At 63.5% G+C, this 56,364-nt stretch carries 52 protein-coding genes and 1 pseudogene (1 of these 53 only partly in view); 26 read left to right on the top strand and 27 right to left on the bottom strand.

Annotation, left to right across the window (positions count from 1 at the left end; all coding sequences use genetic code 11):
* Positions 1–1,022: the 5' portion of a glucose-6-phosphate isomerase gene (gene pgi, locus AC04SG_RS27270; protein ID WP_488553579.1), read on the bottom strand. It extends 622 nt beyond the left edge of the window; 1,022 of the gene's 1,644 nt are visible here — the first part of the coding sequence; the start codon lies at positions 1,020–1,022; its stop codon lies beyond the left edge, outside the window.
* Positions 1,023–1,419: 397 nt separating this feature from the next.
* Between pgi and pdxR the strand changes: the two genes are divergently transcribed.
* Together pdxR and AC04SG_RS27260 are read left to right on the top strand one after the other, a co-directional pair.
* Positions 1,420–2,913, top strand: coding sequence for a MocR-like pyridoxine biosynthesis transcription factor PdxR (gene pdxR, locus AC04SG_RS27265; RefSeq protein ID WP_112560664.1), 1,494 nt, complete (start codon positions 1,420–1,422; stop codon positions 2,911–2,913).
* A gap of 208 nt (positions 2,914–3,121) precedes the next feature.
* On the top strand, positions 3,122–4,744 hold the full coding sequence (locus AC04SG_RS27260) for a trimethylamine methyltransferase family protein (protein WP_488553572.1): 1,623 nt from the start codon (positions 3,122–3,124) through the stop codon (positions 4,742–4,744).
* 16 nt (positions 4,745–4,760) lie between these two features.
* Here AC04SG_RS27260 and AC04SG_RS27255 read toward each other — a convergent pair whose 3' ends face one another.
* Entirely contained in the window at positions 4,761–5,159 is a 399-nt protein-coding gene (locus AC04SG_RS27255; protein WP_488553571.1) for a hypothetical protein, read from the bottom strand.
* 139 nt (positions 5,160–5,298) lie between these two features.
* A complete protein-coding gene (locus AC04SG_RS27250) occupies positions 5,299–7,104 on the bottom strand; it encodes an IlvD/Edd family dehydratase (protein WP_488553570.1) in 1,806 nt (601 codons plus the stop codon).
* 145 nt (positions 7,105–7,249) lie between these two features.
* Here AC04SG_RS27250 and AC04SG_RS27245 point away from each other — a divergent pair, with 145 nt between their 5' ends.
* Positions 7,250–7,699: an SRPBCC family protein gene (locus AC04SG_RS27245; protein WP_488553569.1), complete on the top strand. Its 450-nt coding sequence runs from the start codon at positions 7,250–7,252 to the stop codon at positions 7,697–7,699.
* Positions 7,700–7,730: 31 nt separating this feature from the next.
* Here the strand turns inward: AC04SG_RS27245 and AC04SG_RS27240 are convergent, their stop codons facing one another.
* A complete protein-coding gene (locus AC04SG_RS27240) occupies positions 7,731–8,909 on the bottom strand; it encodes an Mrp/NBP35 family ATP-binding protein (protein WP_488553578.1) in 1,179 nt (392 codons plus the stop codon).
* Between the two features lie 157 nt (positions 8,910–9,066).
* Here AC04SG_RS27240 and AC04SG_RS27235 point away from each other — a divergent pair, with 157 nt between their 5' ends.
* The 10 genes from AC04SG_RS27235 (at position 9,067) to AC04SG_RS27190 (ending at position 19,241) form a co-directional block, all read left to right on the top strand.
* Positions 9,067–9,966, top strand: coding sequence for a LysR family transcriptional regulator (locus AC04SG_RS27235; protein WP_488553568.1), 900 nt, complete (start codon positions 9,067–9,069; stop codon positions 9,964–9,966).
* 135 nt (positions 9,967–10,101) lie between these two features.
* The gene (locus AC04SG_RS27230) at positions 10,102–10,581 is read left to right on the top strand and encodes a formate dehydrogenase subunit gamma (RefSeq protein ID WP_112560655.1); all 480 of its coding nucleotides are present in this window, start codon (positions 10,102–10,104) and stop codon (positions 10,579–10,581) included.
* Entirely contained in the window at positions 10,578–12,134 is a 1,557-nt protein-coding gene (locus tag AC04SG_RS27225; RefSeq protein ID WP_488553567.1) for a formate dehydrogenase beta subunit, read from the top strand. The genes AC04SG_RS27230 and AC04SG_RS27225 overlap by 4 nt, the downstream gene beginning before the upstream one ends.
* A gap of 10 nt (positions 12,135–12,144) precedes the next feature.
* On the top strand, positions 12,145–15,057 hold the full coding sequence (gene fdhF / locus AC04SG_RS27220; protein WP_488553566.1) for a formate dehydrogenase subunit alpha: 2,913 nt from the start codon (positions 12,145–12,147) through the stop codon (positions 15,055–15,057).
* A gap of 2 nt (positions 15,058–15,059) precedes the next feature.
* A complete protein-coding gene (gene fdhD, locus AC04SG_RS27215) occupies positions 15,060–15,890 on the top strand; it encodes a formate dehydrogenase accessory sulfurtransferase FdhD (protein WP_488553565.1) in 831 nt (276 codons plus the stop codon).
* Positions 15,880–16,194, top strand: coding sequence for a formate dehydrogenase subunit delta (locus tag AC04SG_RS27210; RefSeq protein ID WP_192249786.1), 315 nt, complete (start codon positions 15,880–15,882; stop codon positions 16,192–16,194). The genes fdhD and AC04SG_RS27210 overlap by 11 nt, the downstream gene beginning before the upstream one ends.
* A gap of 140 nt (positions 16,195–16,334) precedes the next feature.
* Positions 16,335–17,888 (top strand): alpha/beta fold hydrolase, encoded by a 1,554-nt coding sequence (locus tag AC04SG_RS27205; RefSeq protein ID WP_488553564.1) that lies wholly within the window; start codon positions 16,335–16,337, stop codon positions 17,886–17,888.
* A gap of 109 nt (positions 17,889–17,997) precedes the next feature.
* Positions 17,998–18,477 carry a carboxymuconolactone decarboxylase family protein gene (locus tag AC04SG_RS27200; protein ID WP_488553563.1) on the top strand — a complete coding sequence of 160 codons (480 nt, stop codon included), beginning with the start codon at positions 17,998–18,000 and terminating at the stop codon, positions 18,475–18,477.
* Positions 18,478–18,553: 76 nt separating this feature from the next.
* Positions 18,554–18,916, top strand: coding sequence for a nuclear transport factor 2 family protein (locus AC04SG_RS27195; RefSeq protein WP_023688799.1), 363 nt, complete (start codon positions 18,554–18,556; stop codon positions 18,914–18,916).
* 10 nt (positions 18,917–18,926) lie between these two features.
* A complete protein-coding gene (locus AC04SG_RS27190; protein ID WP_192249776.1) occupies positions 18,927–19,241 on the top strand; it encodes a hypothetical protein in 315 nt (104 codons plus the stop codon).
* A gap of 19 nt (positions 19,242–19,260) precedes the next feature.
* Here the strand turns inward: AC04SG_RS27190 and AC04SG_RS27185 are convergent, their stop codons facing one another.
* The 10 genes from AC04SG_RS27185 to AC04SG_RS27140 form a co-directional block, all read right to left on the bottom strand.
* Complete coding sequence (locus AC04SG_RS27185; protein ID WP_488553562.1) at positions 19,261–19,959, bottom strand: hypothetical protein; 699 nt, start codon at positions 19,957–19,959, stop codon at positions 19,261–19,263.
* Between the two features lie 188 nt (positions 19,960–20,147).
* On the bottom strand, positions 20,148–20,633 hold the full coding sequence (locus AC04SG_RS27180) for an ester cyclase (RefSeq protein WP_488553561.1): 486 nt from the start codon (positions 20,631–20,633) through the stop codon (positions 20,148–20,150).
* 23 nt (positions 20,634–20,656) lie between these two features.
* Positions 20,657–22,084: a gamma-aminobutyraldehyde dehydrogenase gene (locus AC04SG_RS27175; protein ID WP_488553560.1), complete on the bottom strand. Its 1,428-nt coding sequence runs from the start codon at positions 22,082–22,084 to the stop codon at positions 20,657–20,659.
* Between the two features lie 26 nt (positions 22,085–22,110).
* Positions 22,111–22,926, bottom strand: coding sequence for an ABC transporter permease (locus tag AC04SG_RS27170; protein WP_488553559.1), 816 nt, complete (start codon positions 22,924–22,926; stop codon positions 22,111–22,113).
* Entirely contained in the window at positions 22,916–23,884 is a 969-nt protein-coding gene (locus AC04SG_RS27165) for an ABC transporter permease (RefSeq protein ID WP_488553558.1), read from the bottom strand. Before AC04SG_RS27165 ends, AC04SG_RS27170 begins: the two co-directional genes overlap by 11 nt.
* Positions 23,881–24,879 carry an ABC transporter ATP-binding protein gene (locus tag AC04SG_RS27160; protein ID WP_488553557.1) on the bottom strand — a complete coding sequence of 333 codons (999 nt, stop codon included), beginning with the start codon at positions 24,877–24,879 and terminating at the stop codon, positions 23,881–23,883. The genes AC04SG_RS27165 and AC04SG_RS27160 overlap by 4 nt, the downstream gene beginning before the upstream one ends.
* A gap of 185 nt (positions 24,880–25,064) precedes the next feature.
* Positions 25,065–26,219, bottom strand: a complete 1,155-nt coding sequence (locus AC04SG_RS27155) for an ABC transporter substrate-binding protein (protein ID WP_488553556.1) — start codon at positions 26,217–26,219, stop codon at positions 25,065–25,067.
* Between the two features lie 210 nt (positions 26,220–26,429).
* Positions 26,430–27,341 carry a LysR family transcriptional regulator gene (locus AC04SG_RS27150; RefSeq protein WP_112560641.1) on the bottom strand — a complete coding sequence of 304 codons (912 nt, stop codon included), beginning with the start codon at positions 27,339–27,341 and terminating at the stop codon, positions 26,430–26,432.
* Positions 27,342–27,421: 80 nt separating this feature from the next.
* The gene (locus tag AC04SG_RS27145; RefSeq protein WP_488553555.1) at positions 27,422–28,039 is read right to left on the bottom strand and encodes a DedA family protein; all 618 of its coding nucleotides are present in this window, start codon (positions 28,037–28,039) and stop codon (positions 27,422–27,424) included.
* A 193-nt stretch (positions 28,040–28,232) separates the two neighbouring features.
* Positions 28,233–28,997 carry a DeoR/GlpR family DNA-binding transcription regulator gene (locus AC04SG_RS27140; protein ID WP_352555466.1) on the bottom strand — a complete coding sequence of 255 codons (765 nt, stop codon included), beginning with the start codon at positions 28,995–28,997 and terminating at the stop codon, positions 28,233–28,235.
* A 421-nt stretch (positions 28,998–29,418) separates the two neighbouring features.
* On the opposite strand from AC04SG_RS27140, the gene AC04SG_RS27135 reads away from it, so the two are divergent.
* Both AC04SG_RS27135 and AC04SG_RS27130 read left to right on the top strand, forming a co-directional pair.
* Complete coding sequence (locus AC04SG_RS27135) at positions 29,419–30,303, top strand: phosphotransferase (RefSeq protein ID WP_488553554.1); 885 nt, start codon at positions 29,419–29,421, stop codon at positions 30,301–30,303.
* Complete coding sequence (locus tag AC04SG_RS27130) at positions 30,300–32,753, top strand: GcvT family protein (RefSeq protein WP_488553553.1); 2,454 nt, start codon at positions 30,300–30,302, stop codon at positions 32,751–32,753. Before AC04SG_RS27135 ends, AC04SG_RS27130 begins: the two co-directional genes overlap by 4 nt.
* 12 nt (positions 32,754–32,765) lie before the next feature.
* Here AC04SG_RS27130 and AC04SG_RS27125 read toward each other — a convergent pair whose 3' ends face one another.
* Complete coding sequence (locus AC04SG_RS27125) at positions 32,766–33,398, bottom strand: class I SAM-dependent DNA methyltransferase (protein ID WP_488553552.1); 633 nt, start codon at positions 33,396–33,398, stop codon at positions 32,766–32,768.
* Between the two features lie 106 nt (positions 33,399–33,504).
* Here AC04SG_RS27125 and AC04SG_RS27120 point away from each other — a divergent pair, with 106 nt between their 5' ends.
* Entirely contained in the window at positions 33,505–34,407 is a 903-nt protein-coding gene (locus tag AC04SG_RS27120; RefSeq protein WP_488553551.1) for a phosphotransferase, read from the top strand.
* Between the two features lie 10 nt (positions 34,408–34,417).
* On the opposite strand, the gene AC04SG_RS27115 is transcribed toward AC04SG_RS27120, so the two are convergent.
* The 3 genes from AC04SG_RS27115 to AC04SG_RS27105 all read right to left on the bottom strand — a co-directional run bounded on the left by AC04SG_RS27115 (position 34,418) and on the right by AC04SG_RS27105 (position 37,637).
* Positions 34,418–34,891, bottom strand: a complete 474-nt coding sequence (locus tag AC04SG_RS27115; RefSeq protein ID WP_488553550.1) for a DUF805 domain-containing protein — start codon at positions 34,889–34,891, stop codon at positions 34,418–34,420.
* A gap of 229 nt (positions 34,892–35,120) precedes the next feature.
* Positions 35,121–36,044, bottom strand: coding sequence for a DMT family transporter (locus AC04SG_RS27110; RefSeq protein ID WP_142868445.1), 924 nt, complete (start codon positions 36,042–36,044; stop codon positions 35,121–35,123).
* A gap of 297 nt (positions 36,045–36,341) precedes the next feature.
* The gene (locus AC04SG_RS27105; RefSeq protein ID WP_488553549.1) at positions 36,342–37,637 is read right to left on the bottom strand and encodes an amidohydrolase family protein; all 1,296 of its coding nucleotides are present in this window, start codon (positions 37,635–37,637) and stop codon (positions 36,342–36,344) included.
* A 156-nt stretch (positions 37,638–37,793) separates the two neighbouring features.
* Here AC04SG_RS27105 and AC04SG_RS27100 point away from each other — a divergent pair, with 156 nt between their 5' ends.
* Positions 37,794–39,548 carry an ABC transporter ATP-binding protein gene (locus AC04SG_RS27100; RefSeq protein ID WP_488553548.1) on the top strand — a complete coding sequence of 585 codons (1,755 nt, stop codon included), beginning with the start codon at positions 37,794–37,796 and terminating at the stop codon, positions 39,546–39,548.
* Positions 39,549–39,704: 156 nt separating this feature from the next.
* On the opposite strand, the gene ilvD is transcribed toward AC04SG_RS27100, so the two are convergent.
* Positions 39,705–41,549 carry a dihydroxy-acid dehydratase gene (gene ilvD, locus AC04SG_RS27095; RefSeq protein ID WP_488553547.1) on the bottom strand — a complete coding sequence of 615 codons (1,845 nt, stop codon included), beginning with the start codon at positions 41,547–41,549 and terminating at the stop codon, positions 39,705–39,707.
* A 271-nt stretch (positions 41,550–41,820) separates the two neighbouring features.
* Between ilvD and AC04SG_RS27090 the strand changes: the two genes are divergently transcribed.
* Entirely contained in the window at positions 41,821–42,288 is a 468-nt protein-coding gene (locus tag AC04SG_RS27090) for a VOC family protein (RefSeq protein WP_192249707.1), read from the top strand.
* Positions 42,289–42,454: 166 nt separating this feature from the next.
* Here AC04SG_RS27090 and AC04SG_RS27085 read toward each other — a convergent pair whose 3' ends face one another.
* From AC04SG_RS27085 to AC04SG_RS27075, 3 genes are all read right to left on the bottom strand, one after another.
* On the bottom strand, positions 42,455–44,047 hold the full coding sequence (locus AC04SG_RS27085) for a peptide chain release factor 3 (RefSeq protein WP_352582142.1): 1,593 nt from the start codon (positions 44,045–44,047) through the stop codon (positions 42,455–42,457).
* 91 nt (positions 44,048–44,138) lie between these two features.
* Positions 44,139–45,068 (bottom strand): haloalkane dehalogenase, encoded by a 930-nt coding sequence (locus tag AC04SG_RS27080; protein ID WP_488553546.1) that lies wholly within the window; start codon positions 45,066–45,068, stop codon positions 44,139–44,141.
* Complete coding sequence (locus AC04SG_RS27075) at positions 45,065–45,661, bottom strand: TetR/AcrR family transcriptional regulator (RefSeq protein ID WP_488553545.1); 597 nt, start codon at positions 45,659–45,661, stop codon at positions 45,065–45,067. Before AC04SG_RS27075 ends, AC04SG_RS27080 begins: the two co-directional genes overlap by 4 nt.
* Before the next feature lie 97 nt (positions 45,662–45,758).
* On the opposite strand from AC04SG_RS27075, the gene AC04SG_RS27070 reads away from it, so the two are divergent.
* Complete coding sequence (locus tag AC04SG_RS27070) at positions 45,759–46,838, top strand: NAD(P)/FAD-dependent oxidoreductase (RefSeq protein WP_488553577.1); 1,080 nt, start codon at positions 45,759–45,761, stop codon at positions 46,836–46,838.
* Here AC04SG_RS27070 and AC04SG_RS27065 read toward each other — a convergent pair.
* The 3 genes from AC04SG_RS27065 to AC04SG_RS27055 form a co-directional block, all read right to left on the bottom strand.
* Complete coding sequence (locus tag AC04SG_RS27065) at positions 46,832–48,205, bottom strand: amidase (RefSeq protein ID WP_488553544.1); 1,374 nt, start codon at positions 48,203–48,205, stop codon at positions 46,832–46,834. The genes AC04SG_RS27070 and AC04SG_RS27065 overlap by 7 nt on opposite strands.
* A 135-nt stretch (positions 48,206–48,340) precedes the next feature.
* The gene (locus AC04SG_RS27060) at positions 48,341–49,135 is read right to left on the bottom strand and encodes a class II glutamine amidotransferase (RefSeq protein WP_488553543.1); all 795 of its coding nucleotides are present in this window, start codon (positions 49,133–49,135) and stop codon (positions 48,341–48,343) included.
* 129 nt (positions 49,136–49,264) lie between these two features.
* Positions 49,265–49,519 carry a DUF6356 family protein gene (locus AC04SG_RS27055; RefSeq protein ID WP_112560713.1) on the bottom strand — a complete coding sequence of 85 codons (255 nt, stop codon included), beginning with the start codon at positions 49,517–49,519 and terminating at the stop codon, positions 49,265–49,267.
* A 115-nt stretch (positions 49,520–49,634) separates the two neighbouring features.
* Here AC04SG_RS27055 and AC04SG_RS27050 point away from each other — a divergent pair, with 115 nt between their 5' ends.
* The 6 genes from AC04SG_RS27050 (at position 49,635) to AC04SG_RS27025 (ending at position 54,160) form a co-directional block, all read left to right on the top strand.
* Positions 49,635–50,105: an Lrp/AsnC family transcriptional regulator gene (locus tag AC04SG_RS27050; RefSeq protein WP_192249688.1), complete on the top strand. Its 471-nt coding sequence runs from the start codon at positions 49,635–49,637 to the stop codon at positions 50,103–50,105.
* A gap of 85 nt (positions 50,106–50,190) precedes the next feature.
* On the top strand, positions 50,191–50,676 hold the full coding sequence (gene dut, locus AC04SG_RS27045; protein ID WP_112560621.1) for a dUTP diphosphatase: 486 nt from the start codon (positions 50,191–50,193) through the stop codon (positions 50,674–50,676).
* A complete protein-coding gene (locus tag AC04SG_RS27040; RefSeq protein WP_488553542.1) occupies positions 50,677–51,336 on the top strand; it encodes an HAD family hydrolase in 660 nt (219 codons plus the stop codon).
* Positions 51,337–51,410: 74 nt separating this feature from the next.
* A complete protein-coding gene (locus AC04SG_RS27035) occupies positions 51,411–52,265 on the top strand; it encodes a hypothetical protein (protein ID WP_488553541.1) in 855 nt (284 codons plus the stop codon).
* A 78-nt stretch (positions 52,266–52,343) separates the two neighbouring features.
* A complete protein-coding gene (locus tag AC04SG_RS27030) occupies positions 52,344–53,147 on the top strand; it encodes an isocitrate lyase/PEP mutase family protein (protein WP_488553540.1) in 804 nt (267 codons plus the stop codon).
* A gap of 14 nt (positions 53,148–53,161) precedes the next feature.
* A complete protein-coding gene (locus tag AC04SG_RS27025) occupies positions 53,162–54,160 on the top strand; it encodes a proline racemase family protein (protein ID WP_488553539.1) in 999 nt (332 codons plus the stop codon).
* 5 nt (positions 54,161–54,165) lie between these two features.
* Here the strand turns inward: AC04SG_RS27025 and AC04SG_RS27020 are convergent, their stop codons facing one another.
* Positions 54,166–54,867: a sulfate transporter family protein gene (locus AC04SG_RS27020; protein WP_488553538.1), complete on the bottom strand. Its 702-nt coding sequence runs from the start codon at positions 54,865–54,867 to the stop codon at positions 54,166–54,168.
* A gap of 97 nt (positions 54,868–54,964) precedes the next feature.
* Positions 54,965–55,867, bottom strand: coding sequence for a DMT family transporter (locus AC04SG_RS27015; protein ID WP_488553537.1), 903 nt, complete (start codon positions 55,865–55,867; stop codon positions 54,965–54,967).
* Positions 55,868–56,137: 270 nt separating this feature from the next.
* Between AC04SG_RS27015 and AC04SG_RS27010 the strand changes: the two are divergent.
* A pseudogene (locus AC04SG_RS27010) lies at positions 56,138–56,364 on the top strand (adenosine kinase); the annotation flags it as partial.

Raw genomic sequence — 56,364 nt, 5'->3', positions numbered from 1 at the left:
GGCAGCCTGGACAGGCGCTGGTCATAGGGGATCACAGCACGCGCGGGATAGCCGCAGATCACGCGATGCCACCAGCCGACCAGTCCCAGCAGCGCCGGCAGGTTCTTCTGCAGGGGGGCGGTGCGAAAGTGCTCGTCCATCTCATGCGCGCCATCGAGGAAGGCGCGGAAATTGCGCGGGCCGATGGCGATCATCACCGGCAGGCCGATGGCGCCCCACAACGAATAGCGGCCGCCGACCCAGTCCCAGAAGCCGAACACGCGATCGGCCTCGATGCCGAATTTGGCGACCAGGTCGAGCGCGGTCGAGACGGCGGCGAAATGCTTGCCGACGGCTTCCTTGCCGAGGGCCTTCTGCACCCATTTGCGCGCCGTCACGGCATTGGTCATCGTTTCGACCGTGGTGAAGGTCTTCGAGGCAATGATGAACAAGGTGGTTTCGGCGGACAGGCCCTTCAGCGTGTCGTGGATATGGGCGCCGTCGATGTTGGAGACGTAGTGCGCGCGCGGGCCGTCGTGATAGGGCGCCAGTGCCAGCGTCGCCATGGCCGGGCCGAGATCTGAGCCGCCAATGCCGATGTTGACGATGTCGGTGATCTTTTTGCCGGTGGCGCCGGCGGCCTTGCCCGAGCGAATGGTGTCGGCAAAGGCGCCCATGGCGTCGAGCACGGCAAGCACATCCGCCTTGACGTCCTGGCCGTCGACGGTGACGCCCTTGCCCGAGAGGTTGCGCAGCGCCGTGTGCAGCACGGCGCGGTCCTCGGTGATGTTGATCTTCTTGCCGGAAAACATTGCTGCGCGGCGCCCTTCGAGGTCGGCCGCACCGGCGAGCTTCTCGAGCAGTTCCATCGTGTGCTGGTCGACCGCGCATTTCGACCAGTCGAGCAGAAGGTCGCCGTCGCTGGCCGAGAATGTCTCGAAGCGCTTGGGGTCGGCGGCAAAAGCCTCGCGCATCGTGCCCGATGCCGTCGCGCGCGCAGCACGCAAGGCGACAAGCTGTTTGTCGAAGGACGAATGATCCACTGCCGGCTCCTGATACTTTTTCATGACATCTTATCAGACCGGATGTTTCCGGCGCGTGTCGCGGTGGAGTTATTGAGCCGAATTCCGTTTCTTTCAATGCGTGGGGATGACGCAGTGCAACATAGCGGGGCGGAGCGACGAGGCTGCGCGTCGCGCCGGGCGGGATGACGCAAGCGTCACCCGGGAAAACGCGGCGCGACGACGCTGCGCGTCGCGCTGGGGATGTTGCTGCTTACAGCGCACGCGACGACGCTTCGCGTCGCGCCGGCGTCGCGCGAAGGATCACTGGCATAAATCCCAGCGATCAGAAAAATTGATTGGCGCAACCCCTTGTGCCACGGTTACCTTCCGCTGGTCCAGCCAAGCAAAAAAGACTGGCCATCGAGGAACATCTCCCATGCCACAGCGTAACGACACGGCCATATGGTCCGGCCTGTTCCGGATTTCGGCGGAATCGGGCCAGACCCTGCAGGCGCAGATTCGCCAGGCGATCGTCGCCGCTATCCTCGACCGGCAGATCGCCGCTTCGATGCCGCTTCCGTCCTGCCGCATCCTGGCCGAAAAACTCGGCGTCGCGCGTGGCACCGTGGTGCTGGCGTTCCAGCAGCTGGTCGACCAGGGTTTCCTGGTGGCGCGCGAACGGCGCGGCCATTTCGTCAATCCCGATGTGCTGGCCACCCCCGCCAAGCCGCACCAGAAGGCGCCGGACCAGCAGAACGAGATCGACTGGAAGGCACGCCGGCAGATCGCCGCCAGCGACATGCCGCCTCCGGCCAAGCACGACAACTGGATCAAGTCCTCCTACCCCTTCGTCTACGGCCAGTTCGACCCGGCGCTGTTCCCGACCGCCGAATGGCGCGAGTGCAACCGCATGGCGCTGGCGGTGCTCGAGATCCGCAACTGGGCCTCCGACATGGTCGATCGCGACGATCCGCTCTTGATCGAGCAGATCCAGGCGCGACTGCTGCCGCGGCGCGGTATCTTCGCCAATCCGGACGAGATCATCGTGACGCTCGGCGCGCAGAACGCGCTCTATATGCTGGCGACGCTGCTGATGACCAAGGGCTCGAAGGTGGCGATGGAAGACCCCGGCTATCCCGACGCGCGCTCGATCTTCCGGCTGGCCGGCGCCGACATCCAGCCGGTGCCGGTCGACCAGTCCGGCATCGTAACCTCTTCCATCCCCAACGATTCCGGGTTCGTCTTCGTCACCCCCAGCCACCATTGCCCGACCATGGTGCCGCTGTCGGCGGAGCGGCGGCAGGATCTTCTGGCGCGCGCCAACCGGCACAACCAGATCATCATCGAGGACGGCTATGACAGCCAGCTTCTCGACGAGGCACCGCAGCAGGCGCTGAAGAGCCTCGATCGTTCAGGCCGCGTCATCTATGTCGGCTCGATGTCGAAGACGCTGGCTCCAGGCTTGCGGCTTGGCTACATCGTGGCTTCGGCTGGACTAATCGCGGAACTCAGGGCGCTGCGCCGCTTCATGCTGCGGCATCCGCCGGCCAACAACCAGCGCGCCGTCGCGCTGTTCCTGTCGCTCGGCCATCACGAGGCCCTGGTGCGGCGGCTGTCGTCGGCCTTCGATGAGCGACGCAAGCGTCTGGTCCATGCGATTTCCGCATTCCTGCCGGAATGGCGCTCGACCGATTCAGCCGGCGGCACATCGCTCTGGCTGGAAGGGCCGCGCGGTACCGATTCACGCGGACTGGCCGAGGCTGCGGCGTCGCGCAGCGTCATCATCGAGCCCGGCGACCGCTTCTTCGACCGCACCGAAAAGCCGTCGCGTTTCATGCGCTTGGGCATTTCCTCGATCGCGCTGCAGCACATAGAGCCGGGCATTCGCGAGCTGGCGACCGCGGCCGGGCGCAGGCCGGCAGCCGCCTGATTTCCTCGTGCCGGGGCCCTGAACGGCCCCGGTCCCTGACATCCTTCCCAGCACTGTTCTTTAGTTCCCTGGCATATGCGACGGGGTCCACTGGCCCATAGGCTGTGCCAATGCCGGCGGCATAGTCGGCGGACAAAGGGGACGAAGCAGGCCGACGGTGGACCAATCACCGCGTCCGGTTTCGCAAGCTAAAGGTGGAGTGCCTCCGATGTCAGTGGCTCTTGAGAAGCAGGATGCGGCTCTTAAGGATGCAGCTCTTAAACAAGAAGCTTTGAGCGATCAGCGTTCGCGGCGATCCGGCGGGCGCGAAGCGCGCCGCGCCATGCGGGCCGCACCGCTGGCGGACGATATCAGGCCGGTGCGCGCCGGCCTCGAAGGCGGCAGCTACGGCCCGCTCAACAGGAACGACCAGGAGCGCATCCATGAAGCGGTGCTGACGCTGCTGGAAACCGTCGGCTTCGCCAATGCCATTCCCTCCTGTATCGAAGCGCTGACCGGGGTCGGCGCCGTCTATGGCGATGACGGCCGCATCCGCTTTCCGCGCGGCCTGGTGCTGGACACGATCAAGAAAGCGGCGCGGAATTTCACCCTGCACGGCCAGGACCCGAAGCATGACATGCTGATCCAGGGTAAGCGCGTGCATTACGGGACCGCGGGTGCCGCGGTGCATCTGGTCGATGTCGAAAAGCGCGAATACCGCGAGTCGCTGGTGCAGGACATTTACGACGCCGCCCGCCTCGTCGAAGGGCTCGACAACATCCACTTCTTCCAACGGCCGATGGTGCCGCGCGACATTCCCGATCCTCTCGAAATGGACTTCAACACGCTCTACGCCTGCGTGATGGGAACGTCCAAGCATGTCGGCACCTCGTTCACGGTGCGCGAGAACGTGCAGCCGGCGCTGGAAATGCTTTATGCGATCGCCGGCGGCGAGGAGAATTTTCGCGCACGGCCCTTCGTCTCCAACTCCAACTGCTTTGTCGTGCCGCCGATGAAGTTTGCCGAGGATGCCTGCGGCGTGCTTGAGGCATGTGTCGAAGGCGGCATTCCGATCCTGCTCCTGTCGGCCGGCCAGGCTGGCGCCACCGCCCCGGCGGCGATTGCCGGGGCAGTGGTCCAGGCAGTGGCCGAAGTGCTCGTCGGTCTCATCTATGTCAACGCCATCAAGCCGGGGCATCCGGCGATCTTCGGCACCTGGCCGTTCGTCTCCGACTTGCGCACGGGCGCCATGTCGGGTGGCTCGGCCGAGCAGGCGGTGCTGACTTCGGCCTGCGCGCAGATGGCGCAATTCTACGATCTGCCGGGCGGTTCGGCCGCCGGCATGACGGATTCGAAACTGCCCGACATCCAGTCCGGCTATGAAAAGGGCATCACCGATGTGATGGCTGGCCTGGCCGGCCTCAACCTCGTCTATGAATCGGCAGGGATGCATGCCTCGCTGCTCGGCTTTTGCCTGGAAAGCCTGATCATCGACAACGACATGCTGGGCCATTGCCTGCGCTGCGTGCGCGGCATCGAGGTGACAGACGAAGCGCTGTCGATCGACACCATCACTGAAGTCTGCATGAATGGCCCCGGCCATTATCTCGGCAACGAGCAGACGCTGCGGTTGATGCAGACCGAATATTTCTATCCGGCTGTCGGCGACCGCTTTTCGCCGAAGGAATGGAATGAAAAGGGCCGGCCCGACATCTTGCAGCGGGCGATCATCGAGAAGAAACGCGTGCTGGCCGAGCGCTTCCCCCGCCATGTGCCAAAGCTGCTCGACGACAGATTGCGCGCCCGCTTCGGCGAGATGATCAAGCTGCCGCGCAGTGGCATGGGTGGGTAAGCCTAACCTTACGAAGTCAGTCCGCGCTTAGCCCAAATCGCTCGACGACCTCGGCGCTGATCAATTTGGCATGCAGCGCCATCAGCACGATCTGCGCATCCAGACTGTCGCCGGTTTCAAGCGCTGCTTCGATGCGACGCTCCGCGTCCAGCCGTCGCTCCGGGCCGTTGGCCTGCTCGAACGTTTGCGGCCCGGCGATACAATAGCCGAACAGCTGCGCCACGGACCGATAGGCCTCCGGCGGCGGTTCGTCCGGCCAATGGTCTTTCATCAGATTGACGATGGTGAGCTTGACGCCCTCCGGAACAAGCGCCGGATGAAGGTCGGCCCCGCGCAGCGCGCTGTCGAGTTCCCGCAAGTCGCCCGAGCGGCCAAATATGCCGAGGAAGCCAAGGGAAGAACGCCGCTTGGTCATGATGATGGTCTCATCCCTGTGCAGGACGCTTCGAGGTGACGTATCTGTAGGTCCGGCCCGACCGATACAAGAGCGTCGCCAAGAGAAAAGGCGGCCTGCCCGATGGCAAGCCGCCTTTGATTTCACCAAACCTGCGACGCTAGTGGTTGTCTCTCGGCACACCGCTGGTATGCGCGACGTCCTGGTATTTCACCGCCGGCTTCAGCACCATGCCTTCCGAGAACTGGTCGACCATGGAGCGCTGGATTTCCTGCCATGGCGTCTGGTGCTTGGGGTAGTGATAGCCGCCATCGTTCTGCAGTTCGGCACGGCGGCGCGTGATTTCCTCGTCGGTGACGAGGATGTTGGCGGTGCCTTTGCGTAAGTCGATGCGCACGCGGTCGCCGGTCTTGAGCAGCGCCAGACCGCCGCCTATTGCCGCTTCCGGCGAGGCGTTGAGGATCGACGGCGAGCCCGATGTGCCCGACTGGCGGCCGTCGCCGATGCAGGCCAGAGCGTGGATGCCCTTCTTGATGAGATAGGCGGGCGGCTGCATGTTGACGACTTCGGCGCCGCCGGGATAGCCGATCGGGCCGGCGCCACGCATGAACAGGATGGTATGCTCGTCGATGCCTTGCGCCGGATCGTCGATGCGGGCGTGATAGTCTTCCGGGCCGTCGAAGACCATGGCATTGCCTTCAAAGGCTTCCGGGTCCTTCGGGTTGGACAGATAGCGTTCGCGGAATTCCGGCGAGATGCCGCTGGTCTTCATGATCGCCGAATCGAACAGATTGCCGCTGAGGTTGATGAAACCGGCATTGACCTTGAGCGGCTTGTCGACGCTGCGGATGACATCCTGGTTCTCGTTGGCCACGCCGCGGCAATTGTCGCCGATCGCCTTGCCGTTGACGGTGACGGCGTCGGGATGCGGCAAAAGCCCGGCCTTCAAAAGCTCAGCCACCACCGCCGGCACGCCACCAGCATGGTGGTAATCCTCGCCGAGATACTCGCCGGTCGGCTGCAGATTGACGAGCAGCGGCACGTTGAGGCCGATTTTCTGCCAGTCGTCATTGTTGAGCGGCACGCCGAGATGGCGGGCGATCGCATTGAGGTGGATCGGCGCATTGGTCGAGCCGCCTATCGCCGAATTGACGACGATGGCATTCTCGAACGCCTGACGCGTCATGATGTCAGAGGGCTTCAGATCCTCATGCACCATCTCGACGATGCGCTTGCCCGTCTCGTAGGAAATCTGGCCACGCTCGCGGTAGGGTGCGGGGATGGCGGCCGAGCCCGGCAGTTGCATGCCGAGCGCCTCGGCCAGCGAGTTCATCGTGGTGGCGGTGCCCATGGTGTTGCAATAGCCGGTGGACGGCGCCGAGGAGGCAACGATGTCCATAAACTCGTCATAGTCGATCTCGCCGGCCGACAGCCGCTGGCGCGATTCCCAGACGATAGTGCCGGAGCCCGTGCGCTTGCCCTTGTGCCAGCCATTGAGCATCGGGCCGACCGACAGCGCGATGGCCGGAATGTTGACGGTGGCCGCCGCCATCAAAAGCGCCGGCGTGGTCTTGTCGCAACCGATGGTCAGCACGACGCCGTCGAGCGGGTAGCCGTAGAGCACCTCGACCAGACTGAGATAGGCAAGGTTGCGGTCGAGTGCCGCGGTCGGGCGCTTGCCGGTTTCCTGGATCGGATGGCAAGGGAATTCGAAGGGGATGCCGCCCATCGAGACGATGCCTTCGCGCACGCGCTTGGCCAGTTCGATATGGTGGCGGTTGCAGGGCGACAGATCCGAGCCGGTCTGGGCGATGCCGATCAGCGGCTTGCCCGACATCAACTCGGCTCGCGTCAGGCCAAAGTTCAGGTAGCGTTCGAGATAGAGCGCGGTCATGCCCGGATTGTCGGGATTGTCGAACCACTCCTGCGAGCGAAATTTCTTCTTCTTGGTGGGGGCGCCTGCCATCGTGGTCTCCGTATTTGTAAGACAAATCGATATGGCAACGCGCCTTGGCAGGCAAGAGGTCACACAAGCGCACCCAGACTTTGGTGCGATAGACAGGCGTCGGACCCTGCGTTAGGCCTTTTCGGAGCAACGCGGGAGGGTATCGATGGCTTTGGTGATCGAAGGCGAGGAACGCATTGCCGCCGCCCTGCAGAAAGTCTGGGACGCGCTGAACGATCCTGACGTGCTGCGGGAAAGCATTCCCGGATGCCAGAACCTGGAGATGAAATCGCCGACCGAAATGGCGGCGACGGTGGTGGTGAAGATCGGACCGATCAAGGCGACCTTCAACGGCGAAGTGACGCTGAAGAATTTGAAGCCGCCGCACGCCTACACCATCCAGGGCGAAGGCAAGGGCGGCATTGCCGGCTTCGCCAAGGGCGGCGCCGATGTCACGCTGACGGCGGACGGGCCGGATGCGACAGTGCTCAAATACGCCGCCAAGGCCGATGTCGGCGGCAAGATCGCCCAACTCGGCAGCCGGCTGATCGAATCGACATCGAAGAAACTGGCCGGGCAGTTCTTTTCGACGTTTGGCGAGAAGGTAGGCGGTTAACCCCTCCCCCTTGAGGGAAGGGGTATTCCCGCTACTCGAACACGATGCTCGGCACCGCCGCTTCGGACACGCCACGTTCTTCGTTGACCCGGTCCCAGACCTTCGAAGCAATATCGCGGTAGATCTTCGCCTCGGCGCTATCGGGCTTCGACGCCACCACCGGTGCACCTTCGTCCGAGCTTTCGCGAATGCCCATTTCCAGCGGCACTTCGCCAAGGAAGGTTACGCCGAGACGTTCGGCTTCGCGCCGGGCGCCGCCATGGCCGAAAATGTCGTAGCGCTTGCCGGTGTCCGGGGCGACGAAATAGCTCATATTCTCGACAATGCCGAGCAGCGGCACGTCGACCTTCTTGAACATGTTCAACCCCTTGCGGGCGTCGATCAGGGCCAGGTCCTGCGGCGTCGAGACGATGACTGCGCCGGCCAGCGGCACCTGCTGGGCCATGGTCAACTGGGCGTCGCCGGTACCGGGCGGCATGTCGACGACGAGCACGTCGAGCCGGCCCCATTCGACCTCGCGCAGCATCTGCGTTAGCGCCGACATCACCATCGGGCCACGCCAGATCATCGGCGTCTCCTCATCGACGAGAAAACCCATCGACATCACCTTGAGGCCGTAATTCTCCATCGGTTTCAGGATCTTGCCGTCGACCGTCTGCGGCCGGCCATGGATGTTGAGCAGCCTTGGCATGGACGGCCCGTAAATGTCGGCATCGAGCACGCCGACCCGCAGGCCATTGGCGGCGAGGCCGAGGGCGATGTTGACGGCGGTGGTCGACTTGCCGACGCCGCCCTTGCCGGACGCAACCGCGATAATCGCCTCGATGCCGGGCACGCCACGCTTGCCCGAGCTATGCGAGGCCGGGGCGTGCGGAGCCGCGCGTGGCGCGGTTGGCGGAGCCGGCGGTGCCGGTCTGGGTGCGGGGCGCGCCGGAACCGGCGCCTCCATTCCGCCCCCCTTCCTTTCCGCCGTCAGCGCGACGACAGCTCCGGCGACGCCGGGAATCGCCTTGACGACGCGCTCGGCGGCGGCGCGCAACGGTTCCATCTCCTGCGCGCGGGCAGCGGGAACTGTGATCGAGAAGAATACTTTCGAATCGGCAATGAAAATCTCCGAAACCATGCCGAGATCAACGATGTTCCCGGTGAAGTCCGGCCCGTTGACCGTCTTCAGGCGCTCGGTGACGATTTCCTTGGTGACGGACATCAGGTCTTCCTTATGCAAGCTTGCGCCTGAGATAATGCAGTTTCCCGGCAGAACCAAGTCGTGGCGCAACAGCCGGCGTGCTCTGCCCGGAAATCGACGGAATGGCTGAGGTGCCCAACTGCGTCTGGCGCCGCCGCCCGGCGCCGGTTAGCTTGCGCCAATGATCGACAAGCTGGAATTTTTCATCGCGCTGGCCAAGGAGGAGCATTTCGGCCGGGCGGCGGAGGTGTGCCGCGTCACCCAGCCGACGCTTTCGGCGGCGATCAAGCAACTGGAGGAGCAGCTCGGCGTCATGCTGGTGCTGCGCGGCTCGCGCTTTCAGGGGCTGACGCCGGAAGGCAAGCAGGTGCTGGCGTGGGCGCGCCGCATCGTCGGCGACAGCCGTGCCATGAAGGAAGAGATGCGGGCGGCACGCCACGGCCTTTCGGGGCGCATCCGCATCGCGGCGATCCCCACCGCTTTAGCGATGGTGGCGCGGCTGACGACGCCATTCCGGGCAAAGCACCCCGGCGTCACCTTCTCGATCCTGTCGCGCACCTCGATCGAGGTGCTGTCGCTGCTTGGCAATTTCGACATCGATGCCGGCATCACCTATCTCGACAATGAGCCGCTCGGCCGCGTCACCAGCGTGCCGCTCTATGACGAGCGCTACCAGCTGATCACCGCTGTCGGAAATCCGTACTCCGACCGCGACAAAGTGACGTGGGCCGAACTCAGCCAGCTGCCGCTCTGCCTGTTGACGCCGGACATGCAGAACCGCCGCATCATCGACCAGCATCTGGCCGAGGCCGGCGTCGAGATGCGGCCAACGCTGGAATCCAATTCAATGATCGTGCTGTTTTCGCATATAAGGACCGGCAAATGGTCATCGATCATGCCGCTTAACCTCGCGGAAACATTCGGCTTTTCCGAACCTATCCGGGCCATCCCGGTCGTCGAGCCGGATGCCAGCCACACCGTCGGGCTGGTGGCCGCGCCGCGCGAGCCGCACACGCCGCTGGTACAGGCGCTGCTGGACGAGGCGATGGCGCTGGCAGACGATTTCCGCAACCACCGCTAGGCTAGACAATGCAGGCTGACGGGTTTCGATAGAAAATTTCTATCAAGCAACGGATCAGCTTTATTGATTCCGGGGGTTTCCTCTGATTTCGTAAGCACTTAGCGCGAGACCGCTATCGACCAGGGAGGGCGCTGCATGACGATGCAGCCTGCAAGTACCGAGATCCAGTCGCGCACGGCCGCGATCATCCAAGAGCTGAAGGACCTCGAGGGTCCACTGCTGCCGATCCTCCACGGCATCCAGGAAGAATTTGGCCACGTACCGCAGGACGCCGTGCCCGTCATCGCCGATGGGCTGAACCTGTCGAGGGCCGAGGTGCACGGTGTCGTGACCTTCTATCATGATTTTCGCGCCCGGCCGGCCGGCCGGCACGTGCTCAAGCTCTGCCAGGCGGAAGCCTGCCAGTCGATGGGTTCGGATGCGATCGCCGCAAAGGTCAAGCAGCTGCTCGGCATCGATTTCCACGAGACCACCCGCGACGGATCGGTTACACTCGAGCCTGTCTATTGCCTCGGGCTTTGCGCCTGTTCACCGTCGGCGATGCTGGATGGTGAGGTGATCGGGCGGCTCGATGACGAGAAGATCGAAGAGATCGTCGCGGAGGTACGCTCATGATCCCGCGCATCTACATTCCAGGTGACTCCGGCGCGCTGGCGCTCGGCGCCGAAAAGGTCGCCAAGGCGATTCGTGCAGAACTGGCCGAACGAGGCATCGAGGCCAAGATCGTGCGCAACGGCTCGCGCGGCGCATATTTCCTCGAACCGATGGTCGAGGTCGCGACCGCCGAGGGCCGCGTCGCTTACGGGCCGGTGAAGCCTTCCGATGTCAAGAGCCTGTTCGACAGCGGCTTCCTCAAGGGTGGCCATCACAAGCGCTGGCTGGGCGCGCCTGACAAAATCCCGTTCCTGGCCAAGCAGACGCGCCTGACCTTTGCGCGTTGCGGCATCAACGACCCGCTGTCGCTCGACGCCTACAAGTCGCTCGGCGGACTGAAGGGCCTGCAGAACGCGGTGGCTATGGCGCCGCTCGACATCGTCAAGCAGGTCACCGAATCGGGCTTGCGCGGTCGCGGCGGCGCTGGCTTCCCGACCGGCATCAAGTGGAAGACGGTGCTTGATACCGCCGGCGAGCGTAAGTACATCGTCTGCAACGCCGACGAAGGCGACAGCGCCACTTTCGCCGACCGCATGATCATGGAAGGCGATCCCTTCGTGCTGATCGAAGGCATGGCGATCGCCGGCATCGCCACCGGCGCGACCAAGGGTTTTGTCTATATCCGCTCGGAATATCCGCATGCGGTGGCTGTCATGAACAAGGCTGTCGAGGTCGCCCGCAAAGCCGGCGTGCTCGGCGTCAATGTACTGGGTTCGCCCAACGCCTTCGACATGGAAATCCGGGTCGGCGCCGGCGCCTATGTCTGCGGTGAGGAAACCTCGCTGCTGAACAGCCTTGAAGGCAAGCGCGGCGTGGTTCGCGCCAAGCCGCCGCTGCCGGCAATCCAGGGCTTGTTCGGCAAGCCGACGGTGATCAACAACGTCATCTCGCTGGCTTCGGTGCCGATCATCATGGACAAGGGTGCCGCCTTCTACAAGGATTTCGGCATGGGCCGCTCGCGCGGCACTATCCCGATCCAGATCGCCGGCAACGTCAAGCATGGCGGACTGTTCGAGACGGCGTTCGGCCTGACGCTCGGCGAAATCGTCGACGACATCGGCGGCGGCACTGCGACTGGCCGGCCGGTGAAGGCAGTGCAGGTCGGCGGCCCGCTCGGCGCCTATTTCCCGCGCGCGCTGTTCGACACGCCGTTCGACTACGAAGAGTTCGCGAAGCGTGACGGGCTGATCGGTCATGCCGGCATCACCGTGTTCGACGATACCGCCGACATGTTGAAGCAGGCGCGCTTCGCCATGGAGTTCTGCGCCATCGAAAGCTGCGGCAAGTGCACGCCCTGCCGCATCGGCTCGACACGCGGGGTGGAGACCATCGACAAGCTTGCCGCCGGCATCGAGCCGGAAAAGAACCTGGCTCTGGTCACCGATCTCTGCAACACGATGAAGTTCGGATCGCTCTGCGCGCTGGGCGGCTTCACGCCCTACCCGGTGATGAGCTCGATCACCCATTTCCCCGAAGATTTCAAGCCCGCGCCGGCGCGCGCAGCTGCTGAATAGGAGCTGGCAGATGAATATCAAGGCCGACTTCCCGACACTCATCGAAGAACTCGACTACGGAACCCCGGAATCGAAGGCGCAAAAGCAGGTCACGCTGATCGTCGACGGCCGCAGCATCAGCGTGCCGGAGGGTACGTCGATCATGCGCGCGGCGATGGAAGGCGGGGTCGAGATTCCAAAACTCTGCGCCACGGACATGTTGGACTCGTTCGGCTCCTGCCGCGTCTGCCTCGTTGAGATCGAAGGGCGCGGCGGTACGCCGGCATCCTGCACGACGCCGGTCGGCGAAGGCATGGTGGTGCGCACGCAATCCGAGCGGCTCGACGCCATCCGCCGCGGTGTCATGGAGCTTTACGTCTCCGACCATCCGACCGGCTGGAACGAGAAGGCCGGCACCGGCGCCAGCGAGTTCGACGCTGTGGCGAAGTCGGTCGGCCTGACCGAGAACCGCTTCGGCATCGAGGGCCGCAACCACGTCAAGCAGGAAAATGGCGTGGCGCCGGGCCATGGCTCGCTGGCGGTCGACTACATCGCCCGCGATGAGTCCAACCCCTATTTCACCTATGATCCGGCGCAGTGTATCGTCTGCTCGCGCTGCGTGCGGGCCTGCGAGGAGGTGCAAGGCACCTTCGCGCTAACGATCGAGGGCCGCGGTTTCGAATCGCGCATGGTCGCCGGCATGCATGAGGATTTCATCGCCTCCGAATGCGTGTCCTGCGGCGCCTGCGTGCAGGCCTGTCCAACCGATGCGCTGCGTGAAAAGACCGTGCTTGAGAAAGGCATGCCCGAGCGCTCCGCCGTCACCACCTGTGCCTATTGCGGCGTCGGCTGCTCTTTCAAGGCCGAAGTGAAGGGCGACGAAGTCATTCGCATGATGCCCTACAAGGACGGCAAGGCGAACCACGGCCACTCCTGCGTGAAGGGCCGTTTCGCCTATGGCTACGCGACCCACAAGGACCGCATCCTGTCGCCGATGATCCGGGAAAAGGTCAGCGATCCCTGGCGCGAGGTGAGCTGGGAAGAGGCAATCGCCCATACGGCCAAGGAATTCCGCCGTATCCAATATCAATACGGACGCACCTCGATCGGCGGTATCACGTCCTCGCGCTGCACGAATGAGGAGACCTATCTGGTGCAGAAGCTGGTGCGCCAAGGCTTCCGCAACAACAATGTCGACACCTGCGCCCGCGTCTGCCACTCGCCGACCGGTTACGGCCTCGGCCAGACCTACGGCACCTCGGCCGGCACCCAGGATTTCGATTCCGTCGACTTCACCGACGTCGCCGTCATCATCGGCGCCAATCCGGCTTCCGCGCATCCGGTGTTTGCCTCGCGGCTGAAGAAGCGGCTGCGCCAGGGCGCCAAGCTGATCGTGCTCGATCCGCGCCGCACCGAAATGGTCAAGTCGGCGCATGTCGAGGCCGACTATCACCTGCCGCTGAAGCCCGGCACCAACGTGGCGGTGCTGACGTCGCTCGCGCATGTCATCGTCACCGAAGGGCTTTTCGATGAAGCCTTCATCCGCGAACGCTGCGACTGGACGGAGTTCCAGGACTGGGCCTCCTTCGTCGCTTTGCCGGAGAACAGCCCCGAGACCGTCGGCAAGCTTTCCGGCGTCGACCCGGAGCTGATCCGGGGTGCCGCGCGGCTCTATGCCAAGGGCGGCAATGGCGCGATCTATTACGGCCTCGGCGTCACGGAACACAGCCAGGGTTCGACCACGGTGATGGCTATCGCCAACCTTGCCATGGCGACCGGCAATATCGGCCGCCCGGGCGTCGGCGTGAATCCGCTGCGCGGCCAGAACAATGTGCAGGGCTCATGCGACATGGGCTCGTTCCCGCATGAACTGCCGGGCTACCGCCACATCTCCGGCGAGGCGGTGCGCGACATCTACGAGACTTTGTGGGGCGTGAAGCTCGACGACGAACCGGGCCTGCGCATCCCCAACATGCTGGATGCCGCTGTCGACGGCTCCTTCAAAGGCATCTACATCCAGGGCGAGGACATCCTGCAGTCCGACCCTGATACCAAGCATGTCGCGGCCGGCCTGGCGGCGATGGAATGCGTGGTCGTGCACGACCTGTTCCTCAACGAGACAGCGAACTACGCGCATGTCTTCCTGCCAGGGTCGACCTTCCTGGAGAAGGACGGCACCTTCACCAATGCCGAGCGCCGCATCAACATGGTGCGCAAGGTGCTGGAGCCGAAGGCGCGCTACGCCGACTGGGAAGCGACGCAGGAGCTTGCCCGTGCGATCGGGCTTGACTGGAACTACCAGCATCCCTCCGAGATCATGGACGAGATCGCCAAGACGACGCCAAGCTTCGCCGGCGTCTCCTTCGATCTGCTCGACCGTGTCGGATCGGTGCAATGGCCCTGCAACGAGAAGGCCCCGCTCGGTACGCCGATCATGCATATCGACGGCTTCGTGCGCGGCAAGGGCAAGTTCATCCGCACCGAATATGTGGCGACAGACGAGCGGACCGGCCCTCGTTTCCCGTTGCTGCTGACGACCGGCCGCATCCTCAGCCAGTACAATGTCGGTGCACAGACAAGGCGCACCGAAAACGTCATGTGGCACTCGGAAGACCGGCTGGAAATCCATCCGCACGACGCCGAGAACCGCGGCCTGCGCGATGGCGACTGGGTGCGGCTGACCAGCCGTTCGGGCGAGACGACGCTGCGTGCGCTGATCACCGACCGGGTGTCGCCCGGCGTGGTCTACACTACCTTCCACCATCCGGACACGCAGGCCAACGTCATCACCACCGACTTCTCCGATTGGGCGACCAACTGTCCGGAATACAAGGTGACGGCGGTGCAGGTCGGCGCGTCCAACGGCCCGTCGGAATGGCAGCGCGAATATGACGAGCAGGCGCGTAACAGCCGCCGCATCGCTCCGCTACAGGCGGCGGAGTAGTCTTGGCCGCGCGCCGCAAAGCAACGACGCAGATATCGCGGCTGGCGCACCGGGCCAGCGGCACTGCGGCGGCCAACCGCATGGTGCCCGAGGAGACGCCGGTGGCGTTCTCCTTTGCCGGTACCACCCATGCGGTGATGATGGCGAGCCCAGCCGACTTCGAGGATTTCGCGCTCGGCTTCTCGCTGACCGAAGGCATTATTGCGAAGCCGCAAGAGATCGAGGCCATAGAGGTCGAGGATCATGGCGCCGGCATCGACATCCAGATCCGGCTCAAGGATCAGGCCAACACGCGCTTCGAGGCGCGACGCAGGCGATTGGCCGGCCCGGTTGGCTGCGGACTGTGCGGCATCGAATCCATCGAGGAAGCGATGCGCTCGGTCGACAAGGTTGGTGAGTCCAAGCTTACGCTTGAAGCCGACGACATTGTTCGCTCGGTGAGGCTGTTGTCGAAGGTACAGCCGCTGCATTCCGAAACCGGCGCCGTGCACGCTGCGGGCTTCTATGTACCGGGCAAGGGCATTGTCATGGCGCGCGAGGATGTCGGCCGCCACAATGCGCTGGACAAGCTGGCCGGCGCGCTGGCGAAGGCCGGCATTAACGGTGCCTCGGGCGCCGTGGTCGTGACCTCACGCGTCTCGGTCGAGATGGTGCAGAAGACGGCGGCCATCGGCTCGGCTTTCATCATGGCTGTCTCGGCGCCGACCGCGCTTGCCATCCGCACAGCGGAAGAGGCAGGAATGACGCTGGTGGCGCTGGTGCGCGGCGACGATTTCGATGTTTTCACCCACCCGGAACGGGTGGTCTTGGGAGTTGCCCAGCATGTCGCATGACGAAGACCACATCACGAGCACCAGGGAAAAGCTGGTGCGCATGGCCAATCAGATCGCCGCCTTCTTCCATTCGAGGCCGCGCGAGGAGGGCGTCGCGGGTGTGGCCGAGCATATCAACAAGTTCTGGGAGCCGAGGATGCGGCGCCAGTTCTTCGAGATGCTGGACAGCGGCGGCGAAAATTTCGACGAGCTCGTCGTCGAGGCCTCTGCCCGGATCAAGCGGCCAAAGACCGAGGAGCAGGCCGATATGAGCATCGGCTACGTCCAGCCCACAGGTACGGAGAGCGCCGCTCCACAGAAATAGGCTCTCCCCAGAAGGGACCGGGCGAAAGCGGTTCGGACCGCCAGGCTATATTCCTGTTTTCTAAAGTTTGACTGCCGCATCCGGCAGGCGTCTGCTATTGTCAGCGATCAGAAAATCGTCTGGCCGGGCGGGATGCAGTCGTGAGGCCGATCGAGACGCGATATGCCCTCAGCGGCGACGTGCGGATTGCCTATCAGGTGGTCGGCCAGGGATCGTTCGACCTGGTTTTCGTGCCCGGCTTCATCTCCAATCTCGACCTGCATTGGGAAGACGAGGGGTATACCAGGCTGTTGAAACGGCTCTCGGCGTTCTCGCGGCTGATCCTGTTCGACAAGCGCGGCACCGGCCTGTCCGACCGCGTCGACCCGCGCCATCTACCCAGCTTAGAGACCCGCATGGACGATGTGCGCGCGGTCATGGATGCCACCGGCAGCGGCCGTGCCGCCCTGCTCGGCGCCTCGGAAGGCGCGCCGCTGGCGATGCTGTTCGCCGCCACTTATCCGGAACGGACACGGGCGTTGGCGCTTTATGGCGGCTATGCGCATTTCCACAAATGGGTGATGCCGCCGGACCGCATCGAGGCCTTCATCGCGACCGCCGGCACGGCCTGGGGCACCGGCGCCACTCTGCCCAACTTTGCGCCGGGCCGCGTCGATGACGCGCATTTCACCCAGTGGTGGGCGCGCTTCGAACGGCTGTCGGCCAGCCCGACGGCGGCGGCGGCCCTGGCCCGGATGAATGCCGGCATCGACGTGCGCGGCGTGCTTTCGGCGATCAGCGCACCGACGCTGCTCATCCATCGCCGTAACGATGTGCGGGTCGACCCCGACGCCAGCCGCTTCCTGGCGAAAAAGATCGCCAATGCGCGACTGGTCGAAATCCCCGGCCGCGATCACCCGATCTGGACCGGCGATGTCGACCGGGTGGCCGACCTGATCGAGGAATTCCTGACCGGCGAGCGCGCCGTGGCCGAAGCGGAGCGTGTGCTTGCCGCTCTTCTGGCGACACGTATCTACGACACGGCGCGGATGGGCGACCGCATGTGGAGCGAGCGCAGCCAGCGTTTCCAGGAGACATGGCGGACTCTGGTCGGCCGCCATGGCGGCCGCGCGGCGGGTACGCATGGCGAGCTGATGATCGCGCGCTTCGACGGGCCGGCGCGTGCCATACGCTGCGCGGCGGCACTTCGCGATGCGGCGCAACAGATGGGCATTGCAAGCGCCCAGGGCGCACATGTCGGAGAGGTCGAAATGCGCGGGCCGCCGATGGGGCTGATGGCACGGGTGACGATGCAGATCGCCGCCCATGCCGGGCGCGGCGATATTCTGGCGTCGCGGCTGGTCGCCGATCTGGCGGTCGGTTCCGGCCTGCATTTCATCGATGCCGGGCGTGTCACGGTGGATGAGCTGGACGAGCCGCTGGCGCTGGTCCAGGCGACGTCGGAACAGCATCTCGAGCCCGCTTGCCGTCCCAAGGCCAGGCCTGCCGAGCCGGCTCAATTGACGGCGCGCGAAAGCGAGGTGGTGAGCCTGATCGCCGACGGCAAGAGCAATGCCGCAATCGCTGCCGAGCTGAGGCTGAGCGAGCATACGGTGAAGCGTCATGTCGCCAACATATTGTTGAAGCTCGACCTGCCGTCACGGGCGGCCGCAGCGGCATTTTCCGCCAGGCATATTGGCCCGGACGGGCCATAGGAGCCATGGCGCTTTCGGGCGAAGCGGCCAAGGGCGCGCAGGCGCTACCAATTCTCTCCATGCAGCCCAGGCGGATGTCGCCGGGAAGGCGCAGCGAAAGGAGGATGCAATGCTGAAGTCAACCAGGTCGATCAAATCGCTGGTGATAGCGGCAAGCGTTGGCGCGCTGTTCACCATCGCCCCTGCCAAGGCCGAGGATGCCGCGGCGACCGCCACTTACAAGGACATCGAGGCGACGCTCGGCTCGGTGCCGGACATGTTCAAGACGCTGCCGGATGTCGCGGTTGCCGGCGCCTGGGCCGAGATCAAGGGCGTGCAGCTCAACCCCAAGACCGCGCTCGACGGCAAGACCAAGGAGCTGATGGGGCTGGCCGTCGCCTCGCAGATCCCGTGCCAGTACTGCATCTATTTCCACACCGAGGCAGCCAAGCTCAATGGCGCGACCGATGAGGAGATCAAGGAGGCGATCGCGATGGCGGCCATCGTGCGCCATTGGTCGACGATGCTCAACGGCAGCCAGGTCGATTTCGCGACCTTCAAACAGCAGACCGACGGCGTGTTCGCGGCCGTCAAAGCCAAGTCGCAGTGAAAGACCCTGCCCGGCGATGGGCGCCGGGCAGTGCTTCTGATCATCAACCGCCCGTCGACGGGCCATGGAGGAAAAAATGCTGACCAAGACGCAAAGCGTTGACGGCGCGGCGATCAAGAAAGCGATCGAAGGACGAGACGGCAGGATGCTGGCGAGCTTCTATGCCGACGATGCGCTGGTGCGGGTGATCGATCGCAACAACCCGCCGAGCAAGCCGCGCGAGATCCGCGGCCGGGCGGCGATCAGCACGTTCTGGGACGATATCTGCAGCCGGGCAATGACCCACAAGGTCGACACCACCATCGCCGATGGCGACAACCTCGCCTTCACCCAGGCCTGCGCCTATCCGGACGGGACGAAAGTGTTCTGCGCAGCGATGCTGGAGTTGAAGAACGGCCGCATTGCACGGCAGACCGTCGTGCAAGCCTGGGACGAGTGAGGAGGCCGACATGTTCAGCGCCAGATGGCAGATCGACGCCAAATTCGGGCACAAGCAGACCGTGCTTGAACTGCTCAAGAAATGGGAGCGCGAAATCGGCTCTCAGGTCGGCATCGCCGACCTCAAGTTCCAGATCATGACCGGCTCGATCGGCGCGCGGGAGGCGACGGTCGAGTCGCATCACCAGGTCGAGAGCCTGGCCCAGTTGGAGGCGTTCTTCGCCAAGATCGGCAAGATCGATGCGCACGCCAAATGGGGCAAAGAGATGGAGCCCTATGTCGTGTCAGGCACCAGCCTCTGGAACATCTACCGCATCGTGGAGTAGGAACTGCGAGTTTCGGCCGTCAGTTGCGGCGGCCGAAATTCGTTTTCTGCCCGGCGAAGCGGCCTTCCCTGGCCAATCCGGCTGCCACGACAGGCGCCGGCTGATTGGGTAGCGTGGCCTGCTTGGCAAGGGCGGCCGCTATCAGGGCGTCCGCCTGGCGGGCGCGCTGGTCCGCGCCGGCATCCCCGGCAAGGTCGCCGGCCACAGCGTAGGCCTCGGTCCGTCGGCGCGGCTTGAAAGCAAGATAGAGAAGCAGCGCGCCGAGCAATCCGCCGCCGATGACGATCGTCAGACGCGCGCCGGTCATGCCGGTGCGCTCGATCTGGGTCGGGTTGGCGGGGTTCTGGACGACGGTGAGCTTGTCGCCGACCTGCGGCTCGCGGCCGCCGTCCTTGTTCAGCTCCATCGTCGCCTCGACGGCATCGGCGCCGGTGCCGACGCGCAAGGTTCCGGTGAATTTCTGCTTCACCTTCCACTGTTTGTCCGCATGCACCATCTTGAACGCGTCAACCAATTCGCAGGGGATCGTAGCGGTGCTGACAGTCTTGTAGACGATCTTGTGCGCAGTCGATTCCATGTCGCATTCGACGTTGACCACGAGGACTTCGGCCGGCACTTCCGGCCAACCGCCTTTCTTCAGCATGTCCTTGCCGCCGAAGAAGGCCATCACCAGGCAGAAGCCGCCAATCATGACCAGCTTGATCTTGGTCGTATTCATGCGCAAACCCCCTCGCCGCGCGGTTTCTCGGCAAGGAGGCTGCTCGTTCAGGTTGAATATTGAGTAAACCGTCGAATATTTTCACGAAACAAAAATCCACCACGCTTAACGCATGGAGACTTGCCGGCAGAATACTTTAACGACGGCGGATCGGCGCCATCGCTTGGTTTCGATTCCCGGGTGCGTTCCTACATCAGGCCAAGCTGCTTGTAGAAGCCGAGCGCGTCGTAATAGTCGCTCTGGGTCGCAATCTTGCCGTCCTTGATCGAAAACATCGAGGCGCCGGTGAAGGAGAACTTCTTGCCGGTGGCGGCGGTGCCGTCGGCCCAGGCGCCGGTGTTGGTGCCCGAGAATTCCCATTCAAACGAGACGCGGTCGCCCTCAACCACAGGCTTGCCCTTCATCGTCCAGACGGCGTCGGGAACGGCCTTGAGGAAGTTGTCGATGACACCGCTCTTGGCGGCTTCCTTGCCTTTGACCGGCGTACCGACCGAAGCGTCGTAATAGGTGACGTCGTCGGCAAAATAGCCGGCGGCCTTTGTTGAATCGTGCGCATTCCAGGCGGCGAGATAGGCTTCGACCACCGATTGCGCAGTGTCGGCAGCAAAGGATGGCGCTGCGGCAAAAAGCGATGCGGCGATGGCTGCTGATGTCAGAAACTGGCGACGATGCATGGTCTTCCTCCCTGGTTGACGCGCTAGCCGTGCGCCACCATCACGTGGCGGACGGCGGTGTAGTCCTCAAGCGCGTAGAGCGACATGTCCTTGCCGTAGCCCGACTGCTTCAGTCCGCCATGCGGCATCTCGTTGGTCAACATGAAGTGAGTGTTGATCCAGGTGCAGCCGTACTGAAGACGAGCAGCCGTCGCCATGGCGCGCGAGACGTCCTTGGTCCACACCGATGACGCCAGGCCATAGTCGCTGTCATTGGCCCAGTTCACCGCCTCGTCGACCTCGGAGAAGCGGGTGATCGAGACGACCGGGCCGAAGACTTCGCGGCGCACGATTTCGTCTTCCTGCAGCGCGCCGGCAACGACGGTCGGCTGGTAGTAGAAGCCGGAGCCCTCGCCCGGCTTGCCGCCTGTTGTGATCTCGATGTGCTTCAGTTCCGACGCACGCTCGACGAAGCTCGATACGCGATCACGCTGACGGCGCGAGATCAGCGGGCCGATCTCGTTTTCGGTGTCGTCCGGCTGGTTGTACTTGATGGTCGAGACAGCCGAGGAGAGATCGGCGACAAGCTTGTCGTAGATCTTCCTGCCGGCATAGATGCGACAGGCGGCGGTACAATCCTGGCCGGCATTGTAGTAGCCGAAGGCGCGCAGGCCATTGACCACGGCGCTGAGATCGGCGTCGTCGAAGACGATGACCGGCGCCTTGCCGCCAAGTTCGAGATGCGTGCGCTTGACCGATTTGGCGGCCGCCTGCAGCACCTTCTTGCCGGTGGCGACATCGCCGGTGATCGAGATCATGTTGACCTTGGCGTGATTGATCAGCGTGTTGCCGACGCTGTCGCCACGGCCGAGCACGACGTTCACGACGCCTTCGGGCAGCACCTCGGCCAGGATCCTGGCCAGTTTCAGCGCCGTCAGCGGCGTCTGTTCCGACGGCTTGAAGACGACGGTGTTGCCGCCGGCAATCGCCGGCGCCAGCTTCCACGCCATCATCATCAGCGGATAGTTCCACGGCGCGATCGAGGCGACGATGCCGATCGGGTCGCGGCGCACCATCGAGGTGTGGCCGGGCAGATATTCGCCGGCGACTACACCGGGCATCGAACGCACCGCACCGGCAAAGAAGCGGTAGCAGTCGACGATTGCGGGGATTTCGTCATTGAGCACGGCATTGATCGGCTTGCCACAGTTCAGCGCCTCGAGCGCGGCAAACTCCTTGGCCTCGGCCTCGATGCGGTCGGCGATCTTGAGGAGATAGCCGGAGCGCTGCGCCGGCGTGGTGCGTGACCACAAGACGAACGCTTGCTCGGCGGCAGTGACAGCCGCCCCGATCTGCGCCTGGCTGGCTTCAGGCAGGTTGAGGATGGTCGCCCCGGTCTTTGGATTGAGGATCGGCTCCTCGGTCTCGGCGCCGTTCTCGAATTTCGAGCCGATCAGCATCTGGGTGTCCATGGACGTCTCTCCCTTACGAACTGACGTTATTTGCCCGAACCGGCGATCTGGTCGCCGTCGCGGGTGAGGTAATAGGCAAACAGGATGGGCAGCAGCGTCACCAGCACCACGACCATGGCCACGACATTGGTGACCGGGCGCTGGCGCGGACGGATCAACTCCTCCAGCATCCAGATCGGCACGGTCTGCTGCTGGCCGGCGGTGAAGGTGGTGACGATGACCTCGTCGAAGGACAGCGCGAAGGCCAGCATGCCGCCGGCAAGCAGTGCGGTGGCGATGTTGGGCAGCACGACATGCCGGAAGGTCTGGAAACCGTCCGCGCCGAGATCCATCGAGGCCTCGATCATCGAGCCCGAGGTGCGGCGGAAGCGGGCAACCGCATTGTTGTAGACGACGACGACGCAGAAGGTGGCGTGGCCGAGCACGATCGTCCAGAACGAGAACGGGACATCGGCCAGCGAGAAGGCCGAGCGCAGCGCGATGCCGGTGATGATGCCGGGCAGCGCTATCGGCAGGATGACCAGCAGCGAGATGGTCTCGCGGCCGAAGAATTTTGTCCGCGACACGGCGGCGGCGCACAGCGTGCCCAGTATCAAGGCAATCGCCGTCGAGATGGCGGCGACGCGGACCGAAAGCGACAGCGCCTGCCAGACATCCGGCCGGTTCCAGGTGACGGCGAACCATTGCGTGGTCAGCCCCGGCGGCGGCCAGACGAAGCTCTTCTCTTCCGTGGTGAAGGCGTAGACGAAGATCAAGAGGATCGGCAGATGCAGGAAGAGCAGGCCGCAGGCGGCTGCGATCTTGAGGCCGAGCGGGGCGGATTGCGAACCGTCAGAGCGCATCGAAGGCCCCCATGCGCTTGGCGCCCCAGAGGTAGAAACCCATGATGATGATGGGCACCACCGTGAAGGCTGCGGCGAGCGGGATATTGCCGGCGGTGCCCTGCTGCGAATAGACGGCCTGGCCGATGAACAGCCGCGACGTGCCGATGATCTGCGGGATGATGTAGTCGCCCAGCGTCAGCGAGAAGGTGAAGATCGAGCCGGCGACGATGCCGGGCAGTGCCAGCGGGAACAGCACGTTGCGGAAGGTCTGGCCCGGCGACGCCCCAAGATCGGACGAGGCCTCGACCAGATTGCCGGGCACGCGCTCCAATGCCGCCTGCACCGGCAGGATCATGAAGGGCAGCCAGACATAAACGAAGACGATGAAGGTGCCGGTGGCGGAGACCGACAGCGAATTGCCGCCCACGACCGGCAGCGACAGCCAGCCATCGAGCACCCAGAGCAGATGCAATTTGGCGAGCAGCCAGGTCAGAATGCCTTCCTTGGCGAGGATCAGTTTCCAGGCATAGATCTTGACCAGGTAGCTCGACCACAGCGGCAGCATGACGCCGAGATAGAACAGCGCCTTCCAGCGGCCACGGGCATAGCGCGCCGCGTAGTAGGCGATTGGGAAGGCGATGATGGCCGACGCCAGCGTGACCAGCGCCGCCATCGTCACCGTGCGCAGGATGATGTCGAGATTGGCGGCCTGGAACAGGTCGCCATAGGTCTTCAGCGTGAACTCATGGTTGATGAGGCCGGAGAATTCGTCGATCGAGAAAAAGCTCTGCGCCAAGAGCGCGAACAGCGAGCCGATATAGACGATGCCGAGCCACAGCACCGGCGGCGCCAGCATGAGGATGAGCAGGAGTTGCGGCCGACGCCAGAACAGGTCCGACAGCGCACCGCGCATGCCGCCGCTGCCAGGCAGGATGGCGGGAGCTGTGGCACGCGGCATGGCGGCGTCGAGGCTCATGCCAGCTCGTCCATCAAATGCAGATGCTCGCGGTTGAAGGTGAGCATCACCGCTTCGCCTTCCGCCGGCAATTTTGTGCCGGCCGGCACGATGGCGTGCAGCCGCAGCCCGTCTGCGTCGAGCGCCAGCTTTGTGGTGGCGCCGAGATAATTGGTTCCGACCAGGCGCGCGGCAACGCCATCGCCTTTGGCAGCGCGGCCTATGCGGATGGATTCAGGGCGCAAGCTGCCCCAGCGGTGCTGGCCGGAGTAACGCTGGACGAAATCCGGCGGCAGCACGTTGGACGAGCCGACGAAATCGGCGACGAAACGTGTCTTCGGACGCTGGTAGATATCTTCCGGCGTGCCGATCTGCATGATCTTGCCGTCATTGAAGACGGCGACGCGATCGGCCATCGACAGCGCCTCGCCCTGGTCGTGGGTGACGAAGACGAAGGTGATGCCGAGCGCCTTCTGCAACGATTTCAGCTCTTCCTGCATGTTCTCGCGAAGCTTGAGATCGAGCGCGCCGAGCGGCTCGTCGAGCAAGAGCACCTTGGGCTGGTTGACCAGCGCACGGGCAAGCGCGACGCGCTGGCGCTGGCCGCCGGAGAGCTGGCCGGGACGGCGAGCGCCATAGCCGGGCAGACGCACTAGCGACAGCGCCTCTTCCGCCGCCTTCTGCCTTTCGGCCTTGCCGACGCCCTTGACCATCAGCCCGTAGGCAACGTTGTCGAGCACGTTCAGATGCGGAAACAGCGCGTAGTCCTGAAACACCGTGTTGACGTTGCGGCGATAGGGCGGCACGCCCTCGGCGCGCTCGCCGAAGATCGAGATCGAGCCCGAGGTCGGCTGCTCGAAACCGGCGATGAGGCGCAGGCACGTCGTCTTGCCGGACCCCGAGGGGCCGAGCATGGCGAAGAACTCGCCCGGCACGATGTCGAGATCGACCGCATCGACGGCGCGCACGCTGCCGAAATGGCGAGACACTTTCTGGAAGGAAACGGCCGAGGTCATGGGGTTGTCCTGATCTGTCAGGCTCGTCAAAATTTCAGACGTGAGTGCTGCCCCTCATCCGCCTGCCGGCACCTTCTCCCCGTAGAGGGACGGGGAGAAGGGAGGCGCACTGACGTCCGCGATCCCCCTCTCCCCGTTCCTCACGGGGAGAGGGTAAGGGTGAGGGGCAGCGCCAACTTTGGAGTTTAACGTCCGCCGATGACGCCGATATAGTCCGACACCCAGCGGTAATAGGGCACGCACTGGTCGTTCTGAGTGGCGCACTTCGAGACCGGGGTCTTCCAGAACTTGATCTTGTCGAAATTGTCGTAGCCGTTGGTCTTGCAGCCTTCGTCGGTCAGAAGCTCGTTGCCCTTGCAGGCGGCGGGCACGACCGGCAACGAACCAAACCAGGCCGAGACGTCGCCCTGCACCTTGGGCGACAGCGAATGTTCGAGCCACATATAGGCGCAGTTCGGGTGCGCGGCGTCGGCTTCCATCATGGTGGTGTCGGCCCAGCCGGTGACGCCTTCTTCCGGCACGGTCGAGGCGACCGGCTTCTTGGCGGCGACCAGCGTGTTGACCTGGTATGGCCAGGAACCCGAGGCGACGACGCCTTCGTTCTGGAAGTCGTCGACCTGGATTGCGGCGTCATGCCAGTAGCGGCCGACCAGCGTGCGCTGGACGCGCAGCAATTCGAGCGCCGCCTTGTACTGGTCTTCGTTCAGTTCGTAGGGATCCTTGATGCCGAGTTCCGGCTTGTGGAACATCAGATAGTTGGCGGCATCGGCAATGTGGATCGGGCCGTCATAGGCCTGGACGCGGCCCTTGTTCGACTTGCCGTCAGGCAGGTTCATTTCCTCGAAGACGACGTTCCAGCTCTTGGGCGCTTCCTTGAAGACATCGGTGTTGTACATCAGGACGTTCGGGCCCCACTGATAGGGAACGCCGTAATGCACCTTGTCGACGGTGAACCAGGGCGCATCCTTCAGCCGGTCGTCGACGCTCTTCCAGCTCGGGATGAGATCGGTGTTGATCGGCTGCACGCGCTTGCCGGCGACGAGGCGCAGCGAGGCGTCACCCGAAGCGGTGACCAGATCGAAGCCGCCCTCATTCATCAGCGAGACCATCTCGTCGGACGTGTTGGCGGTCTTGACGTTGACCTTGCAGCCGCTCTCCTTCTCGAAGGAGGTCACCCAGTCATAGCCCTTGTCGGTTTCGCCGCGCTCGATATAGCCGGGCCAGGCAACGATGCTGACCTCGCCTTCGCCCTTGCCAAGCTCCTTGACCTGGGCGACGGCCTGACCGGAAAAGGTCAGCGCGACCGTCAAAGCCGTGCACGTCTTCAGAAATGAATTCATCGTCAATCTCCCATTTTGGCGCCTGACTGCGAAGCCGGTCTTCGCTGCGGTCAGCCGCAGGCTGAAAAGTGTCAGTTCGTCCGATGGACACTTACCGCTCTAGCGGCGGTTCGGTCCCTGAAATGAAAAGTGCTTGGAAAATTCCGGTTTCGCAAATTGATTTATCAGAAACACGATATCGGTTTTTCCGATAGATAGCTGCACATCCGATCAACGCTGCTGGCGTACCGTCCGCTGCGATTGGGCAAGGCCGATGAAGTCGCGCGCCGCCTGCGGCAGGCCGGAGCCGCGGCGCCAGACCATGCCGACCTGGACGACCGGCAAAGTGCCTGAAATATCACGCGATTCTATGCGGTCGCCTTCCAGCGACCATGGCCGATAGACGAGGTCGGGCAGCAGCGCCACGCCGGCGCCGGTGGCGACGAGGCTGCGCACAGCTTCCACGGAGCGGGTGCGGAAGGCGACATGCGGCTTGGCGCCGATCGCCGCCAGAAGCTTGCCGGTGCTTTCCTCGATCTCGTCGACAGTGAGCATGATCAGCGGTTCGCCGGCAATATCGCCAATGCCGATAATGTCGGCGCTGGCCAGCTTGTGGCTGAGCGGCACCCACAGCCGGTAGGCCGAGACTTCGAGGATTTCCGACTGCAGCGCCGTGCGGTCGCGCAAATTGGAGGTGACCATGACGGCGATATCGAGCTTGCCGCCGATCAGGAGGTGCTCGAGATAGTCACCATTGTCTTCAATGGCCGAGACATCGACGCCGGGATAGGCGCGGCGATAGCGCGCCAGAAGGTCGGACAGCACATAGCCGGCGACCAGGGAGGTGACGCCGAGCTGCAGGCGTCCGCCCGCCACCACCTGTTCGTCGGAGAAAGCCCGGCGCGCATCGGAAACATCGGCCAGGATCTTGGTGGCATGGCGCAAGAACTGGTGGCCTTTGTGGGTGATGTTGAGGCCGCGCGGATGGCGCTCGAACAGTTCGACGCCGAGATCGCTTTCCAGCTCCTTGATCGCTTCGGTGACCGAGGATTGCGAGATGGATAGGTTTTGTGCCGCGCCTGACACCGTGCCCTGCTCGGCGACGGCAATGAAGAACTGCAACTGGCGGATGGTGAAGGCCATGGCCGGACTAAACACCGGCGCAGCAGGGAAGGAAAGCCGGCGCCGGGCTTATCCCTGGCAGGATATCTGGCGCGGTGCGCTCAGCCGAACAACAGCCTGATGCGCCGCCGCCACGCCGGGCCATAACGCAAGGCAAGCATGAAGGTCGCTTCCAGCGCCACCACGATGACGATGATGCGAAAGCCGATGGCATAGGAATCCCTGCCGCTGCCCCGCATGAGGTAGCCGGTGATGAGAAAGCCGGTGCTCCACAAAGTGGCGCCGAGGAGCGTCGTCGCCGCGAAGGGCAAGAGCGGCAGGCGAAGCGCGCCGGCAGCGATCGGCAGGTAGTTGCGAACCGTCGGAATGAACTGCGCCAGCAAGGAGACCCGCACATGATGGCGGCGATAGGCCTCGCCGAGCCTGGAGTAGGTCGCATAGCGCAGGCAGACATATTTGCCGAAACGCTCGACCAGCCTGTCAGCGCGATCCAATCCAATCCGCCGTCCCACCGCATACCAGACAAGGCAGCCTGTGATGGCCGACAGCGTCGTCACCAGGAGCAGGACCGTCAGCCTCGATAGATCAGGGGCTGCCGTCATGCCGAGGAACAGCAGCAGCACATGCGAGGGCGGCAGCGGCAGAATCTTTTCGGTTAAAGCGAGGCAGGCGACGCCGAGCAGCCCGAGGCCCAGGATCGCCGACAGCGGATCGGTCATGAGAAACGCCAGTCATAGGTTTTGAGGTTCTTGATCCTGGACACCTTATACACCGTCGCCGGCGGGAAGTTGCGGAAGGTGCGGCCAAGCCGGGTCGCTTCCAGGTCGCATGAACATTGCGAAGCGCAGGCTTGAGCGAAAGATTTGTCGGGAAACGCGCTCCGCTCTCCGGTGCTCGGGGGATCAGAATTCGCTAAGCGGCTGCGATGCTAAGGCGTGCACCAGCCTCCGCCAGGGCAGCGGCAATGTCGCGCGGCGGCGGCTGGTCTGTGGCGAGTTCGGAAAAACCGTCGAAGCCGCAGACCTGGACCAGACCCTGGCGGCCGAATTTGGTGTGGTCGGTGATGACCAGCGAGCGCTGGCCGCGCGACAGCACCATGCGGGCGAATTCCGCCTCCTCCAGATCATAGTCCGCCAGCCCTGCGGCAGCGTCCACCGCGCCGATCGAAATCACCGCGTGGCTGACCGAGAAGCGGCTGACGAAGTCGATCGCCGAGGCGCCGAAGGCTGCGCCGGAATCGCTGCGCAGCTCGCCGCCTGCCATATAGACCTTGTTGCCGTTGACCGTGGCCAGCGTGCGGGCGATGTCGGACGAGTTGGTGACCACCGTCAGTCGTCGGTGGCCAAGCAGCTCGCGGGCCAGGAACGAGGTCGTTGTGCCGGTGTCCAGCATCACCGACTCGCCGTCCCGGATAGTGGCGGCGACCATGCGGGCAATCAGCCGCTTGGCCTCGGCATTGTCGCGCATGCGCCGTTCGAACGGCGCCTCGCCGGCCATCGACGGCAGGCCGATGGCGCCATGCATCTTCAGCACCGAGCCATTGCCGGTCAGCGGCTTGACATCACGGCGCACGGTTTCAAGCGAGACCCCCAGCCGGTCCGCCAGGCTGGCGATGGTGACGGTACCCTCTTCCTTCAGGAGACGGAGGATTTCGCCATGCCGTTTCGAATGGATCATGTGGCCTCTCGAATTCTGCGATCTGCCCGGTTTTAGGGCAATACAGACGTTTTTAAAGGAATTGCAGGCGGTTTCGGGCAAAACACCCAAAAAAAGTCACAACATTTGATTGACACCCGGGCGGGACTGGCGTGACATTGATCGCGTGACAGGCTTCGGAACTGCCACGGGAGGGTGATGGCAGAGCCGCAATTCACGGACCGGACCGTCTGGCCAGACCGTCTGGGATTGATCTGGCACAAAGGCTTTTCAAATCCGCGGGGGCGGAGACCGGGTATCAAAACCTGGCCAAAGGGGCTCGTCGGTGCGGCGCAGGACGGGAGAGTCCCGGTGTCCTGCACCGACGAGATTTTTGCGTTCCCCCAACCCTCTTTGCGCGGCACGCCGCCTTGTCGAAGCTCCGCCAAATCAGGGGTGGCCCGTGACTGCTGAAGATCGCATCCGGGCCCTGCCCTGCTGGAACGGCAGCGTCGACATTGCACCGCTGCCGGGCGGCCTCAGCAACGCAAACTACCTGGTCAAGGACGCGGCCGGGCGGCACGTCGTGCGTATCGGCCAGGACTATCCGTTCCACCACGTCTTTCGCGACCGCGAGGTGATGACATCGCGGGCTGCGCATGAAGCGGGCTTCGCGCCGGCGGTTCGATATTCTGAACCTGGCATCATGGTCACGGAATACCTCGGCGCAAAAACCTATGTCGCCGAAGACGTGCGCGCCAATATCGGCCGGGTGGCCGCGCTGATGCGCGGGTTCCATCGCGAGATGCCCAATCACATCTCCGGCGCCGGCTTCATGTTCTGGGTCTTCCATGTCATCCGCGACTATGCGCGCACACTGAGCGAAGGCGGCAGCCGCAAGCGCGACGAACTGCCACGGCTTTTGGCGCTGGCCGACGAGTTGGAGCGGGCGCAGAAACTGCTGCCGATCGTGTTCGGCCATAACGATCTTTTGCCGGCAAATATTCTTGACGACGGTGACAGGCTATGGCTGATCGACTTCGAATATGCCGGCTTCAACACCGCGATGTTCGATCTTGCCGGCGTTGCCTCCAATGCCGAGATGAGCGACGCCGAGTCCTTCGCCTTCCTCACCGCCTATTTCATGCGCGAGCCGGATGAGGCGATCCGTCGTTCTCATGCGGCCATGCAATGCGCATCACTGTTGCGCGAGGCGATGTGGAGCATGGTTTCCGAGCTTTATCTCGATGCGCCGGGCATCGACTACGTCGCCTATACCGAAGAGAACCTGACGCGGCTAGACGCAGCGCTGGACAATTACCGCACGAAATACGGAACACGGCCATGACCTTGCCAACGCAAGCCGGCATCGTCGTCATCGGCGGTGGCATTATCGGCTGTTCGACGGCCTATCATCTGGCGCGCGACCACAAGGCCGATGTCGTGCTGCTGGAGCAGGGCAAGCTGACCTCCGGCTCGACCTGGCATGCGGCCGGGCTGGTCGGACAGCTGCGCTCGTCGGCCTCGATCACCCGGGTGCTCAAATATTCGGTCGAGCTATACAAGGGGCTGGAGGCCGAGACCGGGCTCGCCACCGGCTGGAAGATGACCGGGTGCCTCAGGCTTGCCACCAACGCCGACCGCTGGACCGAATACAAAAGGCTGGCGACGACAGCAAAAAGCTTCGGCATGGACATGCAGTTGCTGTCACCGGCTGAGGTGAAAAAGATGTGGCCGCTGCTGGAGACCAGCGACCTCGTCGGCGCGAGTTGGCTGCCGACCGACGGCCAGGCCAGCCCCTCCGACATCACGCAGTCGCTGGCCAAGGGCGCGCGCATGCATGGCGCGAAGCTGTTCGAGGATGTCCGCGTCACCGGCTTCGACATGAAGGAAGGGCGCATCACCGCTGTGAAGACCAACAAGGGCGACATCGCCTGCGACAAGGTGGTGAACTGCGCCGGGCAATGGGCGCGCCAGGTCGGCGCGATGGCCGGCATTTCCGTGCCGCTGCAGCCGGTCAAGCACCAGTACATCATCACCGAGAAGATCGACGGCCTGGCGACCGACGCGCCGACCATCCGCGACCCCGACCGACGAACCTATTTCAAGGAAGAGGTTGGCGGCCTGGTGATGGGTGGCTATGAGCCGAACCCGCAGGCCTGGGCGACCGGCCTGCCCGGCGGCGATGTGCCTGACGAGTGGGAATTCCGCCTGTTCGACGACGATTACGATCACTTCGAACAGCATATGAGCCAGGCGATCGCGCGCGTGCCGGCGCTGGAGCGGGCCGGCGTCAAGCAGATGATCAACGGACCGGAAAGTTTTACGCCGGATGGCAATTTCATCCTCGGCGTCGCGCCCGAATGCGCCAACATGTTCGTCGGCGCCGGCTTCAACGCCTTCGGTATTGCGTCGGGTGGCGGTGCCGGCTGGGTGCTGGCGCAATGGGTGGTCGACGGCGAGGCGCCGCTCGACCTCTGGGTGGTCGACATCAGGCGCTTTTCCGGCTTGCACAGCGACCGGCAATGGGTCAGCGACCGGACGCTGGAAGCCTATGGCAAGCACTACACGATCGGCTTTCCGCATGAGGAGTACCTATCGGGACGGCCACGCATCGTCTCGCCGCTCTATGAGCGGTTGAAGCAGCATCGCGCCGTGTTCGGCTCCAAACTCGGCTGGGAGCGTCCGAACTGGTTCGCGCCCGAGGGCACCGAGCCTGGAGACATCTATTCGATGGGCCGTCAGAACTGGTTCGCGCCCGTCGGTGATGAGCACCGGCATGTGCGCGAAAAGGTCGGTATTTTCGATCAGTCCTCCTTCGCCAAATACGAGATGACGGGTGCGGACGCACAAAAGGCGCTGGACTGGATCTGTGCCAACGACGTCGCCAAGCCGGTGGGGCGGCTGACCTATACGCAGCTTCTCAACACGCGCGGCGGTATCGAGGCCGACTTGACGGTGGCCAGGCTCGCCGAGGACAAATTCTACATCGTCACCGGCACCGGCTTCCGCACGCACGACCTTTCCTGGATCGGCGACCATGTCGGCAAGGGACTCGACGTGACGTTGAAAGATGTCACCGAGGATTTCGGCACGCTGTCGTTGATGGGGCCGCGCGCCCGCGACGTGCTTGCGGCGGTCACCGAGGCGGATGTCTCGAATGCCGCCTTCCCGTTCGGTCATATCAGAGAGATCGCCATTGCCGGCCACACGGTAAGGGCGCTGCGAGTCACCTATGTCGGCGAGCTTGGCTGGGAGCTGCATGTGCCGATCGCCGCCACCGGCGAAATCTTCGATGCGCTGATGGCGGCGGGCGAGCCGCACGGCATCCGCCCGATCGGCTACCGGGCGCTGGAATCGCTGCGGTTGGAGAAGGGCTATCGCGCCTGGGGTTCCGACATCACGCCCAACGACACGCCGCAGGAGGCCGGCCTCGGCTGGGCGGTGAAGCTGAGGAAAAACACCGATTTCGTCGGCCGCCGGGCGCTCGAAAAGATCAGTGGCGCGGCGTTGAAGAAGCGCTTTGCCGGCTTCACCGCCGACGATCCCGATGTCGTGCTGGTCGGGCGCGAGACGATTTTGCGCAATGGCGAACCGGTCGGTTACCTCACCAGCGGCGGTTATGGCTACACGCTGGCTAAGAACATCGGCTATGGCTATGTGCGCAATGCCGACGGCGTCAGCGACGACTTCCTCAGCTCAGGCGACTATGAGCTGGTGGTGGCGATGGAGCGGACGCCGGCCAAGATCCATCTCGAGCCGATGTACGACCCGGCGATGAGCAAGATCAAGGCATAGGCCGAGCCAGAATCAATTCACCCGCAGGACAAGACCCCGGCTGGGCACGGTGTCAGCTTCGCCCGGCATCGAGACATAAGGCGCCGTCTCCTCGGCGCGGACCACGCTGCCCTCGGCCTCCAGTGCTGCGATGCGATCGGCAAAGCCGGCGTTCCACAGCGTGTTCTTGACCGTCAGCACGATGACGCCGCCCGGCCGGCAGATGCGGATCAGTTCGTCCAGCCCCTCGGCGCCGACATGGCCGGAGGTGAAGACGCCGGCCGAAACGATGCCGGCATAGGCATTGTCGGCAAAGGGCAGCGGGCCGCCGAGCGCCAGGCAATGCAGCGCCGAATAGACGCCCTTTGCCGCCGCCTGGGCCAGCATGCCCTGCGAAATATCGAGCGCCTCGACCTGGGGATAGCCGGTAATGGCCAGCCATTCGCCGATCAGCCCGGTGCCTGCGCCGGCATCGAGCAGCGGGGCGGCGCCGCGCGGCAAATGGCGGGCGAGCAGCGCCAGGCAGATCGTTGGGTGGCGGTAGCCGGCGGCCGACATGTCGGCATCGTAGGTTTCCGACCAGTTGTCATAGATCGCGGCCACGTCCTCGGGCCGTTGCGCCGCATAGGCGGCGCCGAGCCCGCCATGATCCTTGTTTCCCGCCATCGCTGTTTCTCCGCCAGCTCGATGCTCACCCTCGAACCGATGATAGCCAAACGGCGAAAACTGTGGAACCGTTATCGAAAGAAATAACACGCCAGGGGCAACAGGCATGGGGATGGACGAGGTACGCGCAACACTTGCGGCGATTCCGGCACTGGCCGGCTATGACGGACCGCTGGAGCGGCTGGGCGGGATGACCAATCTCGTCTTCCGGGCCGGCGATATCTGCCTGCGTATCCCCGGCAAAGGCACCGACGAGTACATCAACCGCGCCAATGAAGCGGTGGCGGCGCGTGAGGCGGCCAAAGCCGGCGTCAGTCCCGAGGTGCTGCATGTCGACCCCAAGACGGGCGTGATGGCGAGCCGCTTCGTTGCTGGCGCCGAGACGATGTCGCCGGAGAAGTTCAAGCTGCGCGCCGGTAGCCCGGCCCGCGCAGGCGAAGCCTTTCGCAAGCTGCACGCGTCCGGCGCAGTGTTTCCGTTCCGCTTCGAGCTGTTTGCGATGATCGACGACTACCTCAAGGTCTTGTCGACCAAGGACGTGGCCTTGCCTCCCGGCTACCACGACGTCGTGCGCGAATCCGAAACCGTGCGTGCTGCCCTTGCCGCTCACACGCTGCCGCTTGCGGCTTGCCATTGCGACCCGCTGTGCGAGAATTTTCTCGATACGGGCGAGCGGATGTGGATCGTCGACTGGGAATATTCGGGGATGAACGATCCGCTCTGGGATCTCGGCGACCTCTCTGTCGAAGGCAGGTTCGATGCAGCGCAAGAGGAAGAGATGATGCGCGCCTATTTCGGTGGTGAGGCAAAGCCGGCCGAACGCGGCCGCGTCGTCATCTACAAGGCGATGTGCGACCTGTTGTGGACCCTGTGGGGGTTGATCCAGCTTGCCAACAACAATCCGGTCGAGGATTTCCGTGCCTATGCCGACGGCCGTTTCGCCCGCTGCAAGGCGCTGATGGAGACGCCTGAGTTTTCACGCCATCTTGCAGCTGTGCGCGCGGGCTAGACGTCGGCCTCTATTTGAAGACCCGCTCTATTTCACCCATCGTCACTGTATCGTCGGACTTTTTGCAGTACCAGATGATCAGCGCGATGGTGCCGATGGGGAATAAGCCCGCAAGGAGCTGATGCCATCCCCTTCTGTTGATGTCGTGCAGCCGGCGTGTGGTCATGGCGAGTGTCGGCACAAGGATGGCAAGATTCCAAATTGATGAGACAATTTCATTGTTCAACACGGCATCGACTATGACCACAACGATGCCGACTATGAAAATGAAGAGGTAGGAATACCAGAACTCCGAGCGGCTGGCTCTGCCCGAAAAATTCGCATAGTTCTGGAAAAAGCTTGAAATAGCCTCCGTAAAACTCACAGGAGGCGGTATGTCTCCGAAACGATTGCTACCAGCTGGCGGGGCTCTTAAAACAAATATCAATGGCAGGCCGATAAGGACCAAAACGATCAGCCAATGCCATATTGAAAAGCTACCCATTATCCCCCCAATCACAGTTTCCCCGGAGATATTGGTCTTGGCCTATTCCCGCCAAGAATCAATCCGGGATTGCGCCCGGCAGGAAATCTACTCCGCAAGATATCGATGTAAATACCGAAAATTTTTGACAGAACACTTCCGTGATTCTGGGCGATAATCGTATTATTACCAAATGCTAAAGCGTGTCGCTTCAAAACGGCACCGTTCGACGCGCTTTACGCTTGTCGCTTCAGTTCACGCCCTTCGGCACGTTCTCCGGCGGCACCACGGTCTCCACCACCTTCTGGCGGTGGAAGATGAACAAGCCGGCGAGGACGACGATGGCCGAGCCGATCAGGATGCGCGGGCCCGGCACGTCGCCGAAGAAAGCCAGGCCGAAGATCACCGCCCACAAAAGCAGGCTGTAGTGCAGCGGCGCCAGCGTCGAGGCAGGCGCCAGCTTCAGCGCCCTGGTAATCATCAGATGGGCGCTGCAGGAGACGATGCCGAGCAGGAGCATGGCGCCGAAATCGAGCGCCGAGGGCGTGCGCCAGGCACCGATGGTCATCACGGCGCCGACAAGCAGAGTGCCGATCGTCTGCCAGGTGACCAGTGTGGTGTCGCTGGTGCCGCGCAGGCGGCGGCTGAGAATGATGGCGAAAGCGAAGGCAATGCTGCCGACCAGCGCGAACATCGAGGAGAGCGAAAACGCCGCCGAGGACGGCTTCAGTATGATCAGCACGCCGCAGAAGCCGACCAGGATGGCAGCCCAGCGGCGCCATCCGACCTTTTCGCCGAGCAGGAAATGCGACAGCGCCGCCACATAGATCGGCCCGGCCATGTAGAAACTCATCACGTCGGCAAGCGGCAGATAGACAACGGCGGCATAGAACAGAGCGGTATCGACCGTTGTCGCAACCACGCGCAGAGACTGGAGGACAGGCCGCTCCATCTGGAACAGCTTCGCAGTGCCCTGGTTGGCGATCATCGGGCCAAGCACGATGAACGCGCCGATCGAGCGGATAAACACCACCTGGCCAACCGAGAAAGAGGCGACCAGCCATTTGCCCATCGCATCGTTCAGCGCAAACATGAAGTCGCCGGCCAGCATCAAGAGAATGCCGGCCAGAAGCACGTTCCTGATCGTAAAGTTGCGAGCGAGCGACTGGGCCATGCGGCTCCCTAGCTCCAAGTCGCCGCTTTGACGAGGCAAATCGGTAAGACCAGCCGCGGAAATCGGCTGTCTCTATGCCTTTCCTGGCTATCCGCAACCTTGCCGCGAAAGCCGGGCTATCGGGGCCGCGGGCGGATAATGATCGGGCGATAGATGATCGGCCTGTCCCAGGATCGAAAACCGAAGCCCTTCTGAGTTCGGCGGGCCGATCTAGATCGATGCGCTGCAGGCACTCGGCGAAGGCATCGTTCTTCTTGGTGAAGCAGATGCAATGGCCTGTTGGGCCGGCCTGATTGCCTATGACGCCGACGCACTTGCGGCATTATGCCGGCGGTTCACCTGGCCCGGTCGCCCGGCGATCGACAGCCGCGTCTCCTGCTTCGTGCGCTCGGCCACCACCTTGCCCCTGGCAACGACGCAGAGCCGTTCGGCGCGCAGGCGCAAGGCCTCTATCGGGTTGCCGGCGTCGAGGATGACGAAGCTGGCGCGCTTGCCCACGGCAAGGCCGAGATGATCGAGGCCCATGATGGCGGCGTTGACGTTGGTGACCATGTCGAAGCAGCGTGCCATGTCGGCCGGGCTCGACATTTGCGCGACGTGCAGGCCCATGAAGGCTACGTCGAGCATGTCGGCGGTGCCCAGCGAATACCAGGGGTCGAGAACGCAATCCTGGCCCCAGCCGACACGGATGCCGAGCGCCAGCATCTCTTTCACCCGGGTCAGGCCACGGCGCTTGGGAAACGTATCGTGGCGGCCCTGCAGCATGATGTTGATCAGCGGATTGGGGATCGCCGACACACCGGCCTCGGCGATCAGCGGCAGGAGCTTGGAGACGTAATAATTGTCCATCGAATGCATGGAGGTGAGGTGCGAGCCGGCCACTCTGCCCTGCAGGCCGAGGCGCTGCGTCTCATAGGCAAGCTGCTCGATATGGCGCGACAGCGGATCGTCGGTCTCGTCGCAATGCAGGTCGACCATCAGCCCGCGCTTTGCCGCAATTTCGCAAAGTTCGGTCACCGAGCGCGTGCCGTCGGCCATGGTGCGTTCGAAATGCGGGATGCCGCCGACGATTTCGACACCCATGTCGAGCGCGCGCAGCGTATTCTGCCGCGCCGTCGGCGAGCGGTAGAAGCCGTCCTGCGGGAAAGCGACCAGTTGCAGGTCGATATAGGGCGCGACAATCTTTTTGACGTCGAGCAGCGCCTCGACCGCGAGCAGCCGGTCGTCGCAGACATCGACATGGGTACGGATGGCGAGCAGCCCCATCGAGACCGCCCAGTCGCAATAGGCGAGCGCCCGCTCACGCACGGCATCATGCGTCAGCAGCGGCTTCAGCTCGCCCCACAGCGAAATGCCTTCGAGCAGCGTGCCCGAGGCGTTGATGCGCGGAATGCCGTAGGACAGCGTCGCATCCATGTGGAAATGCGGGTCGACGAAGGGCGGCGAGATCAGATTGCCGTGGGCGTCGATCGCCGTGCCGGCGCTGACCTTCAACTTTGGCTCGATGGCGACGATCGTCTCGCCGACAATGCCGAGATCGGCGATAGTGCCATCAGGCAGCGTTCCGCCGCGCACAACAAGGTCGAAATCCATCTGTCGTCATCTCCCTGCAGATTGAGCGCCCTATCGTCGCGCGATGGGCACCCCTCTTTTTCCAAAGGTTCCATCCGGCGGCAACTCGCTCTATAAGCCGCCAGTCGCCCCCGTGGCGAATCCGAAATTCGTCTCAGTCAGGCATGGGATCAACCATTGTTTCGCTTCTTCCGTTCGACGGAAAACCAGCGCCTCATCGCGAGGCTGGTGAAGGAATCCTTCCAAGAGCACAAGTTTGGCTATGCCGCCGCGATCGCGTCGATGCTGGTGGTGGCCGCCATGACCGGCGCCAGCGCCTGGATTCTTCGCGAGATCACCAATGAGTTCGTGATCTACAAGAGGCTCGACCGCGTCAACCTAATTGCCGGAGGGGTCGCCGCGATCTTCGTCTTCAAGGGCATCGCCAACTTCGTGCAGGCCTACTTTATGAGCCGCGTCGGCAACAGCATCATCGCCGACCGGCAACGCAAGATCTACGACCGCATCCTGGCGCAAGGCATAGAGTTCTACCATTCGACCTCGTCGTCGGAGCTGATCACCCGCATGACCAACAACGCGCAGGCGGCGCGCAACGTGCTCGACCTCGTCGTCACATCCTATGTGCGCGATCTGGTGACGATGATTGTGCTGGTAGGGGTGATGGTCTGGCAGCAGCCGGCGCTGTCCCTGATCTGCTTCGTCATCGGCCCCATAGCCATTTACGGCGTCAACCACATCCTGAAGCGCGTGCGCAAGATTGCCGCGCAGGAATTCCGCTCGCTCGGCCAGATCGTGCAGGTGATGCAGGAAACGGCGGTGGGCGTGCGCGTGGTGAAATCCTTCGGCCTCGAAGGCGCGATGCGCAAGCGCATGTACAAGGCCGTGTCGGACGTGGAGACCCGCGCCAACAACATCGCGACGCTGGAAGCCGCCACCAGCCCGGTAATGGAAACGCTTGCCGGGCTGGCAATTTCCGGCTCCGTCCTGGTCAGCGGCTTCCTGGTTCTGGGTGGAGGTCAGATGCCGGGCAACATCATGGCCTTTATCGCAGCGCTGCTCTTGGCCTACGAGCCGGCCAAGCGCCTGGCGCGCGTACGCATCTCGCTGGAAACCGGCATTGTCGGCGTGCGCATGATGTTCCAGCTTGCCGACAGGCCGCTGACGCTGGCCGAGAAGCCCGATGCAAAGCCGCTGCAGACGGGGCCTGGCGAGATCCGTTTCGACAATGTGAGCTTCGCCTACCCCGAAAGCCAGCCAGTGTTCGAGGGACTGGACCTGACGCTTGCCGCCGGCCAGATGACGGCCCTTGTAGGGCCCTCAGGCAGCGGCAAGTCGACCATCCTCAACCTGATCATGCGCATGTACGACCCACAGATCGGCAGGGTGATGTTCGATGGCCAGGACATCTCCGACGCCACGCTCGCCTCGGTCCGGGAGAAGATCGCCTATGTCAGCCAGGACACGTTCCTGTTTGCCGGCGCGGTGATGCACAACATCCGCCTCGGCCGCCAGGACGCGACCGACGAAGAGGTGATCGCCGCCGCCAAGGCCGCCAACGCGCATGATTTCATCAGCGCCATGGCCAAGGGCTATGACACGGATGTGGGCGAAAACGGCGCGCTGCTGTCAGGCGGCCAGCGCCAGCGCATCTCGATCGCGCGCGCCATGCTGCGCAATGCGGAGATCCTGCTGCTCGACGAAGCGACCAGTGCGCTCGACGCCGAATCCGAGGCGCTGTTCCGCGATGCGCTGCAGCAACTGACGGTCGGGCGCACGACCATCGTCATCGCCCACCGCCTGTCGACCGTGCACCAGGCCGACACGATCGTGGTGCTGGAAGCCGGCAAGGTGGTGGAAAGCGGCGCGCATCGCACGCTGCTCAACCAGGGCGGGCTGTACCAGAAGCTTTATGAGTATCAGCTGATGCCGTGAGGATTTCCGGATGTCGGAGCCATGCCCCCTCATCCGGCCCTTCGGGCCACCTTCTCCCCGAGGGGAGAAGTGACCGTCAACGCCGGCGCGAGCCTCTTCTCCCCAGCGGGGAGAAGGTGGCCGCAAAGCGGCCGGATGAGGGGGCTGGCGCTAACCTCACTCCGGAACGTGCCGCACCGCGCCCTTGTCGGCGCTGGTGGCGAAGGCGGCGTAGGCGCGCAGTGCGGTCGTCACCTTGCGCTTGCGCTTTTCCTCGGGCTTCCAGGCCAGGGCGCCCTTGGCCTCCATGGCAGTGCGCCGCGCGGCCAGTTCTGCCTCGCTGACCGCCAGATGGATAGTGCGGTTGGGAATGTCGATCTCGATCGTATCGCCTTCCTGAACCAGCCCGATCGTGCCGCCCTCCGCAGCTTCCGGCGAGGCATGGCCGATCGACAGGCCTGACGTGCCGCCGGAGAAGCGGCCGTCGGTGACCAGCGCGCAGGCTTTGCCGAGGCCCTTCGACTTCAGATAGCTCGTGGGATAGAGCATTTCCTGCATGCCGGGGCCGCCACGCGGTCCCTCATAGCGGATGACGACGACGTCGCCGGCCTTGATTTCGTTGGACAGGATCGCCTTGACCGAAGCGTCCTGGCTTTCGAACACCCGCGCCGGGCCGGTGAATTTCAGGATCGACTCGTCGACGCCGGCCGTCTTCACGATGCAGCCATCGAGCGCCAGATTGCCCTTCAGCACCGCAAGGCCGCCGTCTTTCGAGAACGGCGTCTCGGCCGAGCGGATGACGCCTTTCTCGCGGTCGAGATCGAGCTCGTCCCAGCGGCGATCCTGGCTGAAGGCGACCTGCGTCGGCACGCCACCGGGTGCGGCGAGGAAGAAGTCGCGAACATTCTGGCTTGTCGTGCGGGAAATATCCCAATGGTCGAGCGCTTCGCCAAGGCTCGCCGTATGCACGGTCGGCAGGTCGCGGTTGAGCAGCCCGGCATTGTCGAGTTGGCCGAGGATGGCCATGATGCCGCCGGCGCGGTGGACGTCTTCCATATGCACGTCGGATTTGGCCGGCGCCACCTTGCAGAGTACCGGAACGCGGCGCGACAGCCGGTCGATGTCCTCCATGGTGAAGTCGACCTCGCCCTCATGCGCGGCGGCCAGGATGTGCAGCACGGTGTTGGTCGAGCCGCCCATGGCGATGTCGAGCGTCATGGCGTTTTCGAAGGCGCCCTTGGAGGCGATGCTGCGCGGCAATGCCGTCTCGTCATCCTGCTCATAATAGCGCTGGGCGAGATCGACGATGAGATGGCCCGCCTCGACGAACAGGCGCTTGCGGTCGGCGTGGGTCGCCAGCGTCGAGCCGTTGCCCGGCAGCGACAGGCCGAGCGCCTCGGTCAAACAATTCATCGAATTGGCGGTGAACATGCCGGAGCATGAGCCGCAGGTCGGGCAGGCGGAGCGTTCGATGACCTTGACGTCCTCGTCGGAGATCTTGTCGTCGGCGGCCGCAACCATGGCGTCGACGAGGTCGAGCGCCAGGGTCTTGCCGGCCAGCACCACCTTGCCGGCTTCCATCGGCCCGCCTGACACAAAGACGGTCGGGATATTGAGGCGCAGCGAGGCCATCAGCATGCCAGGCGTGATCTTGTCGCAATTGGAGATGCAGACCATGGCGTCGGCGCAGTGCGCATTGACCATGTATTCGACGGAATCGGCGATCAGCTCGCGTGACGGCAGCGAATAGAGCATGCCGTCATGGCCCATGGCGATGCCGTCATCGACCGCGATGGTGTTAAATTCCTTGGCGACGCCGCCGGCCTTCTCGATCTCGCGCGCCACCAGCTGGCCGAGATCCTTCAGATGGACATGGCCGGGCACGAACTGGGTGAAGGAGTTGACCACCGCAATGATCGGCTTGCCGAAATCCGAATCCTTCATGCCTGTAGCGCGCCACAGGCCGCGGGCGCCGGCCATGTTGCGGCCATGGGTGGTGGTGCGGGAACGATAGGCGGGCATGAACTTTCCTTAGCTGGCTGGCTGCGCCCAGTGCGGAGCGTGGCAGCGCTGAATTTGGATCGCAGGGTTTATAGACCGCCAAGTATGGTCTGGCCACATTTTTGCAATGCGCCAGATTCTCGTAAAAATCGGAGTTTGCGAAAAAAATTGCGGCCAGTGTCGGATCGCCTGCTGGGCGCGCGTCCTTTGGTCAACGGCAGGGGAATGGCACCATTTCTAGAGTCAGCCGTTTCATCCGTAACCGCAACCAAAACATCCCGAGGAGCTCGACATGCAAAAGATCACCACCTGCCTGTGGTTCGACGGCCAGGCCGAAGAGGCGATGAATTTCTACGTCTCCATCTTCAAGAATTCGAAGGTGCTGAGCGTTCTGCGTTGGCCCGAAGGCCACGCCGATGCGGGCAAAGTGCTGTTGACCACCTTCGAGCTCGACGGCGTGCCGTTCCAGGCGCTCAATGGCGGACCGCAATTCAAGTTCAACGAGGCGATGTCACAGTCGATCGACTGCAAGACCCAGGAAGAGGTCGACTATTTCTGGGAGAAGCTCACCGAGGGCGGCGAACCCGGCGTCTGCAGCTGGCTGAAAGACAAGTTCGGCGTCTCCTGGCAGGTCGTGCCGGAGCAACTGCCGCGCCTGCTTCTGGATCCGGACCGGGCCAAGGCCGGGCGGGTGATGTCGGCGATGATGCAGATGGGCAAGATCGACATTGCGAAGATCGAAGCGGCGGCCAAGGGGTGAGTTGAGGTCGCCTCTTCCTTCCCCCCTTGTGGGGGAAGGTGGATCGGCGCGCAGCGCCGAGACGGATGAGGGGTGCTCCAGGAAACGCCGACGTCTCACTCCGCTGGAACACCCCTCATCCGTCGCCTTCGGCGACACCTTCTCCCACAGGGGGAGAAGGAAGAGCTCAAGCCGCCTTGTCGCGGACCTGATAGTCCTTGATCGTCGCGAAGCGGATCGCCTTCCAGCGCTCGGCTTCGTAGTTCAGCGAGAAGGCGTGCTGGGCCAGGAACACCGGGTCGTTGTCGAGGTCGCGGGCGATGTCGCCGCGATGGGCCTCGATGAAACGAAGCGTCTCGGCCTTGTCGTCAGCCGATATCCAGCGGCAGACGGAAAAGCGCGACATCTCAAATTCGACCGGCAGGGTGTATTCGAAATTCAGCCGTTCCTTCAAAACGTCGAGCTGCAGGGCGCCGACCACACCCACGATAGCCGGTGACCCATCCTCAGGCGAAAACAGCTGCACGACGCCTTCCTCGGCCATCTGATGCAGCGCTTCCTTGAGCTTCTTGGCCTTCATCGCGTCGCCCAGGCGGACGCGGCGCAGGATTTCCGGGGCGAAATTCGGCACGCCACGGAACAGGATTTCCTCGCCCTCGGTCAGCGTGTCGCCGATGCGCAGCGTGCCGTGGTTGGGGATGCCGACGACATCGCCGGCAAAGGCCTCGTCGGCGGTGACGCGGGTGCGGGCAAAGAAGAACTGCGGCGCCGACAGGCTCATCGGCTTGCCGGTGCGCACCAGCTTGGCCTTCATGCCGCGCTCGAGCTTGCCGGAGCAGACACGCACGAAAGCGATGCGGTCGCGGTGATTGGGGTCCATGTTGGCCTGGATCTTGAAGACGAAGGAGGTCATCTTCTCCTCGGTCGCCTCGACCTTGCGGGTGTCGGCCTCCTGCGCGCGCGGCGGCGGCCCGAAGGCGCCGAGCGCCTCGATGAGGTCGCGCACACCATAATTGCGCAGCGCCGAGCCGAAATAGACCGGCGTCAGATGGCCTTCGCGGAACGCGTCAATATCGAGAGGTCGGCAAGCCTCCCGCGCCAGTTCCAGTTCCTCGATGAAGGCTTCGCGCTCGTTTTCCGGCAAAAGGCCGGCGACGCGGTTGGAATCGGGACCGTTGACGGGCGTGCGCTCTTTCTCCGCATCGCCCTTGCGCACGGCGTTCAGCGCCAGGTGATAGGTGCCGGCAAACGTCTTGCCGCGGCCGATCGGCCAGGTAATGGGGGCCGTGTCCAGCGCCAGCTTCTGCTCGATCTCGTCCAGAATCTCAAACGGGTCGCGGCTTTCGCGGTCCATCTTGTTGATGAAGGTGATAATCGGGATGTCACGCAGCCGGCAGACCTCGAACAGTTTCAGCGTGCGCGGCTCGATGCCCTTGGCGGCGTCGATGACCATGACCGCCGAGTCCACCGCCGACAGCGTGCGGTAGGTATCGTCGGCGAAATCCTCGTGGCCGGGCGTGTCGAGCAGGTTGAAGACATTGTCCTCATACTCGAAGGTCATCACCGAGGTGACGACCGAAATGCCGCGCTCGCGCTCGATCTTCATCCAGTCGGACCGGGTCTGAATGCGATCCTTCTTGGCCTTGACCTCGCCGGCAAGCTGAATGGCGCCGCCGAACAGCAGCAGCTTTTCGGTGAGCGTCGTCTTGCCGGCGTCGGGGTGGGCGATGATCGCGAAAGTGCGGCGGCGCGCCACTTCCTCTTGTATTGCTTCAGGCATTCTCTGGGATTTCCGTGTGACAGGCCGGGCTTCTAGCAGCGCAGTGTCGGGCTGTCGACCGGTGCGGCGGCTCAGGAGCCGCCGCATTACTTCAGGCCAACTCGCTCATGCGGCTCGCCCGAACGACCTCGGGAAGCCAGCCGGCAATGGCGGCGCCTATCGCGTCGGCATGGTCTTCCTGCAGATAGTGGGCACCGGGTCCAAGATTGATGAACCGGCAGTTCTTCAAACCGGCCGCGAATTCGCATGCAGCCTGCGGCGCGATCAGCGCGCCGGGATCGCCAGCAAACAGGAGTTTCGGGTAAGTGGACAGCCGCAACGCGCGATGGTCGTGCTCGCTGATGGCGGCAACGTCGGCGGGCTGGCCCTCGATCGGCAATTCCTTGGGTAAACGCAGCACGGGTTTGCGCGATTGCGGCGTCGGGAACGGCGCCCGGTAGGCAGCCATCTCCTCGTCGCTCATTGTGCGCAACACCGAGGCCGGCAGCACCTTTTCGACGAAGACATTGTCGTCCAGGACCAGTTTTTCGCCGACACCGGGCGTGCGCAGCGCCTTGAACAGCTCGCGGGCCTGCGGGCGCTGGTGAAAATCCTCCCAGCGCTCGAAAGGCCGAATAAACTCCATGAAGGCGAGCCCCAGAATGCGCTGCGGCCGCCGTGCCGCGAGATGGAAGGCCAGTGCCGTGCCCCAGTCCTGCGCGACAACCACCACATCCCTGATGTCTAGCGCCTCAAGGAAGGCGTCGAGATAGCGGACGTGATCGAAGAAGCGATAGTCGATATCGGGCTTGCCGGACTGACCGTAGCCGATCAGGTCGGGCGCGACGCAACGGCCAAAAGGCGCGACATGCGGGATGATGTTACGCCAGATGTGGGACGAGGTCGGGTTGCCGTGCAGGAACAGAACGGTAGGAACGGATGCGCCAGCCTCGACATAGGACATGGTCGAATCGAGTACCGCGATCTGCGAACGTCGCGCTGCGGCGACGCCAGCTTGAGGCAGGTCGGTTTTCGGACTCATGGGGTCGTCTCCTTTGCAAATACTGTGCTGAAGATGATTTTCTTGAACCGCTCGAGCGGCTCCGGACTGCGCTCGACCTTCATGCGCAGCATGGCGCCCTGCCAGGACGACAGCAGGAAATCGGCGAGGTCCTCAGGATCGAATGCGCTGGTGATGTCGCCGGTTGCCTGACCCTCGGCGATGCAGGCCGTGAAGGGCTGGCGCCAGCGTTCGAAAATAGCGACCAGCCGCAGCCTGAGCGGCTCGCTGTGAACAGCCGTCTCCAGGCTGAGATTGCCGATCATGCAGCCGCGCGCCCAGTCATGTGCCTCAAGCTTCGAAGTGATGACATCGAGGTAGCGTCGCAACCTGCCTGTGGGAGGCGTGCCATCCCGCGCCAAGGCGGCTTCGACCAGCCCGCTGACATAGGCGAAATACCGTTCCAGCACCTCGCCGGCGAACTCCTCCTTGGAGGCAAAATGGTTGGTGAAGGAGCCCGGCCGAGCATCGGCCGCGGCAACGATGTCACGCACGCCGGCTGCGGCATAGCCGGAATTCCAGAGGGTCTGGAAGCCTGCATCGAGGAGTTTTTCGCGGAGTGATTGTCTAGCCATGGCGAAATAATACGTACGTACGTATTTATGTCAAGCACGCAAGTTTGCATTGGCAAAAGCCACCACAAAATGGCAGGTGGCAGAACTCGGCAACAGGATGGAGAATAGCGTGGCGAAGCAAATCATCGTCATCGGCGCGGGCATTATCGGCGCTTCGATCGCCTGGCATCTGACAAAGGCCGGCGCACGAGTAACCATCGTTTCCGAGAGCGGCGCAGGCGGGGTCGCCACACCCAATTCCTTTGCCTGGATCAACGCCAGCTGGGGCAACCCCGAAGTGTATTTCAGGCTGCGCAGCCGCGCCATGGTCGAGTGGAAACGGCTGGCAAACGAGTTGCCCGGCCTGCCGCTCGCCTGGTGCGGCGGACTGTGTTGGGACTTGCCGGGCGATCGGCTCGAAGCGTATGCGGCCGAACACGCTTCATGGGGCTACGGCATCGAACGCGTTGACGCTAAGCGGGCGGCGCAAATCGAGCCCAACCTGGTCGAGCCGCCTGAATTTGCTGTTTACGTCGCGGAGGAAGGCGTGGCTGAGCCGGTTGCGACGACCAAGGCGCTGTTGGCGGACGCGGAGCGGCAGGGGGCGAAAATCATCACCGGAGCTGTCACGGCCTTGGTGCATTCCAATGGCAAGGTCTCCGGCGTGGAGATTTCCGGCCGGCGGATTGCCGCCGACGAGGTGGTGATCGCGGCTGGCACCGGCGCCCCGGCCATTGCTGCCACCGCCGGCATCAAACTGCCGATCGAGACGCCGCCTGGCCTGATTGTGCACTCGCGGCCATACAAAAAGCTGCTCAACGGGCTGGTGCATGCCGAAAAGCTGCATATGCGCCAGACCGCCGAGGGTCGCATCATCGCCGGCTCGGATTTCGCGGGCGGTGATCCTGGCGACAACCCTGACGGCACGGCGCGCGAACTGTTTGCGGCGGCGAAGGAAGCCTTGCACGGCGCCGACGGGCTGGAGCTTGATTTCCACACGGTCGGTTACCGGCCGACGCCGACCGATGGCTTTCCGATCGTCAGCCGCGCCGAGGGCATGGATGGCCTTTACGTCGCGGTCATGCATTCGGGCATCACGCTGGCGCCGGCGGTTGGACTTTTCGCCACACGCGAAATCCTCGATGGCGAGCGCGACCCGCTGCTGGCGCCCTACGGGCTGGAGCGTTTCGCTCAATAGCCCGGCGGCCGGCGAAAGCCACCGGTGAGCGGTTCGATTGCTCTGGCGATACCGAGCAGCCGCGCTTCCGACCAGCGCGCGCCAACCAGCTGCAGGCCAATGGGCAGGCCGTCACGGTCCTGCCCGCAAGGCAGCGAAAGGGCCGGATGGCCTGAGTAATTGAAGACCGCGCCATAGGCCGGCAGCATCCAGTAGCTTTGCTCCTTGCCGTCGACCTTGATCGATGTGCCGGGTTCGCAATGCGGAAAGGCCGTGATCATAGCGACCGGGCACAGCAAGGCATCGCAGGTCTCGAAGAGCCTGTCCCAAGCGAGGATGGAGCGGTCGCGGCGGGCGAGTGCCTCGAACCAGCTGGAGACCGGCGTCGGCTGTTCAGGCGGTTCTGGCTGCGCGGCCTCCAGCATCATGCCGATCAGCGCACCGCCCTGCTCCAGATCGTCGAGCAGATCGAGCTTCGGCAATTTTGGCTGCTCGATGATCGCACCTGCCGCCTGAAGCTGCTTTGCCAGAGTGTCGATGGCGACGCTGATCTCGCTGGCCACCGGAAAGCCGGCAAAGGATGGCGCGACGGCGATGCGGAGCGACTTGAGATTGACCTCCAGCATGGCCTCGACCGGCACCGGCGCGAGGTCGGTGTCGGCTCCATCGGGGCCGGCGATAATCTTGTAGATCAGCGCCAGATCGTCCACGGAGCGTGCCAGCGGGCCGAGGCAGGAGATCAGCCGCACGCTGCGTGCTGTGCCGCCAGGGTCGGGGAACGCGCCGGCCAGCGACACACGGTGCTCGGTCGGCTTCAGGCCATAGACGCCGCAGAAGGCGGCAGGCAGGCGGATCGAATCCTGCATGTCGGTGCCGACATCGAACGGCGTCATCCCCGTCGCCACCGCTGCCGCGGCGCCACCGCTCGAGCCACCGGCGGTGCGGTCGAGGTTCCACGGATTGTTGGTGCGGCCGAACAGCGGATTGTCCGACTGCCAGTCGCCCAGCATGGTCGCGACATTGGTCTTGGCCGTGAGAATGCCGCCGACAGCCTTCAATCGGGCAACGACCGGGCTGTCTGCTTTTGCCACATAGTCGGCGAAAGGCGGGAAGCCGACGGTGGTCTTCATGCCTGCCGTTTCGTGCATGTCCTTCAAGGTGAAGGGCACACCATGCAACGGACCGAGCGCGTCGCCGCGCGCCAATGCCGCGTCGGCCTCTTTTGCGCGCTCACGAGCCCCTTCACGGTCGAGATTTATGACGGCGTTGACAGCTTCGTTGTGCCGGTCGATCTGCGCCAAATGCGCGTCAAGCGCTTCGACGGCGGATATTTTTCGCGCAGCGATTGCGGCGGCAAAGTCGGTGGTCGAGGAGAAGACGAGGTCCATGACGAATGCTCCGGCTGCTGTCCCGCTATGACGGCTTGAAGCCAAGTTCAGCATTCGAGGATAGGTAGCGCTTGATCGGAATTGCGCTAGCCGGTTCGGTCGAGGGGGGCGCGAAGGAATGCGGCCTAGATTGGCTTAGACGACCAGCGCTAACCTTGCCGACGCCGGAACAAACGGCCGAATCGCCATGCCATCACCTGTAATGGTGACGAAACTCGCCGGCGGAATGGCTTGCCAGTCGCCGCCTTCGCGATCGAAGGGCTCCGACACGATGCAGCGGCCGCCATTGCGAACCGAAGTGTAGAGCGTCGGTGCGTGGGCGTCGCTGGCGTAGCGCACGGCATAAAGCGCATGCCCATCGGAAAAGGCGGCTGTGAGCTTCAAGGCCAGCACCAGACCCGCGCGGCGTGAAGCCTCGATGACGCGGGCGGTGGCGCGCGACACGGCACCTTGCGGGTCACTGGTGAGATCCTCATCGATCATCAGCAGGAAAAACAGTTCGGAATCGGTGGTGCCTTCGCGCTGGTCGAAGACGGCATCGGAAAGCGAATTTTCCAGCGCGCGGCGGATTTTATCGAAGCCGCCGATCTGGCCGTTGTGCATGAACGACCAGTTGCCGGAGATGAATGGATGGCAGTTCATGCGGCTGGTGGCGCCGCCGGTCGATGCCCTGACATGGGCGAGGAACAGGCCGGATTTGATCTGCCGGCACAGGCTTTTCAGATTGGGGTCAGACCAGGCCGGCAGGATGTCGCGGTAAAGGCCGGGCTCGGGCCGCTCGCCATACCAGGCAAGACCGAAGCCGTCGCCATTGGTCGGCGACTTGGCTTCCTGCGCGCAATGGCTCTGGGCAATCAGCGAGTGACAGGGCGCGGTGACGATGTCTTCGAGGAAGACTGCTTCACCAAGATAGGCCGCCCATCGGCACATCGCTTTTGACCGTTCCTAAAGCATGATGCCGAAAAGTGTGAAGCGGTTTTCGGACGACATCATGCTTTATCTCTCTGATTTAGAGACGGATTCAGATTTCAGGTCGACTCGACCTGAAATCATCCGGCTCTAGGCGCGATCCAAGAGAGCCTGGGGCTCCTTGACCGCGTGTGAGCCTCTGTTGTGCGTCCGCTCATAGAGTTCGCGAACGATTCGGCTTGCCGTAGTCTCGAAGAGAAATGGCAAGAAAGCGTGAACAAGCGCGGCTCCGGCAGCCATCAGGAGGCGCGAGGAGAACCAGGCGGCAAAAGCCATGTGGCTGAAATAGGTTTCGCCGACCTTGGCCGGGTGCGAGGTGAAAAGCTTCGAAAACAGCGTCGTCATGGTGATCCCTCCAGCCGGGATAAGCCCCGATGCTGGGTATCATGCCACGGGCAAAAGGTTCATCGGTCTCAATTTGTCCTTGCCTAACGCTGTAGTTCGGGACATTCATCCCAACATGGCGCTTGAATTCGATGAAATAGACCGAAGATTGCTGGCCGAGCTGCAACGCGACGGCACGCTGTCGGTCGACCAGCTCTCGGAAAAAGTATCTCTGTCGCGCAACGCCTGCTGGCGGCGGGTCAAGCGGATGGAAGAGGACGGCGTCATCACCGGCCGGGTGGCGTTGGTCGACGCCGACAAGCTCGGGCTCGGGCTTTCGGTGTTCATCCTGATCCGCACCTCCAACCACGATCCGGACTGGCTGCAGAAATTCCGGGCGGCGGTGACCGGCTTTCCCGAAATCACCGGGGTCTACCGTATGTCCGGCGATCTCGACTATGTGCTGCGCGCCCGCGTCGCCGATGTGAAGGCCTATGACCGGCTCTACCAGCGGCTGATCGCCAAGGTGGCGCTTTCAGACGTCTCCGCCTCCTTCGTGATGGAAGAGATCAAGGAGACGACGGTCGTGCCCGTGGAACTGCGCTAGGTCATCGTGACGCCGCAAAGAAAGCCGTTGATAGCGTGGCGGGCGAGTTGACCGAATCGCGGTTCGCGCCGATAGGATTGATTTTATGCGCGCAGCCCTCCACACCTCCTCCGTCATTGGTCCCACTGTCGGCTTCGTTCGGTTGCCGCATGGTGAAGGACTTCCCCTCCCCGCCTACGAAAGCACCGGTGCCGCCGGCATGGATTTGCGCGCCGCGGTCCCGGATGACCGGCCGCTGCTGATCCTGCCGGGCAAGCGCGCCTTGGTGCCAACCGGGCTGATCCTTGAGATACCCGAGGGGATGGAAGGCCAGGTGCGGCCGCGTTCCGGCCTTGCCTTCAAGCACGGGCTGACCGTCCTCAATTCACCGGGCACGGTCGACAGCGATTATCGCGGCGAGGTCAAGGTACTGCTGGTCAACCTTGGCGACGAGGATTTCGCGGTGACGCGCGGCATGCGCATTGCCCAGATCGTCTTTGCCACGGTGACACAGGCGACGGTCGAGGAGCGCAGCCTGGCCGGCGGCACAGCGCGCGGCGCGGGCGGATTCGGATCGACCGGCACCGCCTGAATGAGCATACCAAAACTGGTCATCTTCGACTGCGACGGGATTCTCGTCGACACCGAGAACCTTGCCAACCGACGGCTTGCCGAGTGGCTGACTGCCGCCGGTTATCCCACCACATTCGAATATTGCCGCAAGCATTTCTCCGGCCGCAGCATGATCTCGGTGCAGAAAGAGATCGAAGCTTCGACCGAAGCCCGGCTCGGCGCCGATTTCGTCGACCGCTGGAACGCCGGTCTGCCCGATCTGTTCTCGCACGGCGTCGAGGCGATCCCTTATATCAGCGACTTCATCGAAGTGGTGCGCACGGCCGGCATCGCCTACTGCGTCGCCACGTCGGCACGCATCTCGAAGATGCACATCACGCTCGGCCAGACCGGGCTGCTGCCACTGTTTGAGCATGCAATGTTCTCCGCAACCATGGTCAGCCGCGGCAAGCCGTTCCCGGACCTGTTCCTGCATGCGGCCAAGACCATGGGTTTTGCGCCGGCCGACTGCATCGTCATCGAGGACAGCGTCGCCGGGACACAGGCCGGCGTTGCCGCCGGCATGCGCGTCTATTCCTATCATGGCGATCCCTATTCCGACCGCGATGGCCTGGCCGACGCCGGCGGCGTCCTGTTCGATGACATGCGCGCACTGGCGAGGCTGGTGCCGATCCACTGATGCGGGCAGTTTGCCAGGCTGGACGCTTTGGAAGGCTGTGCTACGGTCCGCGCGCCCGACACCCTGAGGCGCCCATGCCAACCAACCTGCTTCGCTTCATCCTCGCCTTAGTGTTGCTGCCATGGCTGTGGACGGCAGCGAGCGCGCAGGCCGTAAGCTTCCCGGAGTTCCGCAGCGCCGTCCCCGGCCATAAGGATGTGACCTATCTTGATCTCGCCAGGATGGTCATCCCCGACCTCGCGGCGGACAGTAACGGCTTTTACCGGGGCGGATTGCCGATCGAGATGCGCCACATCGAGGGCCCGGATAGCGGCGGCTCGCCACCCGAAACGTCAGGCCTCTCCAACGCCGGCGTGCTTGCGGTCAAAGCCGGCGGCAAGGACCGGCTGGCGATGCTGTACGACCTCGGCGACTCTTCCGACAGCGCCGAAGGCTATGCCGTGCTGGCGCTCTACGACATTGCGGACAAGCCCAAGCTGCTCGACGCGGTCAATGTCGCCGTCGACCGCAGCACCTATTTCCGCGAGCCCGGCAAGCTTTCGCTCAGTGCGGACGACGACGTGCTGATCACCATGAGCACGCACTTCAATTCAAGCCAGGGCTATGTGATCACGCCGCTGATCATGGTGCGCGACGACAAGTTCGAACTGGTCGACATGATCTATACGTTCGACGAAAACCTCTGTGCCTACAGACGCACGCAAGATGTAGCGTTCCAAACGATCGCTGACGGGCAGCCTTATGCCGCGATCAAGGTGACGGTCACCGACGCCACCGTGCCGAACGGTGAAAGCTGCGACGACCAGTCGCCCGAGCCTGAATCTCACGCGATTTCCGTCACCTATCACTGGGACAAGAAGACGTCGCACTACATTAAGGATTCCGACGCGCTGGACAAATTGGCAGGAGAGAACGCCAAACGCTTCTGAGCCAACCGCATTCGTTTGCCCGGCGCAAATCGGCACGATAGAATCTAGCTGACATCTCCGCATCTGAAGGGAAGCACCATGGACAAGGGCAAGATCTTTCGCGACCTGCACGCCTCGACCTTCGTGATGCCCAATCCCTGGGACGTCGGCACGACCAAGCTTCTGGCGTCCTTCGGCTTCAAGGCGCTGGCGACGACCAGCGCTGGCTTTGCCTTTTCGCGTGGCCTGCCCGACGGCGCGGTGACATTCGAGGCGATGATCCACCATTGCCGCGAGCTGACGGCGGCAACCAGCCTGCCTGTCTCGGCCGATCTCGAGAAGGGCAAGGGCGACAGCGCAACCAGTGCCGCCGAGACGGTTTTTGCCGCTGAAGCGGCAGGGCTCGCCGGCTGCTCGATCGAGGACCATACGGGCGATCCGGACAAGCCGATCTACGATTTTGCGCATGCCGTCGAGCGCGTCGCGGCAGCCGCTGAAGCCGCACGCGCACTCAAGCGCGATTTCGTCTTCACCGCCCGGGCCGAGAATTTCCTGTGGGACAAGCCGGACCTCGACGACACGATCAAGCGGTTGCAGGCCTTCGAGAAGGCCGGCGCCGATGTGCTCTATGCGCCTGGCCTCAGTGATGTCGAAACGATCCGGAAAGTCTGCTCGGCGGTGAGCCGGCCGGTCAATGTCATGGCACTGCCTGGTTTCACCATTGCCGACCTCGCCATGGCCGGGGTCAAGCGCATCTCGCTTGGGCCGTGGCTGACCAATTTCGCCTTCGGCATGCTGGAAACAGCGGCGCGCGAGATCCAGCAGGACGGCACGTTCGGCTTCACCCGCGCCGCCATGCCGTTCAGCAGGCTGCAGGCGCTGTTTGCCAAGTCCTCAGGCTAAGAGGGGCCTGGCGCATGACGCTCACCGTCGTCGACATGCACACCGGCGGCGAGCCGCTCAGGATCATCACCAGCGGCTATCCCGATATCCCCAAGGGCACGATCCTGGAAAAGCGCGCCTATGTGCGCGACCATCTCGACCATTTGCGCAAGCTGCTGATCTTCGAGCCGCGCGGCCACTACGACATGTATGGCGCGCTGCTGGTGGAGCCCGACCTGCCCGGCGCCGACCTCGCCGTGCTGTTCATGCACAATGAGGGCTATTCGACAATGTGCGGCCACGCCATCATCGCGCTCGGCCGCTATGCTGTCGACCAAGGCCTGGTGGCGAAACAGGAGCCAATCACGACCGTCAACATCGAGGCGCCATGCGGCCTGGTCGTCGCTTCGGTGGACGTCAGGGACGGCAAGGCCGGCGCCGTGTCGTTTGAGAGCGTGCCGGCCTTCCTGTTTGCCCGCGACCAACAAATCGACTTGGCGGGATACGGCAAGATTATCTTCGACATCGCCTATGGCGGCGCCTTCTATGCGCTGGCCGATTGTCATCAGTTCGGGCTGGAATTCGGCCGCAGCCGGGTGCGCGATTTCGTCGATGCGGCGACCGCGCTGACGGAGCGGCTGAAAGCGGAGTTCCCTCTATCGCATCCCGATCATGCCGATCTCGCTTTCCTTTACGGCACCATCCTGACCGAGGGGGGCGATGCGTTTTCCGGCGAGGCGACAAAAAATGTCTGCGTCTTTGCCGATGCCGAGGTCGACCGTTCGCCGACCGGCTCCGGCGTCACCGCGCGGCTGGCGGCGATGTGCGCCAGGGGCGAGATCGATCTTGGTCAGGAGCGGACCTTCGAAAGCATCGCCGGCTCGCGCTTCTCCGGCGCGGTGGCGCGCACGACCAAGGCCGGTCCGCATGACGCCATCATCGCCCGTGTCGGCGGCCGCGCCTATTATTCGGGGCGAGCCGAGTTCACGGTCGAGCCGGATGACGAATTGGGGCGCGGTTTTCTTCTGCGTTGAAAGGCCTATCGCCTGGCGCTCTCCCGCGCGCCGATCGCCTTGTGCAGGTGTACCATCATGGCGGCGGCGAAGAGCGGCGTCAAAAGGTTGAGCAGCGGCACGGCGAGGAAGGCGGCGATGAGCAGTCCGGCCAGAAACACCGTGCCAGCATATTTCCTGCGCAACACCCTCGCCTCGTCTTCCGGGCGAAAGCGCATGGCGGCGAATTCGAAGAATTCGCGGCCTAGCAGGTAGCCGTTGACGATGAAGAAGGCGGCGATGTTGATGCCCGGCACCAGCAGAAGCAGCAGGGCGACGATGTTGCCCAGGATGACGACGCCGAGGAACTTCACCGACAGCACCAGCGAGCGCAGCGCCGGCATGGCCCTGCCGGCCGGGTCGCCAGGAAAGTCGGTGCGTTCGACCACTTCAGCGATGTCGTCGAGAAACAGGCCTGCTACGATTGCCGTCACCGGCGCGATCAGCAATGCCATCCCGAAGGCAAGCGCGATGGCCGCGATGATGCCGCTCAGCCATCCGGCCCAGGACGGCAGGCCGGGCAACAGCGAGTGAGCCCACGGCAGGGCCAGCCAATCGACAAGCCCGGTCAAGGCGAACCACAAAGCGACCAGCGCCAGCACGGTCAGTCCAAGTGTCTTCAGGAAAACAGCGCGGAATTCGGGAGAGAACAGGCGGCTGAAGGCGGCGCGGGCAGCGTTGGAGATCACGGCGTTTCCACCCCCCGGGAACAAACTGATATCTCCGACATAGGCGGAGACCCGGCCAGCCGCAAGCCTGCTGGAGCGGACGCAATTCCGACAGAAACTAGCGCGCCAGCGCCGGCGAACGGGCGGGGATAGTCATCGCCGCAACGCCGGCGACGACGAAGCCCATGCCCCAGAACGCCGTCGGCCCGAGGCTTTCGCCGAGGAACAGGACGCCGATGCCGACGCCGATCGGCACGCGCAGATAGGCCTGCGACGTGGTGCCGACCGAACCCAGCGTGTGGATGAGGCGGAAGAAGATGCAGAAGGCCAGCGCCGTCGAAAAAACCGACAAGGCCAACAAGGCCAGGATCGACGCCGTCGACGGCGACAGCGTCCACGGGCGGTCAACCACCAGGCTCAAGGGTACGAGGATGACCGCGCCGCACAGCATCGAACCGGCGGCCGGCAGCATCGGGTCGAGTCCCCTGAAGCCGCGGCCGAAAATGGCGGCACCGGCATAGCAGACGGTCGCCGCGACAACCGCAAGCTGAGCCCACAACTGATGGCCGAGACCGCCAAGCGCCTGGGTGCCGACGATCAGGCAAATGCCGGCAATGCCGGCGCCGACGCCGAACAGCTTGCGTGCGGTGACCTGCTCGTGGCGGGTGATGAGTGCGGTCAGCAGGAAAGTGAAGATCGGCGATGTCGCGTTGAGGATGGTGGCAAGGCCGGCATCAATGGAGCGCTCGGCGGCGGCGATCAGCGTGAACGGCACGACGCTGTTGAGGCAGGCCTGGACCATGAAACGCCACCAGGTCGCACCGTCCTTCGGCATGGCGAGGCCGCGCCAGCGGATCAACGCGAGCAGGATGCCGCCGGCGATCAAGGTTCTGGCCGCTATGAACGTGATCGGCGGGATCGTCTCGACACCGATCTTGATGAACGTATAGGACGCGCCCCATAAAGCGGCCAGCACGCCAAGCAACGCCAGTTCGGTGGTCATGTCGGTCTTTGCTTGCATGTCTGTGAGCGCCTTCAGCTGCTGTGATCGAAGTCCCTCTAATCCGATGAGGGGAGGAAATGCTTCGATGACGACACAACTGTAGCCGCAAATCACGGCAGTGCGCATGGTCCAGTTCGATTTGACGGCTAGGCAAAACCCTTCCAAATCGAGAGCTTGATCCGTCCCGATTACATCGGGACGGGGCTCTTCCACTTTTCGGGATCATGGTCTAGACCCGCGCCCGGCCGGCGTGGCAGAAAGCCGGCAGATTCCAAGGCGGAGACATTGATGCCGGATTATGACGTGCTTTGCATCGGCAATGCCATTGTCGACATCATCGCCCAGTGCGACGACGCTTTTCTCGAGACCAACGGCATCATCAAGGGTGCGATGAACCTCATCGACACCAGGCGCGCCGAGCTGCTCTACAGCCGCATGGGCCCGGCGATCGAGGCCTCCGGCGGCAGCGCCGGCAACACGGCGGCGGGCGTCGCCAGTTTCGGCGGCCGCGCCGC

Source organism: Mesorhizobium sp. CNPSo 4684, assembly GCF_057784315.1.
Note: the sequence above shows the minus strand (reverse complement) of the source record. Positions and strands in the feature narration are given on the sequence as shown.

Excerpts from the sequence above, each read along its gene's own strand:
- AC04SG_RS27125 (WP_488553552.1), bottom strand. The coding sequence starts at position 33,398 with ATGGCGGGAAACAAGGATCATGGCGGGCTCGGCGCCGCCTATGCGGCG.
- AC04SG_RS27155 (WP_488553556.1), bottom strand. The coding sequence starts at position 26,219 with ATGAATTCATTTCTGAAGACGTGCACGGCTTTGACGGTCGCGCTGACC.
- AC04SG_RS27050 (WP_192249688.1), top strand. The coding sequence starts at position 49,635 with ATGGCGCTTGAATTCGATGAAATAGACCGAAGATTGCTGGCCGAGCTG.
- AC04SG_RS27255 (WP_488553571.1), bottom strand. The coding sequence starts at position 5,159 with ATGACCAAGCGGCGTTCTTCCCTTGGCTTCCTCGGCATATTTGGCCGC.
- AC04SG_RS27230 (WP_112560655.1), top strand. The coding sequence starts at position 10,102 with ATGACGATGCAGCCTGCAAGTACCGAGATCCAGTCGCGCACGGCCGCG.
- AC04SG_RS27260 (WP_488553572.1), top strand. The coding sequence starts at position 3,122 with ATGTCAGTGGCTCTTGAGAAGCAGGATGCGGCTCTTAAGGATGCAGCT.
- AC04SG_RS27085 (WP_352582142.1), bottom strand. The coding sequence starts at position 44,047 with ATGCCTGAAGCAATACAAGAGGAAGTGGCGCGCCGCCGCACTTTCGCG.
- AC04SG_RS27180 (WP_488553561.1), bottom strand. The coding sequence starts at position 20,633 with ATGCATCGTCGCCAGTTTCTGACATCAGCAGCCATCGCCGCATCGCTT.
- AC04SG_RS27150 (WP_112560641.1), bottom strand. The coding sequence starts at position 27,341 with ATGGCCTTCACCATCCGCCAGTTGCAGTTCTTCATTGCCGTCGCCGAG.
- AC04SG_RS27235 (WP_488553568.1), top strand. The coding sequence starts at position 9,067 with ATGATCGACAAGCTGGAATTTTTCATCGCGCTGGCCAAGGAGGAGCAT.
- AC04SG_RS27035 (WP_488553541.1), top strand. The coding sequence starts at position 51,411 with ATGCCAACCAACCTGCTTCGCTTCATCCTCGCCTTAGTGTTGCTGCCA.
- fdhF (WP_488553566.1), top strand. The coding sequence starts at position 12,145 with ATGAATATCAAGGCCGACTTCCCGACACTCATCGAAGAACTCGACTAC.
- dut (WP_112560621.1), top strand. The coding sequence starts at position 50,191 with ATGCGCGCAGCCCTCCACACCTCCTCCGTCATTGGTCCCACTGTCGGC.
- AC04SG_RS27170 (WP_488553559.1), bottom strand. The coding sequence starts at position 22,926 with ATGCGCTCTGACGGTTCGCAATCCGCCCCGCTCGGCCTCAAGATCGCA.
- AC04SG_RS27115 (WP_488553550.1), bottom strand. The coding sequence starts at position 34,891 with ATGGGTAGCTTTTCAATATGGCATTGGCTGATCGTTTTGGTCCTTATC.
- AC04SG_RS27200 (WP_488553563.1), top strand. The coding sequence starts at position 17,998 with ATGCTGAAGTCAACCAGGTCGATCAAATCGCTGGTGATAGCGGCAAGC.
- AC04SG_RS27105 (WP_488553549.1), bottom strand. The coding sequence starts at position 37,637 with ATGGATTTCGACCTTGTTGTGCGCGGCGGAACGCTGCCTGATGGCACT.
- ilvD (WP_488553547.1), bottom strand. The coding sequence starts at position 41,549 with ATGCCCGCCTATCGTTCCCGCACCACCACCCATGGCCGCAACATGGCC.
- pdxR (WP_112560664.1), top strand. The coding sequence starts at position 1,420 with ATGCCACAGCGTAACGACACGGCCATATGGTCCGGCCTGTTCCGGATT.
- AC04SG_RS27075 (WP_488553545.1), bottom strand. The coding sequence starts at position 45,661 with ATGGCTAGACAATCACTCCGCGAAAAACTCCTCGATGCAGGCTTCCAG.
- AC04SG_RS27175 (WP_488553560.1), bottom strand. The coding sequence starts at position 22,084 with ATGGACACCCAGATGCTGATCGGCTCGAAATTCGAGAACGGCGCCGAG.
- AC04SG_RS27040 (WP_488553542.1), top strand. The coding sequence starts at position 50,677 with ATGAGCATACCAAAACTGGTCATCTTCGACTGCGACGGGATTCTCGTC.
- AC04SG_RS27225 (WP_488553567.1), top strand. The coding sequence starts at position 10,578 with ATGATCCCGCGCATCTACATTCCAGGTGACTCCGGCGCGCTGGCGCTC.
- AC04SG_RS27120 (WP_488553551.1), top strand. The coding sequence starts at position 33,505 with ATGGGGATGGACGAGGTACGCGCAACACTTGCGGCGATTCCGGCACTG.
- AC04SG_RS27080 (WP_488553546.1), bottom strand. The coding sequence starts at position 45,068 with ATGAGTCCGAAAACCGACCTGCCTCAAGCTGGCGTCGCCGCAGCGCGA.
- AC04SG_RS27245 (WP_488553569.1), top strand. The coding sequence starts at position 7,250 with ATGGCTTTGGTGATCGAAGGCGAGGAACGCATTGCCGCCGCCCTGCAG.
- AC04SG_RS27185 (WP_488553562.1), bottom strand. The coding sequence starts at position 19,959 with ATGAATACGACCAAGATCAAGCTGGTCATGATTGGCGGCTTCTGCCTG.
- AC04SG_RS27130 (WP_488553553.1), top strand. The coding sequence starts at position 30,300 with ATGACCTTGCCAACGCAAGCCGGCATCGTCGTCATCGGCGGTGGCATT.
- AC04SG_RS27195 (WP_023688799.1), top strand. The coding sequence starts at position 18,554 with ATGCTGACCAAGACGCAAAGCGTTGACGGCGCGGCGATCAAGAAAGCG.
- AC04SG_RS27210 (WP_192249786.1), top strand. The coding sequence starts at position 15,880 with ATGTCGCATGACGAAGACCACATCACGAGCACCAGGGAAAAGCTGGTG.
- AC04SG_RS27015 (WP_488553537.1), bottom strand. The coding sequence starts at position 55,867 with ATGCAAGCAAAGACCGACATGACCACCGAACTGGCGTTGCTTGGCGTG.
- AC04SG_RS27110 (WP_142868445.1), bottom strand. The coding sequence starts at position 36,044 with ATGGCCCAGTCGCTCGCTCGCAACTTTACGATCAGGAACGTGCTTCTG.
- AC04SG_RS27055 (WP_112560713.1), bottom strand. The coding sequence starts at position 49,519 with ATGACGACGCTGTTTTCGAAGCTTTTCACCTCGCACCCGGCCAAGGTC.
- AC04SG_RS27090 (WP_192249707.1), top strand. The coding sequence starts at position 41,821 with ATGCAAAAGATCACCACCTGCCTGTGGTTCGACGGCCAGGCCGAAGAG.
- AC04SG_RS27060 (WP_488553543.1), bottom strand. The coding sequence starts at position 49,135 with ATGTGCCGATGGGCGGCCTATCTTGGTGAAGCAGTCTTCCTCGAAGAC.
- AC04SG_RS27190 (WP_192249776.1), top strand. The coding sequence starts at position 18,927 with ATGTTCAGCGCCAGATGGCAGATCGACGCCAAATTCGGGCACAAGCAG.
- AC04SG_RS27030 (WP_488553540.1), top strand. The coding sequence starts at position 52,344 with ATGGACAAGGGCAAGATCTTTCGCGACCTGCACGCCTCGACCTTCGTG.
- AC04SG_RS27165 (WP_488553558.1), bottom strand. The coding sequence starts at position 23,884 with ATGAGCCTCGACGCCGCCATGCCGCGTGCCACAGCTCCCGCCATCCTG.
- AC04SG_RS27145 (WP_488553555.1), bottom strand. The coding sequence starts at position 28,039 with ATGACCGATCCGCTGTCGGCGATCCTGGGCCTCGGGCTGCTCGGCGTC.
- AC04SG_RS27250 (WP_488553570.1), bottom strand. The coding sequence starts at position 7,104 with ATGGCAGGCGCCCCCACCAAGAAGAAGAAATTTCGCTCGCAGGAGTGG.
- AC04SG_RS27160 (WP_488553557.1), bottom strand. The coding sequence starts at position 24,879 with ATGACCTCGGCCGTTTCCTTCCAGAAAGTGTCTCGCCATTTCGGCAGC.
- AC04SG_RS27070 (WP_488553577.1), top strand. The coding sequence starts at position 45,759 with ATGGAGAATAGCGTGGCGAAGCAAATCATCGTCATCGGCGCGGGCATT.
- AC04SG_RS27140 (WP_352555466.1), bottom strand. The coding sequence starts at position 28,997 with ATGATCCATTCGAAACGGCATGGCGAAATCCTCCGTCTCCTGAAGGAA.
- AC04SG_RS27065 (WP_488553544.1), bottom strand. The coding sequence starts at position 48,205 with ATGGACCTCGTCTTCTCCTCGACCACCGACTTTGCCGCCGCAATCGCT.
- AC04SG_RS27025 (WP_488553539.1), top strand. The coding sequence starts at position 53,162 with ATGACGCTCACCGTCGTCGACATGCACACCGGCGGCGAGCCGCTCAGG.